The organism is Bradyrhizobium sp. 521_C7_N1_3 (assembly GCF_052075975.1).
GTDB lineage: Bacteria > Pseudomonadota > Alphaproteobacteria > Rhizobiales > Xanthobacteraceae > Bradyrhizobium > Bradyrhizobium japonicum.
This window is the reverse complement of sequence record NZ_CP197232.1, coordinates 6,750,783-6,805,955: the sequence shown is the minus strand read 5'-3', so window position 1 is coordinate 6,805,955 and position 55,173 is coordinate 6,750,783. Positions and strand designations below refer to the sequence as shown.

The 55,173-nt window shown below is 64.7% G+C and carries 56 protein-coding genes, 1 tRNA gene, 1 pseudogene and 2 riboswitches (2 of these 60 running past the window's edge); of the genes and pseudogenes, 24 read left to right on the top strand and 34 right to left on the bottom strand.

Annotated elements, in window-relative coordinates:
• Positions 1-314: the 3' portion of a hypothetical protein gene (locus AB7008_RS32150; RefSeq protein ID WP_441260099.1), read on the top strand. Its footprint begins 307 nt before the window's first position; the window shows 314 of its 621 coding nt (coding positions 308-621); its start codon lies off the left edge, out of view; its stop codon occupies positions 312-314.
• 36 nt (positions 315-350) lie between these two features.
• Here AB7008_RS32150 and AB7008_RS32145 read toward each other — a convergent pair whose 3' ends face one another.
• Both AB7008_RS32145 and AB7008_RS32140 read right to left on the bottom strand, forming a co-directional pair.
• Positions 351-584: a hypothetical protein gene (locus tag AB7008_RS32145; protein ID WP_441260098.1), complete on the bottom strand. Its 234-nt coding sequence runs from the start codon at positions 582-584 to the stop codon at positions 351-353.
• Entirely contained in the window at positions 581-1,603 is a 1,023-nt protein-coding gene (locus tag AB7008_RS32140) for a methionine synthase (RefSeq protein WP_028154698.1), read from the bottom strand. The genes AB7008_RS32145 and AB7008_RS32140 overlap by 4 nt, the downstream gene beginning before the upstream one ends.
• A gap of 110 nt (positions 1,604-1,713) precedes the next feature.
• On the opposite strand from AB7008_RS32140, the gene AB7008_RS32135 reads away from it, so the two are divergent.
• The 3 genes from AB7008_RS32135 to AB7008_RS32125 all read left to right on the top strand — a co-directional run bounded on the left by AB7008_RS32135 (position 1,714) and on the right by AB7008_RS32125 (position 4,147).
• Positions 1,714-2,415: a glutathione binding-like protein gene (locus tag AB7008_RS32135; protein ID WP_441260097.1), complete on the top strand. Its 702-nt coding sequence runs from the start codon at positions 1,714-1,716 to the stop codon at positions 2,413-2,415.
• Between the two features lie 146 nt (positions 2,416-2,561).
• Positions 2,562-3,170 (top strand): 2-hydroxychromene-2-carboxylate isomerase, encoded by a 609-nt coding sequence (locus AB7008_RS32130; RefSeq protein ID WP_038936870.1) that lies wholly within the window; start codon positions 2,562-2,564, stop codon positions 3,168-3,170.
• Positions 3,170-4,147, top strand: a complete 978-nt coding sequence (locus AB7008_RS32125; RefSeq protein ID WP_441260096.1) for an NADPH:quinone oxidoreductase family protein — start codon at positions 3,170-3,172, stop codon at positions 4,145-4,147. Before AB7008_RS32130 ends, AB7008_RS32125 begins: the two co-directional genes overlap by 1 nt.
• 106 nt (positions 4,148-4,253) lie before the next feature.
• Here the strand turns inward: AB7008_RS32125 and AB7008_RS32120 are convergent, their stop codons facing one another.
• The 9 genes and pseudogenes from AB7008_RS32120 to AB7008_RS32080 all read right to left on the bottom strand — a co-directional run bounded on the left by AB7008_RS32120 (position 4,254) and on the right by AB7008_RS32080 (position 16,384).
• On the bottom strand, positions 4,254-5,144 hold the full coding sequence (locus tag AB7008_RS32120) for a crotonase/enoyl-CoA hydratase family protein (RefSeq protein WP_038936872.1): 891 nt from the start codon (positions 5,142-5,144) through the stop codon (positions 4,254-4,256).
• 304 nt (positions 5,145-5,448) lie between these two features.
• A complete protein-coding gene (locus AB7008_RS32115; RefSeq protein WP_441260095.1) occupies positions 5,449-6,870 on the bottom strand; it encodes an amidase in 1,422 nt (473 codons plus the stop codon).
• A gap of 2 nt (positions 6,871-6,872) precedes the next feature.
• Positions 6,873-8,036 (bottom strand): M20 aminoacylase family protein, encoded by a 1,164-nt coding sequence (locus tag AB7008_RS32110; RefSeq protein WP_028154705.1) that lies wholly within the window; start codon positions 8,034-8,036, stop codon positions 6,873-6,875.
• 13 nt (positions 8,037-8,049) lie between these two features.
• Positions 8,050-9,555: a M81 family metallopeptidase gene (locus AB7008_RS32105; RefSeq protein ID WP_441260094.1), complete on the bottom strand. Its 1,506-nt coding sequence runs from the start codon at positions 9,553-9,555 to the stop codon at positions 8,050-8,052.
• A 235-nt stretch (positions 9,556-9,790) separates the two neighbouring features.
• The gene (locus tag AB7008_RS32100; protein WP_441260093.1) at positions 9,791-11,440 is read right to left on the bottom strand and encodes an ABC transporter ATP-binding protein; all 1,650 of its coding nucleotides are present in this window, start codon (positions 11,438-11,440) and stop codon (positions 9,791-9,793) included.
• Between the two features lie 14 nt (positions 11,441-11,454).
• Complete coding sequence (locus AB7008_RS32095) at positions 11,455-12,342, bottom strand: ABC transporter permease (RefSeq protein ID WP_041958665.1); 888 nt, start codon at positions 12,340-12,342, stop codon at positions 11,455-11,457.
• 19 nt (positions 12,343-12,361) lie between these two features.
• The gene (locus AB7008_RS32090; RefSeq protein ID WP_014494267.1) at positions 12,362-13,303 is read right to left on the bottom strand and encodes an ABC transporter permease; all 942 of its coding nucleotides are present in this window, start codon (positions 13,301-13,303) and stop codon (positions 12,362-12,364) included.
• A 182-nt stretch (positions 13,304-13,485) separates the two neighbouring features.
• On the bottom strand, positions 13,486-14,787 hold the full coding sequence (locus AB7008_RS32085; RefSeq protein ID WP_441260092.1) for a D-amino acid dehydrogenase: 1,302 nt from the start codon (positions 14,785-14,787) through the stop codon (positions 13,486-13,488).
• A 66-nt stretch (positions 14,788-14,853) separates the two neighbouring features.
• A riboswitch (glycine riboswitch) is annotated at positions 14,854-14,970 on the bottom strand.
• A gap of 3 nt (positions 14,971-14,973) precedes the next feature.
• Positions 14,974-15,077: riboswitch (glycine riboswitch) on the bottom strand.
• 184 nt (positions 15,078-15,261) lie between these two features.
• Positions 15,262-16,384, bottom strand: a pseudogene (locus tag AB7008_RS32080) (M20/M25/M40 family metallo-hydrolase).
• A 266-nt stretch (positions 16,385-16,650) separates the two neighbouring features.
• Here AB7008_RS32080 and AB7008_RS32075 point away from each other — a divergent pair.
• Positions 16,651-18,261 carry an ABC transporter substrate-binding protein gene (locus AB7008_RS32075; protein WP_028154710.1) on the top strand — a complete coding sequence of 537 codons (1,611 nt, stop codon included), beginning with the start codon at positions 16,651-16,653 and terminating at the stop codon, positions 18,259-18,261.
• Between the two features lie 212 nt (positions 18,262-18,473).
• A complete protein-coding gene (locus tag AB7008_RS32070) occupies positions 18,474-20,069 on the top strand; it encodes a glycosyltransferase family 39 protein (protein ID WP_304494231.1) in 1,596 nt (531 codons plus the stop codon).
• A 203-nt stretch (positions 20,070-20,272) separates the two neighbouring features.
• On the opposite strand, the gene AB7008_RS32065 is transcribed toward AB7008_RS32070, so the two are convergent.
• Complete coding sequence (locus tag AB7008_RS32065; RefSeq protein ID WP_439711259.1) at positions 20,273-21,475, bottom strand: multidrug effflux MFS transporter; 1,203 nt, start codon at positions 21,473-21,475, stop codon at positions 20,273-20,275.
• A gap of 180 nt (positions 21,476-21,655) precedes the next feature.
• Positions 21,656-22,237 (bottom strand): TetR/AcrR family transcriptional regulator, encoded by a 582-nt coding sequence (locus tag AB7008_RS32060; protein ID WP_304490407.1) that lies wholly within the window; start codon positions 22,235-22,237, stop codon positions 21,656-21,658.
• Positions 22,238-22,335: 98 nt separating this feature from the next.
• Between AB7008_RS32060 and AB7008_RS32055 the strand changes: the two genes are divergently transcribed.
• Both AB7008_RS32055 and AB7008_RS32050 read left to right on the top strand, forming a co-directional pair.
• Positions 22,336-23,115: a crotonase/enoyl-CoA hydratase family protein gene (locus tag AB7008_RS32055; protein WP_304490406.1), complete on the top strand. Its 780-nt coding sequence runs from the start codon at positions 22,336-22,338 to the stop codon at positions 23,113-23,115.
• Positions 23,116-23,365: 250 nt separating this feature from the next.
• Positions 23,366-24,655: a hypothetical protein gene (locus AB7008_RS32050; protein WP_304490405.1), complete on the top strand. Its 1,290-nt coding sequence runs from the start codon at positions 23,366-23,368 to the stop codon at positions 24,653-24,655.
• Between the two features lie 105 nt (positions 24,656-24,760).
• Here AB7008_RS32050 and AB7008_RS32045 read toward each other — a convergent pair.
• Positions 24,761-24,849, bottom strand: a tRNA-Leu gene (locus tag AB7008_RS32045).
• A gap of 175 nt (positions 24,850-25,024) precedes the next feature.
• On the opposite strand from AB7008_RS32045, the gene AB7008_RS32040 reads away from it, so the two are divergent.
• On the top strand, positions 25,025-25,450 hold the full coding sequence (locus AB7008_RS32040) for a twin-arginine translocation pathway signal (protein WP_248878558.1): 426 nt from the start codon (positions 25,025-25,027) through the stop codon (positions 25,448-25,450).
• A gap of 21 nt (positions 25,451-25,471) precedes the next feature.
• Here the strand turns inward: AB7008_RS32040 and AB7008_RS32035 are convergent, their stop codons facing one another.
• Positions 25,472-26,674, bottom strand: a complete 1,203-nt coding sequence (locus AB7008_RS32035; protein WP_248878557.1) for an FAD-dependent monooxygenase — start codon at positions 26,672-26,674, stop codon at positions 25,472-25,474.
• A gap of 19 nt (positions 26,675-26,693) precedes the next feature.
• A complete protein-coding gene (locus tag AB7008_RS32030) occupies positions 26,694-26,939 on the bottom strand; it encodes a zinc-finger domain-containing protein (RefSeq protein ID WP_008562814.1) in 246 nt (81 codons plus the stop codon).
• 330 nt (positions 26,940-27,269) lie between these two features.
• Between AB7008_RS32030 and AB7008_RS32025 the strand changes: the two genes are divergently transcribed.
• Positions 27,270-28,406 carry a hypothetical protein gene (locus AB7008_RS32025; protein ID WP_304490404.1) on the top strand — a complete coding sequence of 379 codons (1,137 nt, stop codon included), beginning with the start codon at positions 27,270-27,272 and terminating at the stop codon, positions 28,404-28,406.
• Between the two features lie 37 nt (positions 28,407-28,443).
• The gene (locus AB7008_RS32020) at positions 28,444-29,199 is read left to right on the top strand and encodes an alpha/beta fold hydrolase (RefSeq protein ID WP_028154719.1); all 756 of its coding nucleotides are present in this window, start codon (positions 28,444-28,446) and stop codon (positions 29,197-29,199) included.
• Here the strand turns inward: AB7008_RS32020 and AB7008_RS32015 are convergent.
• Positions 29,185-30,561 carry a hypothetical protein gene (locus AB7008_RS32015; RefSeq protein ID WP_304490403.1) on the bottom strand — a complete coding sequence of 459 codons (1,377 nt, stop codon included), beginning with the start codon at positions 30,559-30,561 and terminating at the stop codon, positions 29,185-29,187. The genes AB7008_RS32020 and AB7008_RS32015 overlap by 15 nt on opposite strands.
• A 277-nt stretch (positions 30,562-30,838) precedes the next feature.
• Here AB7008_RS32015 and cysE point away from each other — a divergent pair, with 277 nt between their 5' ends.
• Positions 30,839-31,663, top strand: coding sequence for a serine O-acetyltransferase (gene cysE, locus AB7008_RS32010; RefSeq protein WP_014494283.1), 825 nt, complete (start codon positions 30,839-30,841; stop codon positions 31,661-31,663).
• A 121-nt stretch (positions 31,664-31,784) separates the two neighbouring features.
• Positions 31,785-32,003 (top strand): DUF3126 family protein, encoded by a 219-nt coding sequence (locus tag AB7008_RS32005; protein ID WP_007602550.1) that lies wholly within the window; start codon positions 31,785-31,787, stop codon positions 32,001-32,003.
• Positions 32,004-32,043: 40 nt separating this feature from the next.
• Here AB7008_RS32005 and AB7008_RS32000 read toward each other — a convergent pair whose 3' ends face one another.
• Together AB7008_RS32000 and AB7008_RS31995 are read right to left on the bottom strand one after the other, a co-directional pair.
• Positions 32,044-32,499, bottom strand: coding sequence for a PaaI family thioesterase (locus AB7008_RS32000; protein WP_244464161.1), 456 nt, complete (start codon positions 32,497-32,499; stop codon positions 32,044-32,046).
• A gap of 12 nt (positions 32,500-32,511) precedes the next feature.
• Positions 32,512-33,219: a hypothetical protein gene (locus AB7008_RS31995; RefSeq protein WP_212453635.1), complete on the bottom strand. Its 708-nt coding sequence runs from the start codon at positions 33,217-33,219 to the stop codon at positions 32,512-32,514.
• Positions 33,220-33,442: 223 nt separating this feature from the next.
• Here AB7008_RS31995 and AB7008_RS31990 point away from each other — a divergent pair, with 223 nt between their 5' ends.
• Both AB7008_RS31990 and AB7008_RS31985 read left to right on the top strand, forming a co-directional pair.
• On the top strand, positions 33,443-33,772 hold the full coding sequence (locus tag AB7008_RS31990) for a DUF6949 family protein (RefSeq protein WP_014494286.1): 330 nt from the start codon (positions 33,443-33,445) through the stop codon (positions 33,770-33,772).
• A gap of 80 nt (positions 33,773-33,852) precedes the next feature.
• A complete protein-coding gene (locus AB7008_RS31985; RefSeq protein WP_041958647.1) occupies positions 33,853-34,383 on the top strand; it encodes a gamma carbonic anhydrase family protein in 531 nt (176 codons plus the stop codon).
• On the opposite strand, the gene AB7008_RS31980 is transcribed toward AB7008_RS31985, so the two are convergent.
• Positions 34,380-34,544, bottom strand: a complete 165-nt coding sequence (locus tag AB7008_RS31980; protein ID WP_441260091.1) for a hypothetical protein — start codon at positions 34,542-34,544, stop codon at positions 34,380-34,382. The two genes, AB7008_RS31985 and AB7008_RS31980, sit on opposite strands and share 4 nt — an antisense overlap.
• A 158-nt stretch (positions 34,545-34,702) precedes the next feature.
• Here AB7008_RS31980 and AB7008_RS31975 point away from each other — a divergent pair, with 158 nt between their 5' ends.
• Positions 34,703-35,008: a hypothetical protein gene (locus AB7008_RS31975; RefSeq protein ID WP_304490352.1), complete on the top strand. Its 306-nt coding sequence runs from the start codon at positions 34,703-34,705 to the stop codon at positions 35,006-35,008.
• Between the two features lie 103 nt (positions 35,009-35,111).
• Entirely contained in the window at positions 35,112-35,486 is a 375-nt protein-coding gene (locus AB7008_RS31970) for a hypothetical protein (RefSeq protein ID WP_264621304.1), read from the top strand.
• Positions 35,487-35,707: 221 nt separating this feature from the next.
• On the opposite strand, the gene AB7008_RS31965 is transcribed toward AB7008_RS31970, so the two are convergent.
• The 6 genes from AB7008_RS31965 to AB7008_RS31940 all read right to left on the bottom strand — a co-directional run bounded on the left by AB7008_RS31965 (position 35,708) and on the right by AB7008_RS31940 (position 41,293).
• On the bottom strand, positions 35,708-36,199 hold the full coding sequence (locus AB7008_RS31965) for a hypothetical protein (RefSeq protein WP_028154725.1): 492 nt from the start codon (positions 36,197-36,199) through the stop codon (positions 35,708-35,710).
• Positions 36,200-36,376: 177 nt separating this feature from the next.
• Positions 36,377-37,108: an aspartate/glutamate racemase family protein gene (locus AB7008_RS31960; RefSeq protein WP_441260090.1), complete on the bottom strand. Its 732-nt coding sequence runs from the start codon at positions 37,106-37,108 to the stop codon at positions 36,377-36,379.
• A 20-nt stretch (positions 37,109-37,128) separates the two neighbouring features.
• Complete coding sequence (locus AB7008_RS31955) at positions 37,129-38,007, bottom strand: ABC transporter permease (protein WP_028154727.1); 879 nt, start codon at positions 38,005-38,007, stop codon at positions 37,129-37,131.
• A 3-nt stretch (positions 38,008-38,010) separates the two neighbouring features.
• Complete coding sequence (locus AB7008_RS31950) at positions 38,011-38,970, bottom strand: ABC transporter permease (protein ID WP_441260089.1); 960 nt, start codon at positions 38,968-38,970, stop codon at positions 38,011-38,013.
• Positions 38,971-38,974: 4 nt separating this feature from the next.
• Positions 38,975-40,264, bottom strand: coding sequence for an ABC transporter substrate-binding protein (locus AB7008_RS31945; protein ID WP_014494295.1), 1,290 nt, complete (start codon positions 40,262-40,264; stop codon positions 38,975-38,977).
• Between the two features lie 42 nt (positions 40,265-40,306).
• On the bottom strand, positions 40,307-41,293 hold the full coding sequence (locus AB7008_RS31940; RefSeq protein ID WP_028154729.1) for an ABC transporter ATP-binding protein: 987 nt from the start codon (positions 41,291-41,293) through the stop codon (positions 40,307-40,309).
• A 268-nt stretch (positions 41,294-41,561) separates the two neighbouring features.
• Here AB7008_RS31940 and AB7008_RS31935 point away from each other — a divergent pair, with 268 nt between their 5' ends.
• On the top strand, positions 41,562-42,269 hold the full coding sequence (locus AB7008_RS31935) for a GntR family transcriptional regulator (RefSeq protein WP_041958632.1): 708 nt from the start codon (positions 41,562-41,564) through the stop codon (positions 42,267-42,269).
• 14 nt (positions 42,270-42,283) lie between these two features.
• Here the strand turns inward: AB7008_RS31935 and AB7008_RS31930 are convergent, their stop codons facing one another.
• Complete coding sequence (locus AB7008_RS31930; protein ID WP_152621383.1) at positions 42,284-42,505, bottom strand: hypothetical protein; 222 nt, start codon at positions 42,503-42,505, stop codon at positions 42,284-42,286.
• 342 nt (positions 42,506-42,847) lie between these two features.
• On the opposite strand from AB7008_RS31930, the gene AB7008_RS31925 reads away from it, so the two are divergent.
• Together AB7008_RS31925 and AB7008_RS31920 are read left to right on the top strand one after the other, a co-directional pair.
• Positions 42,848-44,206, top strand: a complete 1,359-nt coding sequence (locus tag AB7008_RS31925) for an amidohydrolase family protein (RefSeq protein WP_441260088.1) — start codon at positions 42,848-42,850, stop codon at positions 44,204-44,206.
• 451 nt (positions 44,207-44,657) lie between these two features.
• Positions 44,658-46,421 (top strand): CYTH and CHAD domain-containing protein, encoded by a 1,764-nt coding sequence (locus AB7008_RS31920; RefSeq protein ID WP_441260087.1) that lies wholly within the window; start codon positions 44,658-44,660, stop codon positions 46,419-46,421.
• Between the two features lie 117 nt (positions 46,422-46,538).
• Here the strand turns inward: AB7008_RS31920 and AB7008_RS31915 are convergent, their stop codons facing one another.
• The 6 genes from AB7008_RS31915 to AB7008_RS31890 all read right to left on the bottom strand — a co-directional run bounded on the left by AB7008_RS31915 (position 46,539) and on the right by AB7008_RS31890 (position 52,095).
• Positions 46,539-47,162: a transglutaminase-like cysteine peptidase gene (locus tag AB7008_RS31915; protein ID WP_038958898.1), complete on the bottom strand. Its 624-nt coding sequence runs from the start codon at positions 47,160-47,162 to the stop codon at positions 46,539-46,541.
• A gap of 330 nt (positions 47,163-47,492) precedes the next feature.
• Entirely contained in the window at positions 47,493-48,104 is a 612-nt protein-coding gene (locus AB7008_RS31910) for a PilZ domain-containing protein (RefSeq protein WP_028154094.1), read from the bottom strand.
• 68 nt (positions 48,105-48,172) lie between these two features.
• On the bottom strand, positions 48,173-49,339 hold the full coding sequence (locus tag AB7008_RS31905; RefSeq protein ID WP_441260086.1) for an MFS transporter: 1,167 nt from the start codon (positions 49,337-49,339) through the stop codon (positions 48,173-48,175).
• A gap of 51 nt (positions 49,340-49,390) precedes the next feature.
• A complete protein-coding gene (locus AB7008_RS31900) occupies positions 49,391-50,638 on the bottom strand; it encodes an MFS transporter (protein WP_441260085.1) in 1,248 nt (415 codons plus the stop codon).
• A 142-nt stretch (positions 50,639-50,780) separates the two neighbouring features.
• Positions 50,781-51,578, bottom strand: a complete 798-nt coding sequence (locus tag AB7008_RS31895) for an alpha/beta fold hydrolase (RefSeq protein WP_441260084.1) — start codon at positions 51,576-51,578, stop codon at positions 50,781-50,783.
• A 37-nt stretch (positions 51,579-51,615) separates the two neighbouring features.
• Complete coding sequence (locus AB7008_RS31890) at positions 51,616-52,095, bottom strand: GNAT family N-acetyltransferase (RefSeq protein WP_441260083.1); 480 nt, start codon at positions 52,093-52,095, stop codon at positions 51,616-51,618.
• A 216-nt stretch (positions 52,096-52,311) separates the two neighbouring features.
• Here AB7008_RS31890 and AB7008_RS31885 point away from each other — a divergent pair, with 216 nt between their 5' ends.
• The 4 genes from AB7008_RS31885 to AB7008_RS31870 all read left to right on the top strand — a co-directional run bounded on the left by AB7008_RS31885 (position 52,312) and on the right by AB7008_RS31870 (position 55,085).
• Positions 52,312-53,463 (top strand): zinc-binding dehydrogenase, encoded by a 1,152-nt coding sequence (locus AB7008_RS31885; RefSeq protein WP_028154738.1) that lies wholly within the window; start codon positions 52,312-52,314, stop codon positions 53,461-53,463.
• Positions 53,464-53,466: 3 nt separating this feature from the next.
• Positions 53,467-53,949: a DUF5680 domain-containing protein gene (locus AB7008_RS31880; RefSeq protein ID WP_441260082.1), complete on the top strand. Its 483-nt coding sequence runs from the start codon at positions 53,467-53,469 to the stop codon at positions 53,947-53,949.
• A 111-nt stretch (positions 53,950-54,060) separates the two neighbouring features.
• Positions 54,061-54,477, top strand: coding sequence for a VOC family protein (locus tag AB7008_RS31875; protein WP_441260081.1), 417 nt, complete (start codon positions 54,061-54,063; stop codon positions 54,475-54,477).
• A 95-nt stretch (positions 54,478-54,572) separates the two neighbouring features.
• A complete protein-coding gene (locus AB7008_RS31870) occupies positions 54,573-55,085 on the top strand; it encodes a hypothetical protein (RefSeq protein ID WP_441260080.1) in 513 nt (170 codons plus the stop codon).
• A 17-nt stretch (positions 55,086-55,102) separates the two neighbouring features.
• Here AB7008_RS31870 and AB7008_RS31865 read toward each other — a convergent pair whose 3' ends face one another.
• Positions 55,103-55,173: the final stretch of a cupin domain-containing protein gene (locus AB7008_RS31865; protein ID WP_028154742.1), read on the bottom strand. The gene runs 283 nt beyond the window's last position; 71 of the gene's 354 nt are visible here — the last part of the coding sequence; the start codon falls outside the window, past its right edge; its stop codon occupies positions 55,103-55,105.

Below are 55,173 nucleotides of genomic sequence, written 5' to 3'. Positions count from 1 at the left end.
AGGGCAACCGCGTCCGTGATGTCCGCATGCACGATATCGACACGGTGCTGCACCACGAACGGCTCGATCACGGCAAGAAGCGGCTTCACGCGCTGCTGGTGCCGCTCGAGCAGCTTCCAGACGGCGCGATGCTGCAGCAGGGCGAGGAAAGCTTTCTGCTGATGCAGGGCGGGGCGCTGTTGTGGTCGGCGGCGGGTTATGTGCAAGGCGCGCGGGAGCTCGACGATGCGCAGTTGCTGACCCCGCCATCGACGCTGCGCGCGATGAGCGCCGGCTATGAGGTCACACTGCACCCCAGCGCACACCGCGCCTGACCGTCCCCGCAAGGGGGGAACGCAGCGGGCGTGTGGCTATTTCAGCTGCCGCCCTTGCTCATCCACTGTCGTCCGCGCATCGCGCAGCGCCCATTCGCGGATGATCTGGCGACAGCGGGTGAGCTCGGCCTCGGTTGCCGTACCCGTATCCTTCGACGCGTGCTCGACCATGGCCTTGCAATTCAGCAGCACGGAGCGATCCTCCGCGCGCGCAGTTAGCGTGGTCGTCACAAGTGCCGTGACGACGAGTGCCGTTCGGAGCACCATCATCCCAGCTTCTCGCGCGCCAGCGCGGCACCGGCGCCGAGCGCCATCAGCTTGGCTTCGGCGATCTCCCGCCGCATCGGCGCCATGCCGCAATTGGTGGTGGCGATGATGTTGCTCTTGGGCACGAACTTCGACACCGCGTCGATCACCTGCACGACGTCCTCGGCCGTCTCCACCGTATCGCTGGCGACGTCGATCACGCCGGCCTGCACGATCTTGGTCTTGAGCAGCGCGAGCAAATCGAGCGGCACCTTCGAATTGCGGCACTCGATCGCGACCTGCTGGATCGGGCTCGCGTCGATCGCCGGAAAGATCTGCTCGTATTGCCGCCACTGGCTGCCGAGCGTTTCCTTCCAGTCGGTGTTGGCCTTGATGCCGTAGCCGTAGCAGATGTGCACGGCGGTGGCGCAGGTCAGCCCCTGCGCGGCGCGCTCCAGCGCCTTGATGCCCCAGTCGTTGACCTCGTCCATGTAGACGTTGAAGGCGGGCTCGTCGAACTGCACGAGATCGACGCCGTCGGCCTGCAATGCCTTGGCTTCCTCGTTGAGGAGATCGGCGAAGGCAAAGGCCATCTTGACGCGATCACCGTAGTAACGGTCCGCAATCGTGTCGATGATGGTCATCGGGCCGGGCAGGGTGAACTTCAGCTTCTTCTTCGTGTGCGTGCGCGCCACGCGCGCCTCGTCGGCATGAACACGACCCTTGAGCTGAAGCGGCGCGACCACCTGCGGCACCATCGCCTTGTAGCGGTCCTTGCGGATGCCCATCTCGACCTTGTGGGCGAAATCGATGCCGTCGATCTTCTCCAGGAAGCCGTGCACGAAATGCTGGCGGGCCTGCTCGCCCTCCGTGACGATGTCGATGCCGGCATCCTCCTGGACCTTGACGGCAAGCATCGTGGCGTCGCGCTTGGCGCGGAGAAGCTCGTCACCTTGCGACTTCCAGGGTGCCCAGAGCATGTTCGGCTCGGCGAGCCATTCCGGCTTCGGCAAGGAGCCGGCGATCGTGGTTGGAAACAGCATGGCGGCCCTCCCGGCAGGTTGTGTTGCGCCCCTTCCTGCCATGTCTTAACGTCAAGGTACAGAACAACAAAAGTCGCTCTCTATTCCATTGGCGACGACAGGGAAGGGCGATGATCGACCTCTACTATGCGCCGACGCCGAACGGCTGGAACATCTCGATCATGCTGGAGGAACTCGGGCTCCCCTATGACGTAAAGCCCGTCAATATCCGCGCCGGCGAGCAGTTCAGCCCCGAATTTCTGGCGGTCTCCCCCAACAATCGCATTCCCGCGATCGTCGACCACGCGCCCGCCGACGGCGGTGCGCCGTTCTCTGCGTTCGAGACCGGTGCGATCCTGATTTACCTCGCGGAAAAGACCGGCCGCTTCCTGGCCAACGATCTGCGCGGCCGCTCGACGACCATCCAGTGGGTGATGTGGCAGATGGCGGGCCTCGGGCCGATGCTCGGCCAGCACGGCCATTTCGCGCTCTATGCCGCTGAAAAGATCCCTTATGCGATTGAACGTTACCGCGACGAGGCCGCGCGGCTCTATGGCGTGCTCGACCGGCAGTTGGCCAAGACCGGCGCCTATGTCGCCGGCGACTATTCCATCGCGGACATCGCCTGCTTCCCCTGGACCATGACCCACAAGGCGCAGGGCTTTACGCTCGACGACTATCCGAACGTGAAACGCTGGTACGCCGAGGTGCGCGCAAGGCCGCAGGTGCAGGCGGGGCTTGCGATCGGAAAGTTCGTGAAGGAACCGTTCGACGAGGAGTCACGCAAGATCATGTTCGGCCAGCGTGCCAAGGAAGTGCTGGGAAAGAAGTAGGTCGTCATTCCGGGGCGGCGCGAAGCGCCGAGCCCGGAATCCATCGGGCCGCAGTTAACGTGGTGAAATGGATTCCGGGCTCGCGCCCAAGAGGGCGCGCCCCGGAATGACGAGATCAAAACAAGCAAGGCATAAAAGGAAACGCCATGATCGAATTCTTCTTCGACTGTTCCAGCCCCTGGACTTACCTCGCCTTCCACAACATCCAGCCGTTGGCAAAGGAGCTGGGGGCCGAGATCGTCTGGCGGCCGATCCTGGTCGGCGGCATCTTCAACACGGTCAATCCGAGCGTCTACGCGCAGCGCGAGACGCCGGTGCCGCTGAAGGCGCGCTACATGAAGAAGGACCTCGCCGACTGGTCGCGCTCGGCCGGCCTCGCGATCAAGATGCCGCCGACGGTGTTTCCGGTAAACAGCGTGAAGGCCATGCGCGGCTGCATCTGGCTGGGGAAAGACATGGTGCCGTTCGCCACTGCCGTGTTCGAGACCTATTGGGGCGGCGACAAGGACATCTCGCAGGACGCGGTGCTCGCCGAGATCTGCAGGAAGGTCGGTGTCGACGAGCAGAAGTTCTTTGCCGGCATCTCCGAGCAGGCAATCAAGGACCAGCTCAAGGCCAACACGGAAGAGGTCGTGGCACGCGGTGGCTTCGGCTCACCGACGATCTTCGTGGGCAAGACCGACATGTACTTCGGCAACGACCGCCTGCCGCTGATCCGCGAGGCGCTCGAACGCAGCAAGGCGAGTGCGGCCTGATGGCGCGGGCTGTCGTCTGCCGCGAACTCGGCGCGCCCGAGACGTTGCGGCTGGAAGAGTTTCCGTCGCGCGCCGTCAAACCGGGTGAGGTGCGTGTTGCGATCCGCGCCGCCGGATTGAACTTTCCGGACGTGCTGATGGCGGCCGGCGAATATCAACTCAAGCCGGAGCTGCCGTTCACGCCCGGCATGGAGGCCGCCGGCGACGTCACCGAGGTGGGCGCCGAGGCAAGCGGCGTGTCCGTCGGCGACAAGGTCATCGTGAAGATGCGTCATGGCGCCTTCACCGATGAAGCGGTGGTGACGCCGTCGCAGCTCACGCCGATGCCGTCGACGTTCGACTATGCGGAAGCCGCGACCTATCTCGCGGGCCACGGCACCGCCTATCACGCGCTGATCGATCGCGGCCGGGTCATGCCGGGCGAGGTGTTGCTGGTGCATGGCGCCGGCGGCGGCGTGGGCCTTGCCGCGGTCGAGATCGGCAAGATGCTGGGCGCGACCGTGATCGCGACCGCCTCCAGCGACGAGAAGCTCGCGATTGCGAAATCGCGCGGCGCCGATCACCTCGTGCGCTACGATCGCGAGCCGTTTCGCGATGCCGTCAAGCGCATCACCGACGGCCGTGGCGCCGACGTCGTGTTCGATCCCGTCGGCGGCGAGGTGTTCGAGAACTCGATGCGCTGCATCGCCTGGGGCGCGCGGCTGCTGGTGATCGGCTTTACCGGTGGCATCGGCTCGGCGAAGACAAATCTGCTGCTGATCAAGGGCGCCAGCGTGCTCGGCGTGCGTGCGGGTGAGGCGGTACGGAAGAATCCCGCGCTCGGCGAGGTGCGGCTCAAGGCGCTGCTGCAATGGGCGGAAGAAGGCAAGCTGCGCCCCAACGTCTCGCACCGCCTGCCCCTGCAGGATTACGCGAAGGCGATGCGGCTGTTGATCGACCGCAAGGCGATCGGGCGCGTGGCGCTTGTGATGGATTGACGGTGCCGTAGGGTAGGCAAAGGCGCTCTTGCGCCGTGCCCACCATTTATCACTCACCGAAATCAGAGTGGTGGGCACGCTTCGCTTTGCCCACCCTACGAGAGCCTCACTTGTACTCCCGCTCGCTCCACCACGGAAAATAATCCGGCATATCGCTCGACACCTTGTTCTTGAACTGCGCCGGACGCTTCTCCAGGAATGACACTACGCCTTCCTTGACGTCGTCCGAGCGGCCGCGCGCATAGATGCCGCGGCTGTCGACCTTGTGGGCTTCCATGGGATCGTCGGCGCCCATCATGCGCCACATCATCTGGCGTATCAGCGCCACCGACACCGGCGCGGTCTTGGCGGCGAATTCCTTGGCGAGCGCGCGGGCGGTCGGCAGGAGATCATCGGGAGCTACGACCTTGCTGACGAGGCGGCCGGCGAGCGCTTCCTGGGCCGGGAAGACGCGGCCGGAATAGCACCATTCCAGCGCCTGCGAGATGCCGACGATGCGCGGCAGGAACCAGCTCGAGGCGGCCTCCGGCACGATGCCACGCTGGGAGAACACGAAGCCGAAGCGCGCAGCATCCGAGGCGATCCGGATGTCCATCGCGAGTTGCATGGTGACGCCGATGCCGACGGCAGGGCCGTTCACGGCGGCGATGACGGGCTTCAGGCACTTGAAGATGCGCAGCGTCACCTGGCCGCCGCCATCGCGCACCTGCGGATCGCTGTAATCGACCTTGCCGTCTGCGAAGCGCTTCACCGGCCCGCGCCGCGCATCGCGATCGAAGGTATCAGCGCCCGAGGAAAGATCGGCGCCTGCGCAAAAACCGCGGCCGGCGCCGGTGACGATGATGGCGCGGACGTCGTCGTCCTTGTCTGCGGCGTCGAACGCGTCGATCAGCTCGGCCTGCATCTGCGCATTGAAGGCGTTGAGCTTGTCAGGCCGGTTCAGCGTGATGGTGAGGATCTGCTCGGCGACCTCGTATTTGATGGTCTCATACGCCATGGTGGTTTCCTTCCTTTAGTTTTTCGCTGCGCAGAGGGCAGAGGGCTTTGAGTTTTCTTTTACCCTCCCCTGGAGGGGGAGGGTCGATCGCGCGAAGCGCGAGCGGGGTGGGGTGATCTCTCCACACGGGCACTGTTGGACGCGGAGGGACCGTCACCCCACCCCGTCTCACATTTCGCTGCGCTCAATGTGAGCCGACCCTCCCCCTCCAGGGGAGGGTAAGCAAGAGTCTCTACATGCTGCCTGTCTCAAGTCACTCGGGCTTGCGCCTAAAGGGCGCGCTTCCCGGGATGACGAGAGTGTCCTACGTCGCCGGCGGGCTCGGCCAGGGCTTCTGTGCGCTGCGCAGGCCTTCGAAAGCCTTGGCCATGCCGAGCACGCCGATATCGTCGAAGCGGCGGCCGACGATCTGCACGCCGATGGGAAAGCCGTTGGCGTCGAAGCCGCCGTTGATGGAAACCGCTGGGTTTTCCGACATATTCCACGGCACGGTATAGCAGATGTGTTCGAACGGCCTCATGGGATCGTTGGTGGGTGAAGCCCAGTCCGCCGGATAATTCACGTTCGGCGCGGTCGGCGAGATCACATAGTCGAGCTCGCAGAACAGCTTTGACGCAGCCGCGCGGATCGCCATGGTCTGGTTGAAACCGCGGATCACGTCGACGCCCGAGAGCTTTGCGCCGGACGCGCCCCATTTGAAGATGTAGGGCAGCACCTTTGCCTGTTCTGCCGGCGTCAGCTTGGCCAGATCGTCCCACATCCGCGCGCGCCAGAAATTGTCGAGCCCGTCGAGCATCTCGCGCGTCAAAATGCCGTCGACCTCGGTGACGACGCTACCTGCGGATTCGAACGCCTTTGCGGCTTTCACTGCAACATCGCGGACCGGTCTTTCGGCCGGCAGGCCGACGCCGGCATCGAGCATCAGGCCGATGCGCAGTTTGCGCGGGGATTTCTCCAGGCCCTTCCAGTTGAGAGGCTCGGCGGGCAGGCTCATGCCGTCGCGCCGGTCGGGCTTTGCAATCACGCTCATCATCAGCGCGCAATCGTCGACCGTGCGGGTCATGGGACCGGCGACACGTCCGACATAGGTCGGGTCGATCGGCACGCGGCCAAAGCTCGGTTTCAGGCCGACGAGGCCGCACCAGCCCGCAGGCAGGCGGACCGAGCCGCCGATATCGGTGCCGAGATGCAAGGGGCCGTAGCCAGCCGCAGCCGCCGCGCCGGCGCCCGCGCTGGAGCCGCCGGGATTCTTGGAGAGGTCCCAGGGATTGCGCGCCAGCGCGTGGAAGCTGGAGAGTCCCGAGGACAGCATGCCGTAATCGGGCATGGTGGTCTTCGCGAAGATGATCGCACCGGCCTCGCGCAGTCGCGCAGCGGGCGGGGCGTCCTTCTCGGCCGGCACGAGCTTCACGCTCGCAGCGCCGAGCGGCACGGGCACGCCCTTGGTCGCGATGTTGTCCTTTACAGTGACAGGCACGCCGTCGAGCGCGCCAGACGGTTCGCCCCCGCTCCAGCGCGCGGTCGAGGCCTTCGCGGCCTCGCGCGCGCTGTCGGGATCGAACGCGTAGAGCGCCTTGAGATGCGGTTCCCACGCAGCGACGTGCGCAAGCACGTCCTCCAGCACCTCGCTCGGCGAGAACTGCTTGGCCCGATAGCCCGCGATCAGATCGACCGCGGAGAGATCGTGCAGCGAGGTGACGGCCTCTTCGACGCTCTTTTTGTGCATTGCTAACCTACCGGCATGCGCGTTTCGATGATCCGGGCGAACATGCTGGCGCCGATCGGCAGGATCTTGTCGTCGAGCACGAAGCCGGGATTGTGCACGGGCACCGAGCCGTCATGGCCGATCCAGAAATAGGCGCCGGGAATGGTTTGCAGCATGTCGGCGAAATCCTCGCTGCCCATCTTCGGCTGGGCGCGGGTGATCACGTTGGCGGGGTTGACGACGGTGCGCGCGACCTCCTCGACCACCTTGGACTGCTCGACCTGGTTGATCAGCACGCCGAAGGTGTCGCGGATGTCGGCTTCGATCACGCATTGATAGGCGCTCGCGATGCCGGCGCAGATCGTGCGGATGCGTTCGGCGATCAGGGCGCGGACTTCATCCGAGAAGGTGCGGATGGTGCCGCAGAGATGCGCCTCGCCGGGGATGACGTTGTAGGCGGAACCGGCGTGAATCTGCGTGATCGAGATGACGGCGGCCTGCAGCGGCTCGACGTTGCGGCTGACGATGGTCTGGATCGCCTGCGCCAGCGTGGTCGCGATGATCACCGCGTCCTTGGAGCGTTCGGGCATCGCGCCATGCGCGCCGTAGCCGGTGATGCGCAGGTCGAAGAAGTCGGCGCTGGCCATCGCCGGGCCGGGCAGGATCGCGATCTCGCCGTGGTTGAGGTCGGGCGCGTTGTGCAGGCCGTAGAGCTCGTCGCAGGGAAACTTCTCGAACAGCCCGTCCTTGATCATCGCACGCGCACCGCCAAGGCCTTCCTCGGCCGGCTGAAAGATCAGATGCACGGTGCCGTCGAAGTTCTTGGTCTCGGCGAGGTAGCGCGCGGTGCCGAGCAGCATGGTGGTGTGGCCGTCATGGCCGCAGCCGTGGAAGCGGCCGGGGATTTTCGAACTCCATTTTAGATTGGTGTTCTCTTCCATCGGCAGCGCGTCCATGTCGGCGCGCAGGCCGATGCGCTTGCTGCCCGAACCCTTGCCCTTGATGACGCCGATCACGCCGGTGCCGCCGAGACCGCGGTGCACCTCGATGCCCCAGCTCTTCAGCTTGTCGGCAACGATGCCGGAGGTGCGCACTTCCTCGAAGCCGATCTCGGGATGGGCGTGGAGGTCGCGCCTGATAGCAGTGAGTTCGTCGGCAAAGCCGTCGATGCGGTCGATCGTGGGCATGTGTCCTGTCCGGTTAGCGTGATGGGGGAATGAAAACGGGGCCGTTCGGCTTGATGCGGATGCCCGGCCGCAGGCGCGTCCAGGGCAGGGTGGCAGTGTCGGCCGGCATCGCGCCGGGCGCGGCGCAGATCATCAGCTTTTCCGCGATCGGCTCGAAATCGGCGCGGAAGTGGACCGAACTCTTGTTGACCAGAATCTTCTGCGTGGTCGGCTCGATGCCGACATAGCGGTACATCGCCTGATCGGCGAGCTGCGCCTTGTGCGAGGAGACGACGACGCGGACGTCACCGATGCGCAAGGCTGCGGAGGGACCCATCTCCATCTCGCGGCCACCGTAATAGGGGCCGGGCGCGATGAAGCGGCCGTCGGAGAGCTTTTCGACGATGAAGGTCTCGCGATAGGGCTCGTCGCCGGGAATGCCGGATTTGCCGCCGAGCGACAGCATCACGGTGGCGCCGACGCCGGCTTCATGCGCGGCCTTGGCCGAGGCCGGATCGTAGATCGCGCCGGTCGCGGCGCTCGCCTTGTTGCGTACCAGCGCGCGCAGCATGCCGGTGGTGTCGGAATCGCCGCCGGCGCCGGGATTGTCCTGGGTGTCGGCGATGATGATCGGCTTGCTCGCGCTCTTGGCGAGTTCCATCGCATGGCGCACGCCGTCGTCGGGCGACCAGATCTTGCCGTCGAAATCGTCCTCGTGGCTTTCGATCAGTTTGACGATCGCATCGGCCGCGCGGTCGGCATCGGCCTGCGTCTTTCCATAGGCGAACACGCTCGGGCCGCAATCGCGGAAGTCTGCGGCGGGGAAGCCGGGCGCGAAGGACAGCGTCGGAACGGCGTCGCTCTCCAGCGCGGCAAGTTCTTCGTAGATACCCTTGGTGGGAAAGTCATTTGTGCATTGCCAGCTGATCGCGATCAGGAACGGCAGTTGGCGGAACGACTTTGCAAAGCGCTGCTTCGTCTTCAGGAGCAGGGCGAGGTGGCGCGCGGAGGCGCGGCCGGTCTCGGCCATGTCGACATGCGGATAGGTGCGGTAGGCGATCAGCGCGTCCGCGTGTTCCATCATCTCGGGCGTGACGTTGGCGTGCAGGTCGAGGCTGGCAACGAGCGGGACGTCCTTGCCGATGACGCGGCGCACGCGCGCCAAAATCTCGCCTTCGCCGTCGTCGAGATGCTCGGTCACCATCGCGCCATGCAGATCAAGATAGACCGCATCGAGCGGGCCGGCGGCGGCGATACCGTCGACCATCACCTTCACGATACGCTCGAAGGCGTCCCTGGTGACATGCGCCGACGGACTTGCGCCGCAGGCGATCGTCGGAATGAGGTTCCAGCCATTGGCTTCGGCGCTGTCGACGAAGCCGGCGAGGCCGACATTGATGCGGCGCATTACCTTCAGCACGTCGGCGCCTTCCGTCATGGCCGGCCAGCCGCCGCCATGCTGGAAGTCCGCGAAAGTCGCCTTCGTCGGGGCGAACGTGTTGGTCTCGTGCAGGAAGCCGCCGACGGCGATACGTGTCATCAATTCTGGTCCAGCGTTTGAAAGTGCGCGACGTTAGCCTTGGCCTTGCGGAGAGAGCAAGGTGAGAAGCAATCGCGCCACGCATAGGGTCAGATCGTTTTGGGAATGCTGCTCCGCCGTCATTCCGGGGCGCGCCACTTGGCGCGAGCCCGGAATCCATGGTGCTGCAGAGTCTGCCGTTCGATGGATTCCGGGCTCATCGCTTCGCGATGCCCCGGAATGACGACTGAGAGAGTTAAGCCGTAGCAGCCGCGCCTTCCGACACCGGTCGGAAGTTCGCAAAATCCCAGCCGCGGCCCGGTGCGGCCTCCAGCAGCGCCTTGGTGTAGGCTTCCTTCGGATGCGTCAGCACCTCGGCGGCCAAGCCCTGTTCGACGACACGGCCGTGCTGCATCACCACGACCTCGTCGCAGATCTGGGCTGCGACGCGCAGATCGTGGGTGATGAACAGGATGGCGATGCCGAGCCGGTTCTGGATCTCGTCGAGCAGTTCCAGCACCTGCGCCTGAACCGAGACGTCGAGTGCCGAGACCGCTTCGTCCGCGACCAGCACGTCCGGATCGAGCGCGAGCGCACGCGCAATGGCGATGCGCTGGCGCTGGCCGCCGGAGAACTGGTGCGGATAGCGCGTCACTGCGTCCGCGGGCAGGCCGACGAGCTCGAGCAGCTCGCGGGCCCGCTTCATCGCATCGGCATGCGAGGTGCCGTAATTGATCGGGCCTTCAGCGATGCATTCGCCGACGCTAATGCGCGGGTTGAGCGAGCGATAGGGATCCTGGAACACGATCTGGATCTTCTGACGGTGCGGCTGGAGCAGGCGGCGCGAAATATCAGCGATCTCGCGGCCGGCAAGGCGCACGCCGCCGGAGGTCGGATCGATCAGGCGCACGATGCACCGCGCGACCGTCGACTTGCCCGAGCCGCTCTCGCCGACGATGCCGAGCGTGCGACCCTTGCGCAGCGTCAGCGTGACCTTGTCGGCGGCGACGACCTCGCGGCCTTTGCCGAAGAAGGCGCGCTCCTTATAGACCTTGCCGAGCTCGTTGGCCTCCAGCACCACCGGCTCCTTGGTCTCGGGCCGCGCCGCGCGCGGCACCAGGCTCGGGACCGCAGAAAGCAAATTGCGGGTGTACTCCATGGTCGGGTTGCGCAGCACGGTTTCGAGCGGACCGGTCTCGACCAGTCGGCCCTGCCGCATCACGGCGACGCGGTCGGCGATCTCGGCAACCACGCCCATGTCGTGGGTGATGAACAGGACGGCCGTGCCGTGATCGCGCTGGAGGTCGCGGATCAGCGTCAGGATCTGCTTCTGCGTGGTGACGTCGAGCGCGGTGGTCGGCTCGTCGGCGATCAGCAGCTTCGGCTCCAGCACCAGCGCCATCGCGATCATGATGCGCTGGCGCTGGCCGCCGGAGAGGCGATGCGGATAGGAGGCGAAGATGCGCTCGACCTGGGGAAGGCGGACCTGCTCCATCATGTCGAGAATGCGCTTCTTCCGCGCCTTGGCGTCGAGATCGGTGTGGGCGCGCAGGACCTCGTCGATCTGGCGGCCGACCGGCACCACCGGATTGAGCGCGGTCATCGGCTCCTGGAAGATCATCGCCATCTGCGTCGCGCGGAGCTGGCGCAGCCGGCGATCGGTCGCGGTGAGAATCTCTTCGCCGACCAGCTTGACGCTGCCGCCGGTCGGAACCAGCGTGCCCTTCGGCAGCAGGCCCATCGTGGTGAGCGAGGTCACCGACTTGCCCGAGCCGCTTTCGCCGACGAGACACAGTGTCTCGCCCTTGTGCACCTGGATCGAGATGCCGTCGATGATGTTGGCGCCCTTCGGCTTCTTGCCGACGGAGACGACGAGGTTGTTGATGTCGAGGACTGGGTTGGTCATCACTTGATCCGTCATCACTTGCCGTCCCGCTGCTTCATGCGGGGATCGAGGGCGTCGCGGGCGGCGTCGCCGATCAGATTGATGCTGAGGATGGCGATCGAAAGCAGCAGGCCCGGCCAGAAGATCAGCGTCGGCTTGAGCTGAAAATACTGGCGGCCTTCGGCCATGATGTTGCCCCAGGTCGGCGTCTCCGGCGAGATGCCGGCGCCGAGGAAGGAGAGGATGGCCTCGGTCAGGATCGCGGAGGCGCAGACATAGGTGCCCTGGACGATCAGCGGCGCGATCGTGTTCGGCATCAGATGGCGCCACATGATCTTCGGCAGGCTGGAGCCGACCGAGATCGCAGCCTCGACGTAAGGCTCCTCGCGCGCGGACAGCACGACCGAGCGCACCAGGCGCGCCACGCGCGGTATTTCGGGGATGGTGATCGCGACCAGTACGGTCCAGATGCTGGCGCCGGACAGCGAGACCACGGCGATCGCGAGCAGGATGCTCGGCATCGCCATGAGGCCGTCCATGACGCGCATCAGGACGGCATCGACCAGCTTGAAGAAGCCGGAGACGAGGCCAATCGCAAGGCCGATGGCGATCGCCAGGATCGCCGAGCCGATGCCGATCAGGAGCGAGATGCGGCCGCCATAGATCACGCGCGACAAGAGGTCACGGCCATAGGCGTCGGTGCCGAGCAGGAACTGCGCCGAGGCCGGCTTCAGCCGTTGCGAGGGCGCAAGCTGGACCGGATCGTGCGGCGCGATCAGCGGCGCCAGGATCGAGACCAGCACGATCAGCGCGAGCAAGATCGTGGCCGCCGCGATGATCGGCGTCGAGGTGAGGAATCCGAAACGCGGCCGCAATGGCGACGTGATCGGAATTGACGACTGGGGGAGGCTATCGACGGACATTTTTGTTGGTATCCTTGCCTCAGTACCGGATCCGGGGATCGAGCAGCGTGTAGGCGACGTCGATCAGGAGATTGACGACCACATAGATCAGCGACGTCAGCAGGATCATCGCCTGGATGACCGGATAGTCGCGCGCCAGCACCGCGTCCACCGTGAGGCGGCCGATGCCGGGGATGTTGAACACGCTCTCGGTGACGACGACGCCGGAGATCAGCAGCGCAAAGCCGGTGCCGATCACGGTGATCACGGGCACCGCGGCATTGCGCAGCGCATGGCGCATCATCACGGCGACCTCGTTGATGCCCTTGGCACGCGCCGTGCGGACGTAGTCCTCGCCGAGCACGTCGAGCATCGCCGCGCGCGTCATGCGCGCGATCAGCGCGATGTAGATGAAGGAGAGCGCGCAGGTCGGCAGGATGATACGTTCGAAGAACGGTCCAAAGCCGTTGAAGATGCTGCGGAAACCCTGCACCGGCACCCAGCGCAGGTCGATCGCGAAGACCTCAATCAGAAGATAGCCGACCACGAACACCGGCACGGAGAAGCCGAGCACGGAAAGGCCCATCACGAAACGGTCGATCCAGGTGCCGTGCTTCCACGCCGCGATGACGCCCAGGGGCACGGCGACGATGACGGCGAGAATGATCGTCGAGAGCGCGATCGAGATCGACGGCTCGACGCGCTGGCTGATCATCTTCATGACCGGCAGGTTGGAGATCAGCGACGTCCCGAGATCGCCGTGCAGCAGCTTGTTCACCCAGGTGATGAATTGCACGATCAGCGGCTCGTTGAGGCCGAGCGAGTCGCGGATGCGTTCCAACCGTTCCGGCGTCGCGTTGTCGCCGGCGAGAATGGCGGCGGGATCGCCCGGCGTCAGCCGCAGCAGCAGGAAGACGAACAGCGCGACGACGCCCATCACGGGCACCGCGGCCAGAACGCGGCGAATGAGATAACCTAGCATGCACCTATCTCCGGCTGCGGAACTTGTGGGGCCGGGAGGCCCCCTTGGAATCGGTTCTGTCTATCATGCACGCCTGTCACTCGGGCTGGAAAAGCCGGCCGGAGAAGCCGACCTTTCGGGGCAAATTGTGTGCCAAGGGCAGGGCGGTCGCAAGAGGCGGCCGTGCCTCCGATATCGACCACTCAAGATGCATGACGGAACTCGCGCTCAACCCTGAGTGACGGTCCGGTCGGCGGTGCGTTGAGCCCGCGCCAGCCGTCGATGGTCCCGGCAATCATCTGCGCGGTCGCGGCCGACAAGGTCCAGCCGAGATGACCGTGACCGGTGTTGAAGAACACGCCCGGCATCCGTCCTGCGCGCACCACCGGCATCATGTTCGGCATCATCGGCCGCAGCCCGGCCCAGGGCACGACCTTGGACGTTTCGACGCCGGGGAAGTTGCCGCGCACCCAGTCGACCAGCGGCTGCACGCGGTCGGCGCGGATGTCGCGGTTGAAGTCGTTGAATTCTGCGGTGCCTGCGACGCGGAAGCGATCGGCGCCGAGCCGGCTGGTGACGATCTTGGCGGCTTCGTCGAGCAGGCTCACGGTCGGCGTCGCATTGCGGCTTGCGGCAGTGTCGAGCTGCACGGTGATCGAGTAGCCCTTCACCGGGTAGACGTTGACCCGCTCGTCGAGGAGGGCGGCGAAGTGACGGCTGGCCACGCCGGCGCAGACCACGACACCGTCCACCTTCAACATGCCGCGCGCGGACGCGACAGCGTCGGTTGCGGAAAGATCAGCCCAGCCGATGACGAAGCCGCCACCTGCCTGGGCAATGGAATCGATGTTGGCTTCGTGGATAAAGGTCGCGCCGCGCCGCTTGCAGGCTTCCGCAAGTCCGCGCGTGAACTTGTGGATATCGCCGGTCGCATCCGACGGCGTGTAGAAGCCGCCGAAATAGTCCTTGCGTAGCGTCGGCTCGATGGCGCGGATCTCCTCCGGTGTCACCGGGCGGCGATCGAGCCCGCCTTCCTTCAGCAGCGCATTGACCTGCAGGCCGGATTCAAAACCCTTCTTGTCGTGATAGATGTGCAGGATGCCGCGGCGTTCGAGATCGAAGTCGATGCCTTCGCGCTCCGCGATCTCGAACAGATGCTTGCGGGCCTCGATCGCGAGCCGCGTGGTCTGGACCGTGTTGGCGCGGTAGTTGCCGATATTGGCGACGAACTCGCTCATCCACGAATATTTGTGCCAGTTCGGCCGCGGGTTCATCAGCAGCGGCGCATCGCGCCGGAACATCCAGCGCAGGCCTTTCAGGATCGTCGCAGTGCTGTTCCACACTTCGGCATTGCTGGCGGAGAGCTGTCCGCCATTGGCGAAGGACGTCTCCATCGCGGCGTAGCGGTGCTTGTCGAGCACCGTCACCTTGTAGCCGCGTTCGAGCAGGGCATAGGCGGTCGTTACGCCGGTGATGCCGGCGCCGATGATGGCGATATGGGTCATGATAGTTCGGGGCTCCCGTGAGTTAGAGACGGCTAACCGCCGGCCAAAGGCCGTTGGCGGCGCCCCATCTGTCACGGTTACCTGAGAGCTTGATCCGTTGCTCAACCTCGGGCGAGGTCAGCTTGCGGACTATCCCCTTCGGTGGACGTCACGACGTTGAGATCGTGCCGTCTCTCTCCAGATCGTCCTGACGATACAGTCCTTTTGCCTGAGAGTTTCCGGGGCGGTTGCTCCGTCGGCGCCGCAACGAAAGCCGAAACCTTCGCTGCAATCTCTCCCGCATCGTCGCGTGGACGATCGAGCAGTACGATACGCCTCATTTTTGGACAAGGCTAAATTTCAAACCGTGACTGCCAACGCATTGTGCAGTGCGAAGTTTGCGTCGTCATTCCGGGGCGCGTCGAAGACGCGAACCCGGAATCTCGAGATCCCGGGGTTCGATGCTTTGCATCGCCCCGGGATGACTCGGCCCTATTACTCCAGCGTCGCCAGCAAACCGGCCATCAGGCGGCCGCGCTCGACCAGGCTCTCGACCTCGATGAATTCTTCCAGCGTGTGGCCGTTGCCGCCGCGCACGCCGAGGCCGTCGAGCGTCGGGATGCCCATCGCGCCGGTAAAGTTGCCGTCGGAGCCGCCGCCGGAGCTCGCATGCGGTAGCTCAGTGCCGAGCAATTTGGCGATGCCGCGCGCCTTTTCATAAAGCGCCATGGTGCCGGCATCCGGCTCCCATACGGGGCGCGTGACGCCGCGCGAACGTGACATCATTGGTCGTGCCCGAAAGCGCCAGCATCCGCTCGACGCCGCGATCGAGATCGGCCTGGCGCTTGGCCATGGACAGCGCCTCGCCGGTGGCAGTCGTGGCAACGCAATTGACCCATTGTCCGCCGTGCACGACGCCAACCGAGAAAGTGCAGTCCTCCGTCGTCATCGCGTCAATCGCGAGGATCTGCCGCGCCATCTCGCGGATCGCCGAGCGTCCGGCCGACAATGTCGCGCCGGCATGGCTCGGTCGGCCCGTCGCTTCCAGATTGAAGCGCGCGATGGCGTAACGTCCGGTGGTGACACCGTTGTCGGCGCGGCCCGGTTCGGGCACCAGCACATATTTGTTGCGCGCGGCTTCCGCCTCGATGATGTCCCGCGTCGAGGGCGTGCCGACTTCCTCGTCGGGCGTAAACAGCACGGTGATCGGCAGCGGCGTGGTGAAGGAGGCGCGCGCCAGCTGCCGGATCGCTTCCAGCGAAAGATAATTGCCGCCCTTCATGTCGTAGATGCCGGGGCCGTAGCACTTGTTGCCCTCGCGCCGCCATTTCAGCTTCTCGATGGTGCCGACCGGGTGGACGGTATCCATGTGGCCGGCGATCAGGATGCCCGGCTCGCCCTGTTTCGGATGCGGGAAGCGCGCGCGGATCACGCCGCCGAAGCCCTGTCGGCCGCCGATGCGTTCGATCGTCGCACCCATGATCGCCATATCCCGCGCTGCGATATCGAGCATGCGGTCGACGGCGCCCGCGTCCCAGGTCGGGCTCTCGCATTCCACCCAGGTGCGCAGGCCCTGGAGCATCGCCTCGGAATCGAAGGGAAGATTGGCTGGATTCATCTTAATGTCTCTCAGGCTTGAAAGATGGAACGCGCATTGCATTGGCGTGGACAGGACTGGCGGAAAGCGTTGTAGAGCCAAACCGATCTTTGTGGAGCCCGTGAGCGCGCCGCTTGGGGCTGCAGCGAAACCGGATTGACGCGCTCAGCACTGTCTGCAAGTCTCGAAAGACAAAGGCATCGCATGAGGTTAGTTCGCCTAAAGAACGAACCGAATGCTCAACCAATAACCTGCCTTTGAACAGTTTCACGTCAGGAGAAACTTTTATGTTGAGCTTGATGCGCCGGGGGCGTCGCGCGTTCGCCTCCACACTTGCGCTATCGGTCGTTGCGCTTTCGACGGCGATGGCCTCGCCGGTACTTGCCGCCGCCAGCAAGACCATCACCGCGGTGATGCATTCGGATCTGCGCATCATCGATCCGATTTTCACCACCGCCTACATCACGCGTGACCATGGCTACATGGTCTACGACACGCTGATCGCGACGGACTCGAACTTCAAGATCCAGCCGCAGATGGCGGACTGGAAGATCTCCGACGACAAGCTCACCTATACCTTCACGCTGCGCGATGGCCTGAAGTGGCACGACGGTACGCCGGTGACGGCGGAAGACTGCGCGGCTTCGCTGAAGCGCTGGGCTGCGGTCGACGGCATGGGCCAGCAGATGATGCAGTTTACTGCGAGCATCGAGGCGACCGACCCCAAGACGATCACGCTGAAGCTGAAGGAGCCCTACGGCCTCGTGCTCGAATCCATCGGCAAGCCGTCCTCGCGCGTCGCCTTCATGATGCCGAAGCGTCTTGCAGAAACGCCGCCGGACAAGCAGATCCCCGAGCAGATCGGCTCCGGCCCGTTCAAGTTCGTGCAGGGCGAATTCCAGCCCGGCGTGAAGGCGGTCTACGTCAAGAACACCGACTACGTTCCGCGCAAGGAGGCGTCGAGCTGGACTGCCGGAGGCAAGCTGGTCAAGGTCGATCGCGTCGAATGGATCACCATGCCGGATGCGCAGACCGCGGTGAACGCGCTGCAATCGGGCGACATCGACTTCATGGAAGTGCCGCCGTGGGATCTGCTGCCCGTGCTTGAAGGCAATGCCGACCTCAAGGTCGAGACGCTGAACAAGTTCGGCTACCAGACCCTTGGGCGCATGAACTTCCTCTATCCGCCCTTCGACAATCCGAAGATCCGCCGTGCCGCACTTCTGGCGATGAACCAGAAGGACGTGCTCGACGCGCTCGTCGGCAATCCCAAATACTACAAGATCTGCGGTGCGTTCTTCATCTGCGATACGCCGTTCGCGACCGACGTCGGCTCGGAATCGCTGGTCAAGGGCAACGGCATGGCGGAAGCCAAGAAGGCGCTCGCCGAGTCCGGCTATGACGGCACGCCCGTCGTGGTCATGGTGCCCGGCGACGTCGTGACGCTGAAGGCGCAGCCGACGGTCGCGGTGCAGTTGCTCCGCGAGGCCGGCTTCAAGGTCGACGCGCAGGCGACCGACTGGCAGACGGTGGTCAGCCGGCGCGCCAGCCAGAAGCCTCCGAAGGAGGGCGGCTGGAACATGTTCTTCACCAACTGGGTCAGCGCCGATGTGTCCAACCCGATCGCTAATCTGTCGATCGGCGGCCAAGGCAAGAAGGGCTGGTTCGGCTGGGCGGAAAACGCCAAGATCGAGAAGCTCAAGGACGACTTCGTCCGCGCCGCCTCGCTCGACGATCAGAAGAAGATCGCGGCCGAGATCCAGAAGGAAGCCTATGACCAGGTGATCTATGTGCCGCTCGGCCAGTATCTGGCGCCGAGCGCATGGCGGAAGTCGCTCACCGGCGTGCTCGATGGCCCGGCGACACCGTTGTTCTGGAACATCGACAAGACCGAGTAAGGCGAGGGCGCCCCAGCGCGCCTTCCCCGATCGTTACGCGGCGTCGCTGTCATCAGCGGCGCCGTTTTCGTTTGTCAGCCTCGCGTCAGCTTTTAACTCTTCCAGTGTCCGATCATTGCTATTTGTTTCTGACTTGAAATAGATGTGTGCAGTTTGCGCATCACGTCCTTCCCGCATTGATTCCCGTGCCGATTGATTTTGCACTCCAGGCGATGGCCGAACGGTCCGATCGCGCGCCGGCGCGGTGGCGGCGGCCGTTCCTGCGCTGGCTCGACGGCGTCGAGACGGGCTGGGCCGTTCCGCTTCTCATTGTGTGCTTCGTCGCGCTCTGGACGGTCTATCTGGCCGTCGCCTATGCCGGCAGCGGCCTGCACCCTGATACCCTAGAGGCCTGGACGCTCGGGCGCCGTTTCGCGTGGGGCTATCACAAGCATCCGCCGCTGGTGGGCTGGGTTACGGCGGTGTGGACCGCCGTCTTCCCGATCAGCGACTGGTCGCTGCAATTGATGGCGATGGCCAATGCCGGGCTCGCCCTGTTCTTCGTCGACCGGATCGCACGGCAGTTCGTGACCGGGCACAAACGCATCCTGGTGCTGCTGCTCCTGATGCTGACGCCGGCCTATCAATTCCACGCCCAGCGCTTCAACGCCAATTCGGTGCTGCTTGCGCTCTGGCCGCTCGCGACCTGGTGTTTTCTGCGCGCGTTCGAGACCCGCAGCGCGGCGTGGGCAGTCGCGGTAGGATGCACGACGGCACTGGCGATGGTCGGCAAATATTATTCGGTCTTCCTCGTGGCAAGCTTTGCATTTGCCGCGCTGGCTCATCCCGCGCGCCGCGCCTATTTCACGTCCGCTTCGCCGTGGATATCGGTCGTGGTCGGGTTCGCGGTGTTGTCGCCGCATATCTACTGGCTCGCGACGACCGGCGCGTCGGCCTTCACCTACGCGATGGCGCACGCCAACGGCAACTTCGCTAGTTCACTCGGTGAAGTGCAGAACTTCCTGCTCGGACTGGCGGCGGCCGTCAGCGCATCAGCCGTCATCTGGGTGTTCATCGCGGGCACGCGGCTGAAGCAATTCCCGGCCGATTTCGCCGCGATGAACTCTGGTCTGCGGCTCCTTTTCTACGTAGCGATCGGCACGATCGTGCTGCCGGTCCTGACGTCGCTGGCGATGGGCACCGATCTACCGTCGCTATGGGCGTTGCAAGGGCTGTTCCTGTTCGTCGTGCTGATCGTTTGCGGCACGCGCTACCCGATCGAAAGATTCTACACCGTTAATGTCACGATCATCACCGCGATCGTTGGGCTCGCCGCTGTCTTCGTCGCCGCCCCGATTCACGCCGTCTATCGCAACAATCACGGCTACGAAGAGGGCCGGAATTTCTACGCGCAGGTAGCTAACGAGATTACTCGCGAATGGCACGAACTGACCGGGGAGTCGCTCAGCGCCGTCAGTGGCGACGATTCGCTGGCCTTTGCGACCGCGTTCTACAGTCCGGACCATCCGTTTTACGCGCGGCCGTTCGAATTTCAGTACACTTGGGGAATGCCGCGAAAGACGACATTGGATCGCGGTTGGGCCGCGCTCTGTTTCAGCGGCCAGGACTATTGCGGCAGGTGGATGGAGTCCGTGTCTGTGCGCGCCGATCATTTCGTCAGGCGCCAGTTCACCGTGCAGGCAACGCTATGGGGCAAGCCTGGCCTGACGCGAGACGTGGTCGTGCTGATCGTGCCGCCGCGAACGAGCAGCGCGACGCCCGAGAGCGCCGCGCAGGACTTCAGCGCCAGCAGGCGCCCGACGGACTAGGCCTCGCGCTCAGCAGTGGCTGTCGCGGATCCGCTCGAGGCCTTCGCTCGCGAAGGGGGGAGTGAACGCAGTTCGGTCGGCGGCCGACGTCGAGCGTTCCGTTTCCGCCCGATCCGGGGTGGTGTTGTCTTCGCGATGTTCCGGTTCCATGAGGCGGCCTTTCGAATTGCTGCAGTACAACATCGATGCGGCCGGGAAGTTCCTCATGCGATGGGACGATGATGCGGCTTGAACAGCCGCCCCTTTTCCACCATCAGCACGATCGCAAGCGCCGCCAGCGTCGACAGGAAGAAGCCGAATGAGAACGGCAGCAGCGTGCCGTCGAAGCTCTGCCCGATCGCCATGCCGACGACGATGCCGATCAGCGTCGTGATCGAGCCGTAGAGCGAGGAGGCGGTGCCGGCGATGTGGCCCTGCGGCTCCATGGCCAGCGCGGTGAAGTTCGCGACCATCATGCCGAACGAGAACATCATCAGGGCGGACAGCACCATGAACAGGGAGAGCGGCAGCATGCCGAGGCTTTCCGTCAGCAGCATCACGCCCGCAACCGCGGTGTAGAGCGTCAGCGCGCCGTGCGAGATCACGCGCATGCCGAGCCGTCCGACCAGCTTCGCATTAAGGAAGCCGGCGATCGCGGTGCCGGCCGCGATCGCGGCGAAGGCAATCGGGAAATAGTGGCCGAGATGATAGATGCCGGTGAACACCTGCTGGGCACAGAACACATAGGCAAACAATGCGCCGATGACGCTGCCGGCGGCCGTCGCATAGCCGATGGTCTGGCGGTTGGTCACGGTCTGCCGGAACGCCGAGAGCACGTCTGCGGGCGCCAGCGACCTGCGCTCGGACTCGGGGAGGGTTTCAGGCAGCCGCAGCACGCTCCATGCGAGCGCGAGCAGTCCGTAGAGCATCAGCACGACGAAGATGCCGCGCCATTGCGTGACCAGCAGCACCGCCTGCCCGAACGAGGGCGCAATCACCGGCACCGCGATGAACACCATCATGGCGAGCGACATCACGCTCGCCATCCGGCGGCCGACATAACAGTCGCGCACGATCGAGGTCGCGATCACGCGCGTTGCCGACGTGCCGAGCCCTTGCAGCGCGCGCGCCAGCAGCAGCGTCTCGAACGAGGGCGCGGCGACCGCCAGCACGCTCGCCACCGCATAGACCGCCATGCCGCCGAGCAGCACCGGGCGGCGCCCGAAGCGGTCCGACAACGGGCCCATGACGAACTGGCCGGCACCGAAGCCGATCAAGAAGGTCGAGAGCACCAGCTGAAGATGATTGGCATTGGGAATAGCGAAGGCTGCCCCGATGTTGGGCAGCGCCGGCAGCATCATGTCCATCGCGAGCGGATTCAGCGCCATGATGGACGCGATCACGATGACGAATTCGGGAAAACCCATGGGCCGGTGTCCCGAGGACACCCAATCGTCGGCATTGACGTCGGACAAAGCTCACCTCTGAAAATCAGAGGCTTTTCTATCGGTTATGCTGCGTCGCACAACCCATGTTTCGGGATGGCTGACAGGCGGGTGCACAAGAATTGGTGATGTCGCCGGGCTCGGGAAGGGCTGCCTCGTCCATCATCTTGCGGTACGGGCCTGCTCGACCAGGCCGAGCGCCAAGCGTCCCGCGGTGTCGACATAGTCGAGATCGCGATGGATCAGCATCACGGTCGTGGCGCCGTCGAGCAGGATCACGAGCTGGCGCGCGAGCGCCGCTGCACCGGCAATACCATGCTTGCGCAATTCGGCTTCGAGCCACGCTTCAAAACGCTTCTTGTGCGCCGCGCCGGCCTTGACCGCGGGATGTGCCGGCGTGTTTGCGAGCTCGGCGATGGTGCGCAGGAATCCGCAGCCGCGCCATCGCGGCGTATCCATGGAGCGTCCGAGCCTCGTGAAGAGACCGCGGACCTTGTCGGCCGCCGTACCCTCGGTCTCGGCGAACCAGCGCATATAGAGCTCCAGCGTCGGCTGGTCCCTGGCTGCGATGGTCTCGGCGACGAGCTCGTCCTTGCTGGTGAAGTGATAATAGAGCGTCTTCTTGGTGACGCCGGCCTTCTCGGCGACCGCGTCCATGCTCACCGCCCTGATGCCTTCGCCATAGAACAGGCGCGTCGCCGCGATGACGATCTGCTCGCGTGTGGTGTCGCCTCTGCCTGACATCGCCAATGTATACTGCCTAGTGAGTATACACGACAAGACCGCTGTGGCTGACTTCCGCGCCTGTTCGACCTGGAATTCGACCTGGAAGGAGCCTGCACTTGTCCGATCTCGTACTCTCCGAAACGCGAGGCGCTGTCGCGCTGCTGACGTTCAATCGTCCCAACAAGCTCAATGCGCTGAGCTACGCCCTCGTCGACCGCCTGATGGCGATCCTCGATCGTATCGAGGACGATGCCGATATCCGCGCCGTGATCCTGACCGGGGCAGGCGACCGCGCCTTCTCGGCCGGCGCCGACATCGCCGAGTTCTCGGAGAGCGTGAGGTGCGGGCCGGACGCGGCGGTAAAGGCCTTCGTGCGGCGCGGGCAGGCGATGACGGCGCGCGTGGAGGCGTTTCCGAAGCCGATCATCGCCGCCGTGAACGGCATCGCCTTCGGCGGCGGCTGCGAGATCACGGAAGCGGTGCATCTCGCCGTCGCGAGCGAGCGGGCGAGCTTTGCCAAGCCCGAGATCGCGATCGGAATCACGCCGACTTTCGGCGGCACGCAGCGCCTGCCACGGCTCGCAGGCCGGAAGCGGGCGCTCGAATATCTCCTGACAGGAGATTCCTTTTCACCACAGCGGGCTCATGAGATCGGTTTGGTCAACCACGTCGTGCCGCACGGGCAGCTCCTGGACGCAGCCTTCGCGCTGGCAGGTCGCATCACGCGGCATTCGCACCTGGCGGTCGCCCGGGTCATCACCGCGGCCACGCGGGGTCTCAACGTCTCGATCTCGGAAGGCCTCGCCATCGAGAGCGAGCAGTTCGCACGTATGGCGGCGACCCGGGACACGCGCGAAGCGCTCGATGCCTGGCTTGCCGCGCGCTCGTCGCGGTAGGGGTGGCGCGGCGGATCCGGCGGTCGTGGCGACAGGGAACCAGTGCCCCGCCGTCCAGACGGAGCGCTGGCAACCAGGGATTCACCATAAGCGCGAGCGCAACGCACAGGGGAGATGAATCCGCAACCCATCCTGTTCATGGTGGCACGGCTTGGCGCCGCGTTGGCGCCGGGAGAAACCCGGCCAAACAAGGTATCCGATTGTGTCCGACGTCACCGGTGCAGCACGATGGTTGGAACCCTCGGCCGACATGGCTTCGCGGCGGAACTTCTGGCTCGCCTGCCTGATCGCACTGACCGCACTGCTGGTGCTCGGCAATCTCGCCAACGACGCCGTGCTCGATATGAAATATGGCTGGGACACCCGCGTCAATTGCGCGGCAGTCGATGCGTATGCCGGCGGGCTCGATCCTTATTTCGTCAAGAACCTGAAGGGCACCAAGCTCTCTTATCCCTATCTGCCGGTGACGCTGGATGTCTTCCGCCCGTTGTGCGCGGGTGGACTTCTGGTCGATCACTACAAGGGCATCTTTCCTGTCCTCGCCGTGCTTTGCGGGCTCCTCTTGCCCGGTCTTGGCCGAACGCGCCCGGGCGCGCGCGATGTTGCGCTGAGGGTGCTCTGCGCGCTCGGCGCGTTCGTCGGTTTCGAATGGGTGCAGGCGTCCGGCAACTTCGCGATCCTGAGCGGCGTGCTGACCGCGATTGCGCTGAGGTTTCTGCTCTCTCTGTCCGCGTCCGATGCGCCTGAGGACAGCAACTTTCCGCTGCGGCTCGCCGGCGCCGCGCTGCTCGGCCTCGTGACGTCGTTCAAGCTGGTGTTCTTTCCCGTGCTGGCCGCGCTCTATTTCCTGCCGCTGCCGCGCGGCCGCAAGCTCGCGCTGATCGCGGTGGCGGCGTTCAGCTTCGCATTGCCGATCCTGATATCGCGGCTGATGTACCCCGAGCTGTTTGCAAGCTGGCAACTGGCGATGGGCGGAAAGATCCCCGACCAGCATCTCGTCGATCTCTTCGAGATCAATCCGTCGCTGCTGCTGGCGGCACGCGACCTCATGGACTTTGCCGGCCTCGGTGGCAGCAAGGCGGCTGTTTTCGCGACCTATGCATTTGCAGCACTCGCGCTCGTGCTGGTGCCGTTCGCCTTGTCCATCCTGCGCGTGGTCGCGAGCCGGCCGGCGCAGGAAGGCGGATATTTTCTTGCGCGACTGGATCGCTGGCTGATGGATCATCCCCGCGTCGCCATGCGCATTACGGTGTTCGCGATGTTTGCGCTCTATCTCAGCTCGCCGCGCCTCAAGGAATACGCCTTCTTCGAGCTCGCGCTTTATGCCGCGATCCTCGTCGTCGATCTTCCGGCCCTGTCACTTGCCGCGTTCCTCGCCGTCGGTCTGGCCTTTCCGGCACTGATCTCGATTCTGGGGACGGCATTCGAGGGCAGCTTCATCCTCCTCATCATTGCGCTGACAAGTTTCTGGATCCTGCTGCTCGACTTTCGCGCCGAGCCGAAGCGGCTGGAGACGGAAGGTGCGCAGTCGCAGTCATAACGAATGCCGCCGCGCCCGCCGGAAAAGGACGGCGCCTTGCCCCCGCGCGGGCTCCAGCCGGTTCGTGACTGCATCGGTGGCGGAGGCTCGCCCCGTCAACTCCGATGGTGCGGGCAGCCGGGGTCGAACCGGCACAGCGCTTGCGCGCCGAGGGATTTTAAGTCCCTTGCGTCTACCAATTCCGCCATGCCCGCTTGATCCAACGAGATCAACTAGTTAAGTCCACCTCCGGCCGTCTGGAATTGGCGCGTGTCGCGGGCCGGATGGGCGGTTCTTCCTTAAGCGAGCCGGCTGCGCAAGGCAAAGCCTCAATCCGGACATCTGTTGTTGCTTTAGGCATTCTCAATCCACGGGGACTATTCATCCGGCATGGCTGCTTCGTTTTCCTCTCGCCTGCGCGACTCGGGCGCATTTCTGGCGCTGCTCGCGACGGGCGCGGCGCTGTCCGGCTGCGCCAGCATGACCGAGACGGTCGCGCCGGCCTTTGCCGATCCCGGCAAGTACCAATTGTACGACTGCAAGCAACTCGAGGCTGAGCGTAAGGCGCTCGCCACCCGCACCGCTGATTTGCAGAGGCTGATGGACAAGGCGCAGACCGGGGCGGGAGGCGCGGTCGTGTCCGAGCTCGCCTATCGCAACGACTACATCGCGGTGCGCGGGCAGTCGCAACTTGCCGAAGACGCCTGGCGCCGCAACAATTGCCGGGAGACGCCGCCCGGTGCGGCGCCGGCGGCCTCTGCTCCGCAGCGGCCGGACATCAAGCCCGCCCCGCGATCCGGCAGCGCCGTTCGCTGAGCCGGCACGACTGCGCCCCCATCAGGGCCGCCAGCCGTAGATCCAGTCCTGCCGCGCCAGCATGCGCTCCGGGCCGAGCGCGCGGATCGCAACATCGCGCGCGATCGCGAGCGGCCCGCCGAGATGATAGATCCGGCCCTGTTGCCGCGCCGTCCGCTGCACCCGCCGCACCCGCGCCTGTCGCGCGCCGCCATATTGCTTCAGCGCCGCCGTGACGCCGGCCGTGCTCTCGGCAGCCTCGAGGCTCAGATGCCGGGCGAGCACGGCGGCGTCCTCGATCGCCATGCCGGCCCCCTGGGCCGCGAACGGCAGCATCGCATGCACGGCGTCACCGAGCAGGCCGACCGGTCCTTGGGTCCACGGGCAACTGTCGGGCACGCCGAACAGCGCCCATTTGCGCCAATTGTCGACGGCCGTGAGCATCATTCTGGCCTGCGATGGCCAGCGCGGCGCCGCGAAGGCGTCCATCACCTCGAACGGGTCGCCCGGCGTGCTCCAGCCGGGCCTGTTCCAGGTCCCCGGCAGCACCGCGACCACGTTGATCTGGCGCCCGCCGGCGATCGGATAAGCGACGAGATGGGCATTCGGCCCCATCCAGAGCTGGACCCGCCGCGCGGTAAAATCCTTCGGCAGTTGCGTGGCATCGAGCGTGCCGCGCCAGGCGATCAGGCCGGAGAAGCGCGGCTGCACCTCGGGAAACAGATGCTGGCGTACCGTCGACCAGATGCCGTCGGCGCCGATCAGCGCGCTGGCCAGATCGCTGCGGCGGATCGTGCCGCTGCGATGGACGACCGTCAGCCCCTTGGCGTGGGGCGCCACGTCCTCGAAGGTCGCACCTAACTTCAGGTCGATATCGGGATGGTCGGAGACCGCACCGGCCAGCGCGGATTGCAGGTCGGCGCGGTGCACCACCCAATAGGGGGCGCCGGCCCGCGCGGAAGCGGCTTCGCCGAGCGGCATGCGCAGCAGTTCGCCGCCGGCCCGCGCGCTCATGACGCAGAGTGCCTCAGGCGTAACGGCGCTTCGCTTGAGCCGCTCGGTGAGGCCTAGCTCGACCAGCACGCGGCTGGCGTTGGGGGAGAGTTGCAGGCCGGCGCCGACTTCCTCGAGCCGCTCGGCCTTTTCCAGCACGACGATGCGGAAGCCGCGGGCGGCGAGCGCAAGCGCGGCCGTCAGTCCACCGATGCCGGCACCGGCGATGACAATCGTTCGGGAGAGCGCCACCCCTGACCGTGAGAGGTGGTCAGGCCACCTTGTCCTTCAGCACGCATTCCGGCGGACGGGCTTCGCCCGGCTTCAGGTCGGCGGCGAAACGGTACAGCGTCGAGCAATAGGGGCAGATGATCTCGTTGTCGTTGCCGAGGTCCAGGAAGACGTGCGGATGATCGAACGGAGGATTGGCGCCGACGCACATGAACTCTTGCGAGCCGATCTCGATGACGGGGACACCGGCATCGTTGTGGAAGTGCGGGACGACATGGTCGGACATCGTAGTTCATCCTGGAGTGGCAATGGCGGCAGACACAATCAAACACTGACGCGGCATCTTTGAGGCGCCGCGGACCATACTGTTGGGTGCAGATGATTGCTAGTCCAGCGGAACCGAAAGGTTCGCAATTGCCCCATGCTCATTTGCTCATGCAAATTCGACACAATCTTGCGGCCTGAGAGAAGCCCTTCTTTCGTCGGGGACGTTGTGTCGCAATTTTGGCATACTATGTCTTTGGACAAGCGGAATTGCGACGAAAGGCGAACCATCAGGCGCAATGATCTCGGGATCGTCCAGGCTCTTGGCACAACTCTTGGTATGACTCTTGGCATGAAGTGGCTGCGAATCAGCACGGCGTTGACCGGTATTGCAGCATGCAGCTTCATGCTCGCGCAGGTGGCGCCGCATGCCCGCGAGGCCGGCGCGCTGCTCTCCGCCCAGGACGATCCGGCGGCGCTCTCCGAGCTCAAGCTCGATGCGCTGCTGCGGCAGAACGACCGCCTGGTTCAGGACAATATCGAGGCCGCGCTCGCCGCCGGCGACGCCGATCTCGCCGACAGTTTTGTCGCGCTGGCGCGTGAACGCAACATCGCGCTGCCCGACGACCTCCTCAACCGCGTGAGCGATGCGGTCAAGGAAGAGAATTCCACGCGCCATTTCGCCAAACGGTTCGCCACCGGCCTCGTCACCGGCAACGCCGACGATGTCGCGAGCCTGTCCGGAACCGTCGCCGGCGATCTCTTCGTGATCGGCGACATCAGGGACGTCGTGCGCGAGGGCAAGCACCTTGCCATGGGCGAGGACACCGATCGCCTGGTGCTGGGGCTTGCGACCGCGGGCCTTGCCGTGACGGCCGCGACCTACGTCTCCGTTGGCGGTGCCGCACCTGTTCGCGCTGGACTGACGCTGGTGAAGGATGCCCGCAAGGTCGGACGGCTCGGCGAGGGACTTGCCGCATGGGCCGGCCGGTCGGCGCGTGAGGTGGTCGATACGCCGATGCTCCAGAACGCCGTCGCCAAGGGGTCGGTGTTCCGCCCCGGCGAGACCGCGAGCGCGATCAAGGCCGCGTTCCGTGCCGAGAAGGCCGGTGCGCTGGTCCGGCTCGGCAAGGACGTCACCCGCGTTGCCGAAAAGACCGGTACGCGCGGCGCCATGGATACGCTGCGCATCGCCGAAGGCCCGAAGGACGTTGCGCGCGCGGCCCGGCTTGCGGAAGCGCAGGGCGGCAAGACCCGTGCGATCATGAAGCTGCTCGGCCGCGGCGCGCTGCTGCTCGTCGGCGGCATGTTCGATCTGGCGCTCTGGCTGTTCGGCGCGGCACTGACGCTGTTCGGCGTGCTGTCCTCGATCAAGGCGGCGGCGGAGCGCCTGACCCAGGCCTGGTGCGATCGCAGACGGGCGCGGCGCCTTCGCCGTGCCAAGATCGCCGCCGAAGCTGCACTGGCGAATGCGGCCGTCACGGCCTAAGATCAAGGCTCTCCCCCTCAAGACCACGGAACTGCTGATGCCGAGCTTTCACAACGGCGCCGTTGAAATTGCCTATCTCGACGAAGGCGAGGGCGATCCGATCATCCTGGTGCACGGCTTTGCCTCGAGCAAGAACGTGAACTGGGTCTATCCGACCTGGGTCTCGGAACTGCGCAAGAACGGCCGCCGTGTCATTGCGCTCGACAATCGCGGCCATGGCGAAAGCGCAAAGCTCTACGAGCCCACGCAGTACTCGATCCCGACCATGGCCGGCGACGTGCTCGCGCTGATGGATCACCTCGCGATTCCGCAGGCCGACATGATGGGCTATTCGATGGGCGGACGGATGACGGCCTGGCTCTCCCTCAACGAGTCGCAGCGCCTGCGCTCGGCGATCCTGGGCGGCATCGGCATCGGCGGACTGATCGAGGGCACCGGGCCCGGCGAGAACGTCGCGAAGGCGCTGGAGGCGCCCTCGCTCGACGACGTCACCGATCCGGTCGGCCGCACGTTTCGCGCCTTCGCCGATCAGACCCGTTCCGACCGTCGTGCGCTGGCCGCGTGCCTGCGCGGCACCCGCGACCTCATGACGAAGGAAGAGGCCGCGCGCATCGACGTGCCCGTGCTGATTGCGGTCGGCAGCATCGACGACGTCGCAGGATCCGCCAGCGCGCTCGGTGCCATCATCCCGGGATCGGAAGTGCTCGACATCCCCAACCGCGACCACATGCGTGCGGTCGGCGACAAGGTCTACAAGACCGGCGTGCTCGACTTCCTGTCACGCCGCGGCTGAGGTCGCGTCGCCAGGCTGGTCGTCATCGAGACGACGCGCCAGCGCCATCAGCACCACGAAGGTCGCGACCCACACCATCCGTGCGCCGTAGCGGTCGTGCGGGCCCGAGATCACGCCGCAGATGAAGGCGTTGCCGAGCAGCGCCAGCGTGACGGTTGCTGCCAGCAGCGTCAGATCGTCGAGCCGACGGCTTGCGAGCGCATGCGCCAGCAACCCGACCAGCGCCAGCATCGAGGTCAGCGCGACGGGAACGTGCAGCCAGTTGACGTGATCGAAATCGAGGCCGTGATTCTGTTGCCGCGCCGCGCGCATCGGCACGACCTGCGCCGGGATGTAGCGCTCGATGATGCCGTAGGTGTGCCCGATCCAGACACTGGTGCCTTCGCCGGTGGCCACATGCAGCAATTGCTGGCCCATCGCCCGCAACGCCGCGCCGGCCTGCCACGCCGGATAGTCGGCGAGCGAATGCACGACGATGTAACCCATCTCGTCATTCATGCCTTCGAAGCGGCCGAGCGTGTTGAACATGCTCTTGCCCCACAGGAACTCGTCGGCGGTCGCCGGCAATTGGTTGCGATAGGGACAGAGCTTGTAATGCTCGCGCGGGCAATGATCGTTCAGGAAGCGCGCGACGATACCGTCCTGCATCATGCGTCCGAAAGCGACGCCATAGCCGCCGGGCGTCCAGGCCCATTTGCCCGACAGCGCATGGTTTGCCGACACCAGCATCAGGCCGCCCGCGACGATGGTGAGGCTTGCCTGCGCCAATCCGGCGAGCGGCAGGCGGCTCCGCAGGAACGGCCGCACCATCCAGCCGGCGGCGCAGAGACCGAGCAGCACGCCAAGTGTGGCGCTGTGGGTAGCAGCGGCAAAGGCGGTGAAGATGAACAGCGAGATCTTTTCGAGGCCCGACGTCCGGCTCGCGCCGACGACCAGCAAGAACAGGGACAGGATCGAGAGCCCCGCAAAGATGTCCGTGAGCAGCATGCTCGCGAGCCAGGGCAGCGCGGTCGACAGGGTCAGGCAGAGGCTGATCGCGACGAAGCGAGATGTCTGCATCAACCCGAGTACGCGCAGCGTCAGTTGCAACAGCCACAGCGTCACCAGCGACTGGCCTGCGAGATTGATCCAGAAGCCGAAATTCTCGCCGTAGTGCAGATAGAGGCCGAACACGGTGGAGCGGCTCGGGACCAGATAGCCCTCGTACCAGCGCGCCAGATAGCCGCCGGTATCCCATTGCAACAGCGGATAGCCGTTCCAGAACGCCGGCGCGATCAAGAGGAGGGGTAGTCCCACCGCCGCCAGCCGCAGCCAAAACGAGCCCGTGGCGCCCGCGCGCAATTGGTCGGTGGTGATGCTCAAATCCGCTCCGTCGTGTTCCCCGACCATGCCCGCAATAGCCGTCGAGGCGGAATTCACCAATAGTTTGACGCCGCCCGGCTTGAATTTGGCAAAACCCTGACCATTTTGAGCCGACCTCGCCGCCTGGGGGCGTCAGAAGAAATTGTTGTGTTTCAAGGCGTTGGCGTGCTTTCGCGGAGCAACTCACTGTTCACTCTCAGGCAAGCCCGTCGGGACTTCGTCGGCTAGACTGTGGTATAGAGCCAGCAAAATGAGCCAATTCGAAAGAGCAGATCCTATGGCAGTTCATCAGGTCAGTCCGGGAGGAAAGCTCGCAACGCTCGATCCGATCTGGGATCGGATCCGCGGCGAGGCGGAGGACATCGTCCATCGCGAGCCGGAGCTCGCGACCTTCATCTACTCGACGGTGCTGCATCACAGTCGCCTGGAAGATTCGGTGATCCATCGTCTCGCCGACCGGCTCGATCATTCCGCGCTGTCGGGTGATCTCGTTCGCCAGACCTATGACGAGGCGTTGCGCGAGGCTCCCGATCTCGGCAACGCCTTCCGCGCCGATCTCGTCGCCGTCTACGACCGCGATCCCGCGACGTCGCGCTTCATCGACCCCTTGCTCTACTTCAAGGGCTTTCACGCCATCCAGACCCATCGCCTCGCGCACTGGCTCTATCTGAAGGGCCGCAAGGATTTTGCGTATTATCTCCAGAGCCGCGCGTCCGCGGTGTTCCAGACCGACATCAATCCCGCCGCGCGCATCGGCCGCGGCATCTTCCTCGACCACGCCACCGGCTTCGTCTGCGGTGAGACCGCGGTGATCGAGGATGACGTCTCGATCCTGCACGGCGTCACGCTCGGCGGCACCGGCAAGGAGAACGAGGACCGTCATCCGAAGATCCGTCACGGCGTGCTGATCGGCGCCGGCGCAAAGATCCTCGGCAACATCGAGATCGGCCATTGCGCGCGCATCGCCGCCGGCTCGGTCGTGGTCAAGCCGGTGCCGCACAACGTCACGGTTGCCGGTGTGCCCGCCAAGATCGTTGGTGAGGCCGGCTGCGCCGAGCCGTCGCGCACCATGGATCAGATGATCAACGCGATGGGACTTTGAGCGAGAGAAAAGGGCCGGATTCTCCGGCCCAGCTCGTCCCCAAATTCTTTGGCAATTCATGCTGGCGGTTCGTCGCGTCTCGTCCTAAAACCCGCCGACCAATTTCGATCGGAGACTTGCCGTGGACGTCAAAGAAGTCAGAAAGCTGGACGCGTATCTGAAGCGCGTATTCGGCAATCCCAAGATCCGCGTCGTGCCGCGGCCGAAGAAGGATGATTCCGCCGAGGTCTATATCGGCGAGGAGTTCATCGGCGTGCTCTTCGTCGATGACGAGGATGATGATCGCTCGTTCCAATTCCAGATGGCGATCCTCGAGGACGATCTCGTCGATCAGGAATAGTCTCGCGCCTGACGGCGTCGCGCGCGTCGCGACGCCGCACCTATTTCTTCGATAGAATGCGCAGCCGCGCCGTGGCATCAGCGACAATGATGCTGTCCGCATCGACGAGCTCGGCTTGCACGACCATGTCGCGATCCGTCCGTTCTATGACCCGAGCCCTTGCCGTGATCGGTCCAACTGCTGCGGGCTTCAGGAAGCGCGTGTCCAAGCTCCTTGTGACCACGGTCAGGTCAGGAGGAAGCGCGGCCAGCGCGCAAATCCCTGTGGCGGAGTCCAGCATCGCCGCCAGGAAGCCGCCCTGGATCGTGCCATGCCTGTTGGTGAACGCGGGCTGAGCGTGGAAGCGGATCAAGGCTTGCCCGCCCTCGTCAAAGCCGAGCCATTCGCGCCCCAACAATTGGGCGCCCGGAGGCAGGTTTGCTGCTGCATCGGTCACGTCGATCACCGCGCTTGATGTTGTCGGCGACGAGCCTATCAGCCGGTCAATGCGGCGCAAACCGATCCGCGCTCATCCCTTTGGCCCGCGCAGCTGCGCTGACAGCCGGTCCAGCGCTTCCGCGACATCGCGCCATTGCGACAGCCAGCTGCGCGGAAAGCGGAAGGTGAGGTCGGCGCCGCCGACGCGGCGCTCGGAGAGACACATGCCGGGTGTCGCCGCATCGCGCGTGCAGCGTGCGGTCAGCGCGGGGCTTGCGGCGGAATAGAAGTCCTCGCTGCCATAGGGCGTGTCGGCGCGGAACATCCGCATCGTCAGTCCGTCCGCCGCATTGGTCGCGGCCTGGTCGAGATAGCGCGGATAGATCGTGGCTGTTCGCTGCTCCGGCGCCAGCGCATCGTGATGCGCCGATATCGACAGGAAGACACGGTCGATCGGTTGCATCGCCTCTTCCACGGTGTCGGCGGTGACATGTTTCGGTGCGCCCGGCGGCTCAAGCGAAGGGTAGAGGAAGTCGAGATCGATGCGCTCCTGCGGCCCGGAGTGCCGCTGGATCTTCATCCGGATCGCGGTCGTGGGAACGTTGAACAGCGTGCCGCCGACACTCACCGGCAGCCGGTCCGGCGCGTTCGCGCCGCCCGAGCCCCAGGTCGGCCACAGCAAATAGGCGACGAGCGCCACCGCGCCCAGCGCCGCAGTGCCGCCGAGCACGATCGGGACGACATGCGCCCGAGGGTGCGTCCTGGAGGACCGAAGGGGAGCTGCCGAAAACATCGTCATGAGCTTGCGCAAGTCGAACCGGGAAGTCGGCCGGTGGCCGACGAATCAGCGGCGAATATGCCATGCGGCGGCGAATTCGCGGAGCGTTCCCGGCCGCCGGGACGGGGGAGGGCCCTGCGCGGATCGGCCACCGCTGTTAACCTTCTCTTAAGGATAATGTAGCGTTAACCGGCACTCTTTGTCACAGGAAGGCTCCGGCGTTGCGTAAGGGCGGACCGTTCCGATGACACCTGAAGCCTTCAATTCTCTGTTCTCGATCTGCATCGGTTTCGCACTCGCGGGCGCGCTCGTGAACGGATACCAGGCGTTTGCGCAACGGCCCGCCGGCTTCGGCCTGTTGCAGGACGGCGTGGCGCCGAAGACGTTCGCCGCGGTTCCGTTCCTGGTGTTCGCGGCGCCCTTCATCATCATGCGCAACACGCTGCGCGGCATGCGGGTGGAAAGCCGCCGCGTCGAATTCGTCATGATGGCGACCGTCATCGCCGGCTTCTGGAGCATGATGAGCGGCACCTTCTTCCTGATGACGCTACGCGCCGCCGGCGTTCTGGTCTGACAGGGCTGCGTGGCGCGGCGGCCCTTTGCCTCCGCGCCGCCGTTTCGCTATGGCTGGGGTCGACGCGACAGGAGAACCCCATGGCGATCTACGAGCTCGACGGACAGGCACCCGATCTTCCCGCCGACGGGAATTACTTCATCGCCGAGACCGCGACCGTGATCGGCCGCGTGCGCCTGAAGCCGGGTGCGAGCGTCTGGTTCGGCGCGGTGCTGCGCGGCGACAATGAGTGGATCGAGATCGGCGAGGGCGCCAATGTGCAGGATGGCTCGACCTGCCACACCGACCTCGGCTTTCCCCTGGTCATCGGCAAGAACTGCACCGTCGGCCACAACGTCATCCTGCACGGCTGCACGATCGAGGAGGGCGCGCTCGTCGGGATGGGCTCGATCGTGATGAACGGCGCGAAGATCGGCCGCAACAGCATCGTCGGCGCGGGCTCGGTCATCACCGAGGGCAAGGAATTTCCCGAACGCTCGCTGATCATCGGCTCGCCCGCGCGCGTGATCCGCACGCTCGATGATGCCCAGGTGCAGAAGATGGGGAGTGCGGCGAGGTTCTACGTGGCCAACGGCCCGCGCTTCCAGAAAGGCCTGAAGCGGATCGGCTAGCTGCCTTCGGACTCGCGGGCTGCCATGGAGCCCGCAATCTTCTCGTGGCCCGCCGACCACAGCGCATGCTCATCGCTGCCGTCCGAGCAGGGATTGGCTTCGGCCGGGATGTTTTCGCGCGCGGCGCGTTCGCCTTCTGCAAAAGGATCGCGATCGGTCATCGTGATTTGGCCTTTCTCGCTTTGGAACGCGCAGCCCGCTTGGCAGGGTCCTTGTTTGCGCTGATCGCGCCTCCATCCCCGCATTCAAGCTGATGTGACGGGATTTGTTCCGGAACGCGCCCTGGGCGGGACCGTTGACAGCCAAAGGAGCATTCCCGATGGCCCCGTCGCCTGCAAATACTTCAATCAAGACCTTGATCGTGATCCTCAGTCTCGCCGCGATGCCGGCGGTGTCGTTCGCGCAAACGACCGGCGGCGCGACCGGGTCCAGCGGATCGGCGGGAGGCGTCGCCAACTCCCCGGCGCCGCCGCCCGGCACCAACAGCCTCGGTACGGCACAATCATCCGGCGCGTCCCGCGGGGACACCAGCGGCGCGGCCACGGGCGGGTCTGCCGATGCCGCCGTCAATGCTGAGAACGAGCTGCTCGACCAGAAGATGAAGGGCATCTGCCGCGGCTGCTGATGCTCGCGCGGAAGTGAGACAGTGAGGCTGTCAGGAAGGCGCGGGTAACGTTAGCTTGGTCCTGCTTTGAAGCGTGGAACGTCTCCACGCGGAGGATCGAGTGATGTTACGGAAGATGATGATGGCGGCGCTGGCCGTTGCGGCAGTCGGCTTGTCGGCGCCGCAGGCGGCTGAGGCGCGGGGCGGTTTCGGCCATGGTGGCGGCGGCTGGGGCCACGGCGGCGGCGGCTGGGGCCATGGCGGCGGCTGGGGCCATGGCGGTCACTGGCGCGGCGGCGGCTTCTGGCCCGGAGTGGCGATCGGGGCAGGTCTCGCCGGCGCCGGCTACTATGGCGGCTATTACGGCTACGGTTACGGCGATCCCTATTACTATGGTACCGGCTATGACGACGGCGGTTACGGCGGCTGTTACGTGGTGCGGAAGCGCGTCATGACGCCGTCCGGTTGGCGTGTCCGCAACGTGGATGTCTGCGAATAGCGGCCACGAGGCTCAGTCAGACTACCGGGCCAGATCTGCCAAAAGACTGGACCCACTAAAGAACAAGGCCGTTGACGCAGTATACCGTCAACGACCTTGCCAGCCCCGGACATTGAAATCGGCTCACGCCATCCGGTAACCGCCAGCATGACGCGGAATCATACGGGGGAATGTGATCCAGTTCACATGTGGAAAAATTTAAGTCGCAGACCCTGACCCGGCTAGCCGCGCGAGCGCTTGCGGGCGCTGGCGTGGACACGGCGCGACGGTTTCCTGCGGGTAACCGAGGGTGTCTCCGCTTCCGTGGCCCGGGCGCTGGCAAAGGACTGCCGAAGGCTGTCGATGGACTCGTTCAGCGTCGTGACCTGCTCGGACAGTCGCTTGGTGTCGGCCTGCTGGAATGCGAGCAGCTTCTTCACCGTCTGGAGCTGGTCCTGCACGACCTGGAGCTGGTCGATCGATTCCTGCTGGGTCGCCTCCAGACCCTTGGTCTTCTCGACGAGTTGCTCGGAGGCCTGCGCCGTGCGGGCCTGGAGCTGCCGCGACGCCACCACCCGGTCGGTCTCAGGAGTTGCACCGGTATAGGCGCGCCAGATCGCGATCGAGGTCACGCCGGCGATGAGGAGCAGGAGGGCTGCGGCGGTCAGCGCAATCGGCTGGGCGCCAAGGCGAAGGAGGGGGTTGGACGGCCTGTCCTGGGCGAGATCGATCATCGCTGACAAAACCCAAATTGAAACTTGGTGAGTGGCGAAGTGCGGCAACCCGAGGTCGCCGGGACGTCCCGAAAGTGTTACCATTCAGCAACAAATGGGACCAAAAAGAGGCTAACGGCAAAAAACCAGCAATCAGTTGGTCTTGAGGCCCTTGAAGGTCGCCGAAAAGAGCCGGGATCAAGGCTGGAACGGCGAAAACGGTCCGGAATAGGTCTTCGAGCGCGGCGCCGCATAGGGCCCGAGCCGCGAGGTCTTCAGTCCCAGCCGCACCAGTGATTCTGCCAGCGTGACCGCCGCGGCGACGCCGTCGACCACGGGCAGGCCATGTGCGGCGGCGAGCTCGGCGGCGAGGTCAGCCATGCCGGCGCAGCCGAGCACGATGGCTTCCGCCCGATCGTCGCGGACCGCGGCGGTGATCTCCGCGGAGATCTTGCCGAGAGCATCAGTATTGCGCTCCTCGAGCGCGAGCACCGGGACCTCGGCGGCGCGGACGCGAGCGCAGCGCTCGGCGAGACCGTATTTCCGCAAATTATGCTCGATCGGCACGATCGAGACACCGAGCGTCGTCACCACGGCAAAGCGCGCCGCGATCAGGCTCGCCATGTGGAAGCCGGCTTCGCCAATGCCGATCACCGGCGCTTTCGCGGCGGCACGCGCGGCGTCGAGGCCGGTGTCGTCGAAGCAGGCGATGATGTGGGCGTCGGCACCGTCGCGGTCGGCGTCGCGGATGCAGCCGAGCATGCCAGGCACGGCGAAGGCCTCGTCGTAAAAGCCCTCGATCGAGACCGGGCCCATCGCGGGCTGGCGCGCGTCGATCAATGTGTTGGGCAGGGCGACGCTGCGTGCTGCAGCGGCGATCTTCGCCGTCATCGGCGCGGTGGTGTTGGGATTGACGACGTGCAGTCGCATCAGTTCAGACAAGCCCCTTGTCAGACGAGCCCTTGGCCGGCATCCGAGCCCTTGGCCGCCTGCCGTTTGTTGAGCATGTGGATGGTGCCGAGTGCAAGGGCGATCACGGTGAACGACACCGCCGAGATCACGGTGCCGAGCGCATAGATGTCGGGGTTCGTCACGGTGGTGGTGAGGCCCTGGAGATCGAGCGGCAGCGTGTTCACCGCCCCGATCGCCTGGCTGGAGCGGGCGAGCTCGTCCCAGGACAGCGTGAAGCCGAACAGGCCGATGCCGATCACGGAGGGCAGGATGATCGGCAGCACGACATGACGGAAGGCCTGCCACGGCGTCGCGCCGAGATCGCGCGCGGCTTCCTCGAGCCTGGGATCGAAGCGGTTGAAGATCGCGAACATGATCAGCAGGCCGAACGGCAGCGTCCAGGTCAGGTGCGCACCTAAGCCCGAGGTGAGCAGGCCCATCGAGGTCTCGAAGTTCTCGTTCCAGTGTGCCTTGATCAGGTCGTCGATGATGCGGAATTCAAGCGAGATGCCGAGTGAGGTGATGATCGAGGGCACGATCAGGCTCGCGATCGCAGAGTAAAACAGAATGCCCTGCGCCTTGAACTTGCGGCGGAAGGCCATGCCGGCGGCGACCGACAACACGACGGTCACAACCATCACGATGACGCCAAGCAGCAGCGAGCGGCGGAAGGCCGCGCCGAGATCGACGATGCCGGTGCCCTGGAACAATTTTGCGATCCAGAAGGTCGACACGCCGTTCATCGGGAAGGTGAGGCCGCCCTGCGGGCCCTGGAACGACAGGACGTAGATCGCGATCATCGGGCCGTAGAGAAACAGCACATAGGCCGCGAAGAAGATCGCGAGCACGTAGAACGAGCGCGGGCGTCCTTCCTTCATGCTCTAGAGCTCCTTCTTGATGTCGACGATGCGCGACATCATGGTGATGATCAGGAAGGTGATGATGAGCAAGATCACGGCATTCGCGGCCGCGGCCGGGAATTGCAGCGCGTTCACCCGCGTCTCGATGATCTTGCCGGCCGCCGCGATCTGCTGGCCGCCCATCACGCCGATGGTGATGAAATCGCCCATCACGATGGTGATGACGAAGATCGAGCCGATCACGATGCCGGGCTTGGAGAGCGGGATGATAACGTTGACCAGCGTCTGGAAGCCTGTGGCGCCGGCATCATAGGCCGCCTCGATCAGCGACTTGTCGATGCGGATCATCGAATTGAAGATCGGCACCACCATGAAGAAGGTGAAGAGATGGACCAGCGCCAGCACGACGGAGAATTCGGAGAACAGCAGCCATTCCAAGGGGTGGTTGATCAGCCCGCTCTTGACCAGTCCGGAGTTCACGAGGCCGTTGCGTCCGAGCAATGGGATCCAGGCGATCATGCGGATCACGTTGGAGGTCCAGAACGGGATCGTGCAGAGCAGCGACAATCCCATCTGCCAGGTCTTGGACTTGACGTGGAAGGCGAGGAAGTAGGCAACCCAGAAGCCGATGAAGAGCGTGATGACCCAGACCAGGAAGCACAGCTTCAGCGTCTTCAGATAGGTCTTGGCGATGGTGCAGAGCTCGGGGAGCTGCGCGATGCAGCCCTCGAACGTGTCGGTGTAGCCACGGCCGGAGAAGGCCGGCAGCAACTGGTATTCGTTGTAGTTCCAGAACGAGACGATGACGACGAAGACCAGCGGGATCAGGAAGAAGGCGAGAAACACCAGCATCATCGGCCCGGCCTGGAGCCAGGAGATGAAGGAGGGCGACAGGCGCGTCGCTTTCGCGGCGCGCGCCGTGCCCGACCCCGGGATCAATCCCGGGGACGCCTGTTGCAGGATGTCCTCCGACGTGTCCATCACGTTACGCCGCGATAAACTCGTTCCACTTGCGGACCATGTAGTCGTTCTCGTCCATCACGGCGTTCCAGCAGGCGACGCCGCCCATGCGGTCCTCGTAGGAGCCACCGTCGCGCACCGCGCCGGCCTTCTCGAGCAGCGAGCCGTCGGGCGCCTTGATGTCCTTCTCGGCCGGCTTGCCTTCCATCCAGTACGCCCACTCGTAGGGCTCCATATGCGCCTTCGCGGTGGAGAGCACGGCGGAGTAGTAGCCCTGGCGGTTGAGATAGGCGCCGGCATAGCCGGACAGGAACCAGTTCACGAACTCATAGGCCCATTCGAGCTTCGCACCGGAAACGCCCTTGGAGACGCAGAAGCCCGAGGCCCAGGAGCGATAGCCTTCCTTCAACGGCTGGAAGGTACAGGCGATGCCCATTGAGCGGACCTTGGTCACCGCCGGCGACCACATCGACTGGATCACGGTCTCGCCTGACGCCATCAGGTTGACGCTCTCGTTGAAGTCCTTCCAGAAGGCGCGGAACTGGCCGGCCTTCTTGGCTTCGGTCATCACCTTCATGGTGAGATCGATCTCTTCCTTGGTCATGTTGCCCTTGTCGGCATATTTGTACTTGCCGGTGGCTTCCACGACCATCGCGGCATCCATGATGCCGATCGAGGGGATGTTGAGGATCGAGGCCTTGCCCTTGAATTCGGGATTGAGCAGCTCCGACCACGAGCTGATCGGGCGCTTGATCAGGTCGGGACGGATGCCGAGCGTGTCGGCGTTGTAGACGGTCGGGATCAGCGTGACGAACTCGGTCGCCGACGTCGCGAACTTCTTGGAGTCCTTGCCTTCGAGATAGAGCACCTTCCAGGGCGCCGTGCCCTGGCCGCCGATCTTTTTACCGCCGGGCGTCTCGCCCTTGGTGAAGACCGGCGTGATGTTGTCGAATTCCTTGATCTTCTTGGCATCGAGGGCAAGGATGTTGCCCGACGGCACGATCTTCTTCAGCGAGAAATATTCGGTGTCGAGCACATCGAAGGAGTTGGGCTGGGTCATCACCCGCTTGGTGACGTCGTCGGTGGTCGCGGTGATGTATTCGATCTTGATGCCGGTGTCCTTGAGGCACTGCTTGGAGATGTCGTCGCCTTCGTTCACGGCGGTGCCGAGATAGCGCAGCACCTTCGCATCGGCCGATTTCACATAGGGGAAGCCGGTGATGGCGCCGGAGCCGGCGGCGAGGCCCGCGAGACCCGCGGTGCCCTTGAGCAGCGTGCGGCGGCTGACGCCCTTCGTCCTGGTGGTCTCGGTCATATCAGTCACTCCTCTGTTGCGCATTCCAGTGATCGATCGGCGCTATTGCAGGCGTTGCGCCTTGGCGGGATCCCAGGTGGCCAGCACGCGATCGCCCGGACGGAACGGGTGGACGTCGAAGGCGGCCTCGGGAAGGTGGGAGAACAGGGGGGTGCCGTCGTCGAGCGTGAGCGAGACGGCGATGTAGGAGCCCTGGTACTCGGTCTGGGTCAACAGCGCCGGCGCGCCGAACGCGCCGTCAGTGAACGGCGCGATGCCGAGCTGATCGGCGCGCACGGCGATGAGGTTTCCGGCATCGCTGAGGACGTTGTGGCCACCGATGAAGCGCGCCACGAATTCGGTGCGGGGGTGGTGGAAGATGTCGCGCGCGGCGCCCTGCTGCTCGATCCGGCCCTGGTTCATCACCACGATGTGGTCGGCGAGCGCCATCGCTTCTTCCTGGCCGTGGGTGACCTGGATGAAGCTGATGCCGAGCTCGCGCTGAAGGCGCTTCAGCTCGCCGCGCATCTTCACCCGCAGGAACGGATCGAGTGCGGAGAGCGGCTCGTCGAGCAGCAGGATCTGCGGCTCGGTGATCAGTGCGCGAGCCAGCGCCACGCGCTGCTGCTGGCCGCCGGAGAGTTGGGCCGGAAGCCGGCCCGCATAGGGTGTCATCGCCACCAGCTCCAGCAATTCGCCGGCGCGCTTGTGCCTGGTCGTGCGGTCGACGCCGCGCATTTTGAGGGCAAACGCCACGTTGTCCAGCACGGTCAGATGCGGAAACAGCGCGTAGGACTGGAACATCATCGCTGTGCCGCGCTTGGCGGGCTCGAGGTTGGTCACGTTCTGCGCACCGAGGATGATGTCGCCTTCGCTGACCGCCTCATGGCCCGCGATCATCCGCAAGGTCGAGGTCTTGCCGCAGCCGGAGGGACCGAGCAGGCAGCAATAGGTCCCGGCCGGGATCTTCAAATTGACGGTGTCGACCGCCAGCGTCGTGTCGTAGCGCTTGGTGACGGCGACCAGTTCGAGAGCGGCGGGAGTGGCCATGGCGTGTCCAAGGGAGGGGCGATGCTCCCGTCTCTCCGCAAGGTCCGTGCCAACCGCCCTTGGCCGGCTGAATTCCAGAACTGTGCAGCAGAGTCAGGTCGTTAGATCGAATCCGCCGCCTTCGGCCGTCCCAGCACCCGTCTGCCTCGCTGCACACAAAACGGGCGCGGATTGTATAAACTTTTGCCTGTGATTGGATACAGGTCGTCGACTAACATTCAAGGCCGAACGTCGCCGATCGAGCCCTCACACCCAACCCTTCGAACTGATGGCCGCCAAAACTCACCCGAAATCCGACGCGCCAGATGCGAGCGATCGCGTCAGCCGCATCAGGGAGGGGGTGACCGCCGCGATCCTCGAGCATCGCCTGCTGCCCGGGACGAAGCTCGGCGAGGACGAGATCGGCGAAATCTACGGCGCGAGCCGCACGCTGGTCCGTACGGCGCTCCAGCAGCTTGCGCATGAAGGCATCGTCAACATCGAGAAGAACCGCGGCGCCTTCGTCGCGCGGCCGACGCCGGGCGATGCCCGCGAAGTGTTCGAGGCGCGCCGCCTGATCGAGCCGACCATCGTCGATCACGCGATCGATGCGGTGTCACCGGCCTGGATCGATCGCCTGCAGCAGCATCTCGCCGAAGAGCGCGAGGCGGAGCAGCGCGGTGACGCGCGCGCCTCGGTCCGGCTCTCCGGCGAGTTTCATCGTCTCGTCGCCGAGATGAGCGGCCACAGCATCTATCTCGGCTTCCTGAAAGAGCTGATCGCGCGCTCCTCGCTCATCATCCTGCTCTACCGCCGCCACGACACGCCGGCCTGCGGCACCGATCATCACGCCGGCATCGTCGCCGCGATCCGCAAGCGCGACAAGCAGGCTGCGCGCGTGCAGATGTTGTCGCATCTAGACGAGATCGAGGCCGAGCTGTTCCTGAAGGATCCCGCCGCCGACGAGCTGCGGCTCGCCGACGTGCTGGGCGTGTGACCGCCTGCCATCTGTCAGAACGGACGTTCCTGATTTCGCCTCATGATCTTGAGCACCAGCAGGACGGCTCCAAGGACCAGCAACAGCACGCCGACGAAAGTCGTGCCGCTGTATTCGAACGTCACGCCGACGGCCGTCAGCAGGCATCCCAAGATGATTGTGAAGAGTCCGCCGAGCTTCTTGGCCAGCAGGATGCGTCCGTCACTCGTTTGCGCCACCATATTATGCCTCGTCATTTGAATTCTACAGACGACCGTAAGCCCCTCCTACCCAGTGGCTCAAGTCGCGTAGACCGCGCAGGATCGTACTCCCGAGCGAGAGAGTTGCAATCTACCGTTGCTGGCGGGTCGAAATCGATAGTGCGTTTTGATTTGAGTTCGACGCGAGTGCGACAGGCGCACTTACCTATTCACCTGCCGAACTTGATGGGCGCGCTTCTCTTCGCGTCCGTATGGCTGATTTGCAAAAACTCCCTGTGGTTGCAAATTGACTCGATGCGGTTTGCAGGCATCAATCCATAGCTGCATCGCGCGGCGTCGGCTGGCTGGCGTTCGCCCGGATCTGCGTGGAGATTGGACATGTGGGGTTTGACCACGCCGGCCGGACTCTTCAGGGCCACCGCGTTGCTTATCTCGATTGGGATAGGCCTCGACAGTCCGTCCTCCGCACAAGGCCAGCAAGACTCCGCCGTCCTGCTCCGCAACGTCCGGATATTCGACGGAAAAAACGCCGCGCTCTCGGCAGCGTCCAACGTCCTGATCAGGAACAGGAAGATCGAGAAGATTTCGACCACCGACATCACGGCCGTCGCCCAAGTGATCGACGGCGGCGGTCGCGTGCTGATGCCGGGGCTGATCGACGCGCATTGGCATGCGATGCTGGTGCGCCCGACGCCGATGGCCGCGCTCGCGGGCGATGTCGGCTACAACAATCTTCTCGCCGCCAGCGAGGCGACAGCGACGCTGATGCGCGGCTTCACGACCGTGCGCGACATGGGCGGACCTGCGTTCGGGTTGAAGCAGGCTATTGACGAGGATCTCGTCGCCGGCCCCCGCATCTATCCGTCCGGCGCGATCATCACCATCACCGGTGGCCATGGCGACTTCCGGCAGCTCTCCGATCTGCCGCGGACCATTGGCGGCATGCTCAGCCGCATGGAGCGGATCGGCGGCAGCATGGTCGCCGACAGTCCGGACGAGGTGCGCGTGCGGGCGCGCGAGCAACTGATGCAGGGCGCCTCGCAGGTCAAGCTCACGGCGGGCGGCGGCGTCGCGTCGCCCTTCAGTCCGCTCGACGTCTCCACCTTCACCGAGCCCGAATTGCGCGCGGCCGTCGAAGCCGCCGACAATTGGGGCACCTACGTCGCCACGCACGCCTATACGCCGGTCGCGATCCAGCGCTCGATCGCGGCCGGAGTCAGATGCATCGAGCACGGTCATCTCATGGACGAGGCGAGCGCGAAGCTGATGGCGGAGAAGGGAATCTGGCTCAGCACCCAGCCGTTCCTGGATATGTCCATGGCTGCCGCGCTCGGGCCTTCGGAACAGGACAAGATGCGGCAGGTGGTCGCCGGCACCGACCGTGTCTATGCGCTGGCGAAGAAATACGGCATCAAGACCGCTTTCGGCACCGATGTCCTGTTCTCGAAGGCGCTGGCGGACAGGCAGGGCGCGATGCTGGCAGCGCTGACACGCTGGTATACGCCGGCCGAAGCGCTGACGATGGCGACGTCAACCAACGCCGAACTCTTGAGCCTGTCGGGCCCGCGCAATCCCTATCCCGGCAAGCTCGGCGTGGTGGCGGAAGGCGCGCTCGCCGATCTCCTGCTGGTCGACGGTAATCCGCTCGACGACATCAAGCTGGTCGAAGATCCCGCGAAGAATTTTGTGGTGATCATGAAGGACGGCAGGATCTACAAGAACAAGCTCGCGCACTGACGCGCGCTGGGCTGGTGTGAGCCCGCGAGATTCAATCGCTTCTAGTCTCGCTCGTCAGGAACCGGCTTTCCTGGCCGGGAGCCTTTTGCGATCGCCGGGGGCGCTGGAGGCCGCGCGGGGCTTGTCACAGTCTCCGGCCTGTCATCATCGGAGGCGTGACTTCTGAGCGTCTCCAAAACCAGAAAGAATTTTTCTGCTAGCATGAGTCAAGCTCGCTGACGCGTTCATCTCGGTTTCGAGAACGACGAGATTCGCTATCAATTCGATCACTTACTGTACGCGGCGGCAATTTAATTCGTCACGCCAGACGAATTATGACAGTCCTGCCTGATCTTTAGCGTCGAGCGTGTCGCATGTGGACGATGATGCGTTGCGACGTAACGTTACTATTCCTTGCGGGCCTGACGAGCTATATGCTGCGTTCTGTCATCAAACCGTCATGTCACCGGAAATGTTGAAATCAGACGCTACGCCGGCTCGCAAAACCATGAGCGCGCCGGATGGGAATCCTGTCCTCAGGGACAGGAACAAGAGAACGCAAGTCGTCGCCGGCTTCCTCAGGCAACGTGACGCAGCCGAGCCCGACCCGGAACATGCGATCGTCGAGGGCGCTGTGATTGATCAGACGCCATCGCAAGACACGACGCCTGCACCGGAGCCAGCCCAGTCCGGCACTGCTGCGCGTCCCACCGGTGAGATCGAGCTCAAGCTTCTCGCCGATGCCGATCGCATGGCGCATTTCAACGCTGCGCCGGTCATCACGGCCAACGCGCGCAACAAGGGCACGCGCAAGCATCTCAAGTCGGTCTATTACGACACGCCCGATTGCCTGCTTCGGCGCAATGGCCTGAGCCTGCGTGTCCGCCAGAGCGGCGGGCGCTTCGTGCAGACCGTGAAGACGGACGCCGCGGACGATCCGCTGCGCCGTGGCGAATGGGAGGCGAGCGTGTCGTCGCTTGCGCCCGATCTCGCTCTGGCGATGCCCTTCATTCCGGAGAAGCTTCGTAGCCACCTCGTGACTCAGCCGCTCGAAGCCGTCTTCACCGCCGACATCCGTCGTCATGCGAGGATGATCGACTTGCCGTCCGGCACGGTCGAAATCGCCTTCGATCAAGGCGAGCTGACGGCTGGCGATCGCTCGATGCCGGTGAGCGAGATCGAGCTTGAGCTGAAGAGCGGCAGCGCCAGCACGATCTACGACGTCGCGCTGCGGCTCGCGGAGCAGGGCGCGGTGAAGCCGTCCATCCGGACCAAGTCGGCGCGCGGCTTTGATCTTGCCGCCGACAAGCCGCCCCCGGCACGTCGCCCACGAAAACTTCGCCTCGATGCGTCGGTCACGCTCGACGAGGCCTTCGCCACGATCCTGCGCTCCTGCTTCCTTCATCTGCTTCAGTCGCTGCCGGCCGCCGAGGACGGGCGCAACCCGGAAGGCGTGCATCAACTCCGCGTCTCGCTGCGCCGGCTGCGATCGGCGCTCGACCTGATGCGATCGGTCGGTGCGCTCAGCAATCTCGACGCGCTGCGGACGGAAGCCAAATGGCTGGCGCAAGACCTGTCCGCTGCCCGTGATTGGGACGTGTTCCAGCTCGACACCTTGCCGACGATCGCACAGGCCTGTCCGTCGGTCGACGGCTTCGATGCGCTGGGCCGGGCTGCGGCCGAGCGCCAGTCGGACGCCTATCGCAAGGCGCATGATGCGCTCGACGATCGCCGCTGCGCCGTGTTCCTGATCGGCCTCGGAAACTGGATCGAGACGCGAGGCTGGCGCAACGACGTTGCCGCCGAAGATCTCGGCCAGCTCGCCGAACCCGCCGTCGACTTCGCGCGGCGCATCTTGTCGGAGCAGTACGCCAAGGTGCTCAAGCGCGGCCGCCGCTTCAAGTCGCTTCCTGCAGAAGAGCTGCACCGGGTGCGGCTCGCGACCAAGCGGCTGCGCTATCTCAGCGAGTTCCTGCTGCCGCTGTACGAGGATCGCAAGTCCGCGAGAAAATTCTCGCGCAGGCTCGCAGCCTTGCAGGAGGAGCTTGGCGCATTCAACGACATGGCGGTCACGGCATCGCTGCTCGATGGGCTCGGTACTGAACCCGACAGCGCCATCGCGGCCGCGGCGATCGCCGGCTGGCAGGCACGTGCATCGATCGGCGCGCAGCCCGCTTTGCAACGCACGTGGCGCGATTTCACCGCCGCGCGCGTGCCCTGGTCGTCGCAGGGCTGATTGCTCTTCCCAAAAAAGTTGCGGCCAGCCATTGGGGGATGGCTGGCCGCGCGCGAACCGGTCTGGGACGGGGAGGGGTGGGGATGTGACCGGGCCGCGTAACTCGTTTCCTGACTGCTAGTTCTTGGCGCTGGCGGTGGAGACCGCCGGCTTGGTGTCGCCGAGCGAGACCCAGACATTGGGATCGCTCTGTGACTGGCGCTTGACGAAGCGGTAGCCGGTCTCCGTCCAGGCAACGACGTTCTCGTTCTGATTGTCGAGAACGAACTCGCCCTTGTCGGTCTTCACCGTCAGCACCGCGTGCCCTTCGCCCTTCTTGTCCCGCACGACGGTGATGAGCAGGGCCTCGCGCGGCCATCCGGCATCGATCAGCATCTTGCGCTTCAGCAGCACGTAGTCTTCACAATCGCCGTAACCGTCGGTCGGCAGCGACCACTTCTCGATCACGCCCCAGTGCTCCTGGTCGGTCAAAGGCTTGACGGTCTCGTTGACCCAGCGATTGACCTTGACGAGGTCGCGCCATGCGGCCTGCGACATCACGATGTCGCGCGGTTGCGTCGGCGCGCCCTGGCACTGAGCGGCATTATCCGCGCAGAACTCGACCCAGCCGATCGGCGCACGCGTGGTGTCGCCGAGGCTCGCGTAGAGCAGACGGCTTTCACCGGCCTGCGCTGCCGCGCTGATCCCGAAGAGCATGGCAGCCAGCGCCAGCCCTTTCCCCTGTCCCCTGAAGTCCAACATTGCGGCCCCCGTTTCTTGTTGGGACCACATTTCGCATGGAGCTTTTGAGTTGGCGCTAAGTCAGCCAAGTCAAGTCGAGACGAATGCAAGTAAAAGGCGCGATGAATTCGATCTATACTTGAATCTAATTCGACTAAGATTTGAAATAACTTCAATTGATTCAAATTTTATCTATTAACGCGGAAACGCTGGCGGAACCGTTGTTTGCACGCACACGCAGCCCTCGCGTTAACCCGCGCGAGGCGGTCGCCGAACACGAAAAAGGCGGCGTCCGCATCGCGGAGGCCGCCTTCAGGGCTGGAAATACAGGCGTTTTGGCATCGTCGCGCTTTACCGCGCGGTAACGCTCTCTTCGAGAGTCTCGATCGGCTGCTCGTGCATGAACTCCAGCGCGAAGCCGTCCTCGAGGTTTCGCACCACGCGGCCCTGGACCCGGCCGAGCAGCACGATCGATTTCAGCGGCGGGCGGTTCTCCGCGGCAATGGCGGCACCGGACAGCGAGAGGTCGATGATGCGGCAGGTCATCTTGGTGCCGTCCTCGAGCGTCAGCACCGCGATCGGGTTGCGCGGCACGATACGGTCGTGGCGGCGATCTTCCGGCAGATTGAGGATATCGCGGTTGGCAAGCCAGGTCAGCTGTGCCGCCAGCTTGTCGCGCTTGCGCGGCGTCGCCCCGACCGTCATGGCGAAACCGTTGTCGATGATGCGGGTGATCTTGCCCTCGACCCGGCCGATATGGTCGAGATAGGCGACCACGCGGTCGCCGACATTGCCGATGCCGGGGGCCAGAAGCGCCAGTCCGCCCGGCGACATGTTGATGACCTGGCAGGGGAATTCCCGGCGGTCCGGCAGCATGTAGCGGCCGAGCAGGTGGACCTTCACCCGCTGGAAACGCCGTCGTTCCTCGGCGGCCGGAAGAAATTTTTTGTTCGCCAACGCCATTTTCACAACCCGACCCCCCGCCTGGCGGAGTCCGGCACGACCCTAAGGTGCACAGGGTTAATGCCGCGTTAGGATTGGGTGCGTCGATTACGGACAGACACAATGCGCTCGAAAAGCCACATCAGCGGCGGGCAGGCCAGCACCGTCAGCGCACCGAGGTCGAGTGCAACCGCGGCCGTTCCGGCCGATTTGGCCAGCCGGCCGGCCACCGCCGGCCCCAGCATCATCGCGGCATAGAACAGAGTGTAGAACACGCCCATGCCGATCGCCCTTGTTTCCGGCGCGAGCACGCGGGCGGCCAGGCTCGTGATCGGGCCGGCCGGATGGCCGCCGAGCAGGCCGATCAGGACGAGGACCGTGATCACCGCATCCGATCGCGGCAACCAGGCCAGCAGGGCGGCCACGATGAGGCTGGCCGCGGTCGCGAGCGTGAGCGGCCGCTTGAAGCGGTCGGCGAGATAGCCGCCTGCTGGCACCGAGATCACCGACAGCCACATCACGAGGCTGATCGCGGAGCCTGCCGCCGCAATGCTCCAGCCGCGTTCGGCGAGCAGGGAGGGGCCGAACGAGAAGATCATGGCGAAGCCGACATTAAAGAGTCCCCAGATCAGGCCCGCGACGATCACCGCCAGCAGCGCGAGGGGATCGAGCCGGCCCGGGCCGGCCGCGCTGACTGTGGCTCCCGGCGGCGACTGATAGAGCGTGATCAGCACAATACCGATGGCCGTGAGGGCGCCCGCCGCCAGGAACACCGCGCTTGCGCCATAGGCCGTGCCGATCGCCGGCAGCACCAGCAGCGAGATCGCGACGCCGGCCGGCCAGGAGTTGACGAAGATCGCCATCGCGGTCGCGATCTCCTTCCCGGCGAACCAGTCGGTGCCCATCTTGGTGAGCTGCACCGTCAGCAGCACGCCGCCGGCGCCGGAGACGAGCCGGCCAGCCATCTGCCAGCCCCAGATGTCGGTGGTGGCCATGACGAGGCTGCCCGCGGTCATCAGCAGCAGCGCCGCGATCGTCGTCGGCTTGTCGCCAAGGGTCCGGCCGATCGCGCCGCCCGGCAGCGCCAGCACGATGCCGGGGGTGAAATAGAGTCCGATCAGGATGCCGATATCGGCAAGCCCGACGCCAAAGGTCTGTTGCAGCAACGGCGCAACCGCGGCCACGCTCTGGAACTGGAACGCGATGGTGAGGCGCACGACGAACAGGATCGCAAGAATGCCCCAGCGATTGCGCAACGCCTCATCTCCTCAGGCCCATCTCGAGGGTGCGGTGGGGAGGGACGAGAGTCAACCGGCTGTCTTCCTCGTCGCGCGCCCAAAGAGAAGACACAGCAGTGCCAGCAGCACCGCGGCCGAGAGCCCGAGCGACCAATGAATGCCGATCGCCGCGCCGAACAGGCCGACGGTGATGCCGCTGAAGGCCCGCATCCCGAGCCCGGCCATGTTGTAGAGCCCGACGACGCGGCCGCGGATGTCGTGCGGCGCGTTCAACTGCACCAGCGCCTGCGCCATGGTGTTGAAGGACAGCTCGAAGAAGCCCGCAAAGAACAGCAGCACGATCGCGACCGGATAGATCCGCACCGCGGCGAAACCGAGCAGCGCCACGCTCCACAGCATCGCGAGCATGATCGCGGTGCGCGGCGTGCCCTTCAACCGTCCCCAGGATTCCAGCGCGATGCCGGCGAGCAGCGCGCCGGCCGCATCGGCCGCGAGCAGCACGCTGTAGGAGACGCCGGGATCGCCGTGGCCGAGATCGCCGGCAAAGCCCGGCATCTGGGCGTGATAGGCATTGCCGATCATGAACGAGGTGAGGCCGGCGAGCCACGTCATCGCAGTCAGCACCGGCTGCGTGCCGATGGCGCGCATCGTCAGCACGATATCGGCAAGGCCGCGCACGGCGAAGCGCCGCACCGCGACGCTCTTGTCGCGCACCGGCGCCCAGAACAGCCACAGCAGCATCGGCAGGTAGAACAGCGTGTTGAAGATGATGCCGTGCGAGGTGCCGAGCGTGAGCATGATGACGCCGCCGACGGCGGGCCCGACCAAGATGCCGAGATAGCGCGCCATCGCATTCAGCCGCACCGCGCTCGGTAGATCCGCGGGGCCGACGAGGTCGTAGAGCAGCAGCTGGTTCGGCGTCTGCCACAGCACGCCGGCGCAGCCATGGATCACCAGCAGCAGCATCGCGTGCCACATCTGGATGGTGTCGGTGATGAAGAAGAAGCCCCATCCGGCCGAGGCCACGATGAACAGCAGCATGCCGCATTGGATGATGCGCCGGGGATCGAACCGGTCGGCGAGCCCGCCGACCGCGACCGAGAACAGCAGGAACGGCAGCCAGTGCGACAGCACGGCAAAGCCCCCCAGCGTCGGCGAATGGAATTTCTGGAACACCACCCAATAGCTGATCACATGCTCGATATTGTCCGCCATCATCGCCAGCACGTAGGCGATGAACTGGAGCCGGTACGGCACCGACTTCATCGCCGCGAACGATCCGGACGCGACAACAGGATTTTGGGGCAGGGGGTTCAAGCGATCACCAGGGTGAGACCCTTGGGGCCATACACGTTCGCCGCGAGCCGCTCAAGACACTTGGATGTGTGTCCGTAGCCCGCAATCCGGGACCGCCGGCCCCGTATTCCGCAGAGCTCCATGCGGGCTACGAAGCAGTGCGTCACGCGATCTCGGTCGCCAGAAACGACCTGACCGCCGCAGCAAACTCATCCGGCTTGTCATATGGCAACCCATGGCCCGCATTCGCGATCACCTCATAGCGGAGGTGCTGATTGAGCCCCTGCAGCTCCCGCGCTGTCTCGACCGAGACAACGCCATTGTCTCCGATGACAAGCAGGCTCGGCACAGCAATGGTTTCGACAAGCTCGCGATAATCCGGGTTTGGCGGCGTGAGCACCTCGAAGGCGCTGATCTCCGTCCGCAGCCGCGCATCGATGATCAGGTCAAGCAGTTCGGATGAGCGGTGCGGATGCCGCCGCCGGGCCTCGGCCAGCGCCTCGTCCTTGTCCCGAGCGAGAAGTCGGCGATGCTGCTCGGCGACGTCGCTCCGGTAAACCTCGCGCTGGCGCTCCGGTGCCAGGAAAGTCGGATCGGCGAGGATAACGCTGCGAATGGCCGTACCCATCTCGCTCGCAACCACGGCGGCGGTCATGCCGCCCATGGAATGGCCGAGCAGGATCGGGGCAGTCAGCCCGAGCGCGTCAATGAGGCCGATGACGTCGTCTGCGAGATCGCGGTACAGATACCCGCCGGGCGGTGCGCTCGACGCGCCATGTCCTCTCGCAGAGGGCATGATGACGTCGTAGCCGTCCTCGAGAGCGCGCGCCAACGGTGTCCAGCAGGCGCCGCTTCCGGTCAGTCCATGCAGCGCAATCAGCGCAGGCTTGTCGTCCCCGGTCCGTAAATAATGGATGTCGGTGTCATTTGCCGCGCAGGTGCGGCTCGTCCAGTTTGTCATTCGCAACGACTGTCAAAGAATCAACGCCGACACCATCCTACCCCAGCGCCTTGACGTACACCGCATACGGCACGCCCAAAATATCCGGCGCCTCGCGAACCCTGGTAAACCCCATCCGCAGATACATCGGCAGCGCGACCGTCATGATCGGCGTCGTGTGCAGGGAAATGGCCGGCGACTGGTCGCGCTCGGCGCGGCGCAGGCATTCTTCGGTCAATTGCCGGCCGATGCCCTTGCCGCGCCCGGCCGGATCGACCACCAGCATGCGGATGACCGGCCAGGCCGGATCGAAGAAGGCCGGCTTCGGGGCTTGCGGCCCGACATAGGCGACGGCGCCGACGATCTGGCCGCCATCCTCGGCGACGATGATCTCGCCGGTCTTGGCAAGCTCAGGCATCTTCGCGACATGGGTCGTAAACAACGGCCAGTCGGAATAGTCCTGCTCGAACTCCGCGAATGCCGCGAGAGCGACACGCACGATCGCTTCCGCATCCGCTGGCTGATAGTCACGTAGCATCGACGTCGTCCTTGTCCGTAGCCCGGATGGAGCCAACGGGTCGGCGCTAAGCGCCGCCCGATGACAGGCTCCGCGCAATCCGGGGCCGCTGTCCCCGCATTCCGCTGCGCTTCATGCGGGCTACAAGACCACGGCTTGGCACGACCGCACATCTCACATACGCTTCGCTTCAGCCCGCACCATCAATCATAACAGACGGGCAGCGAGGAAACAGCCATGGACCAGATCCGCGTCTGCACTCACGCAGGGCCGGGCTCGGAGCCCGTCATCAAGACCGTGCCATGGCCGAAGGTCGGCCGGAAAGCCGCGCTGATCAAGGTCGGCGCCTGCGGCGTCTGCGGCACCGATCTGCACATTCTCAAAGGGCATTGGCCGAAGCCGTTGCCCTGGCCGTTCACGCTCGGCCACGAGCTCGGCGGAATCATCGTCGAATGCGGCGACGAATTCACCGAGGACTTCATGAGCAAGCCGCTGAAGGTCGGCTCGAAAGTGATGATCCCGCCGCTGATGCCCTGCGGCCACTGCTATTACTGCATCCATTATCCGCAGACCGCGAATAAGTGCCTGACGCCGGTCTATTACGGCCGCTATCTCGGCTTCGACAAGGCGCCGCATATGTGGGGCGGCTGGGCCGAATATGTCTATGTCGATCTCGACATGCTGCCGGGCACCAAGATCTACAAGCTGCCCGACGACATGTCGCTGCGGCTGGGCGCGCTGTCGGAGCCGCTGACCTCCTGCATCCGCGCCTTCAACCGCGCCAGTCGCGCCGGCGGTTTTTCCTGGGGCGACACGGTGGTGATCCAGGGCTCGGGTCCGATCGGCATTCTCGCGGTCGCGGCCGCCAAGGAGATGGGGGCGGGGCGCGTGATCTGCGTCGGCGCGCCGGAAGAGCCGCGCCTCAAGCTCGCGCGCGAGTTCGGCGCGGAGGCGACGGTGAACATCGAGGAGATCAAATCGCCGCAGGAGCGCATCGCGCGCGTGCGCGAGATCGTCGGTGGCTTCGGCGCCGATCTCGTGATGGATTGCTCGGGTCATCCGACCGCCGGCCCCGAAGGCATCGAGATGCTGCGCGACGGCGGCACCTATGTCGAGATGGGTCAGTTCACCGACGCCGGTTCGATCGAGACCTCCTGGCACCGCATCTGCACCAAGGACCTCAACGTGCTGGGATCCTGGGGCTTCACCGGAAATGATCTCCCGCTCGGCGTCGACATGCTCTACCGCACCCGTGACAAATATCCCTGGCTGAAGATGCAGACGATCTATCCGTTCACGGAAGAGGGGGTCGCGCAGGCGGTGAGGGATGCGATGGCGATGAAGACGGTGAAATCGACCATCGTGCCGTGGCCGGAATTGGTGGACTAGACCATGCCGTCCATTCCCCCCGATCTCGCAGCGTTCCTGGTCGAAGCCAAGCGACGCACCTATGCGGGGCTCGACGACGACGCGACCGTGGCCGCGCCGCTGCTCGCCGGCTCCAAGCAGCTCGAGCATCGCGCGCCACCTTATGCCTATCGCGATATTTATTTCGGGATGGGGTTTTTTGTCGGGCAGGAAACCGTGTCACGGGATGATCGTGTCATCTGGTCGATGAGCTACAGCGGTGGCGCCCGCACGGACATCACGGATCGGTCCACGCTGCTCGAGATCTACAAATTCCTGCGCCAGGCGCTGTTAGGCGCAAGCGTCGAGGAGCCTTATCGGGGACCGCGCCTGTTTGAGCAGGCAGGCATGACTTACTGCAACGAGGCCGAAGGTACGCTCGATCGCTTCCACGGCATCGAGACGATCGCGCGGCATGATGGCGCGCCGCTGTACGCGCTGCGCTATAGTGGCGGCCTGCTGCGATAATTCTTGAACCTTGTAGCCCGGATGGAGCGTAGCGTAATCCGGGGGCCGCCGGTCCCGCATTCCGCTTCGCTCCATGCGAGCTACGGGCCTGAGTTTGGAATGAGGGCCACGATGACAGACGAACCTAACCCGCGCACCCGCTCCCCCTTCCACGCCATTCGCGCGATCGACTACACCGTCATCTTCGTGCGCGACATGGCGGCGATGCGCGGGTTCTACGAGGACGTTCTCGCCTTTCCGCTGTTGCGCGAGCTCTCGCCGAACTGGATCGAGTACGGCCTGGGCGCCAACACGCTGGCGCTGGCGAGACCGAGCCGGACCGCGGCCGACGCGCCGACACCGGCGGGCAGCGCCTCGCTGCAACTGGCCTTCAAGGTGTCCGCGACCGAGGTCGATCAATGTGCCGATGAACTGGTGCGGCAGGGCGTGGCGCTGCTGTCACCGCCGACGAACCAGTCGTTCGGACATCGAACGCTGTTCTTTCGCGATCCCGACGGCAATTTGCTGGAGGTCTATGCCGAGATCTGAGGCGCCCAAAAAGTTCCATCGGGAATCCCCGATCTATCCGTGTTAAGGTGAAACTTAGGCCCAGGTTCCGACTTTCACTTCACGGGAGAGGTATCGTGAAGCGAATCCTGAAACCCGTTACTTACATCCTGGCGGCCATCTACTTCCTGGTGGATGCCGTCTTCATGGCCGTGGCGCGGCCAATGGCGCGCTGGATTGGGCGGCATTTCGAATTCAAGTGGTTGCGCGCCTGGATCAGGTCGCTGTCCCCTTATCCCTCGCTCGCCCTGTTTTCCGTGCCCGTGATCATTCTGGAGCCGATCAAGCCGGTGGCGGCCTACCTCGCCGCAACGGGTCAGGTCGTGAGCGCCGCCGTGACTTTCATCGTCGGCGAACTGCTCAAGCTCGTGCTGGTCGAGCGCCTGTTCCATCTCACCCGCGACAAGCTGATGAGGATTCCGGCGTTCGCCTGGGCGTACGGCAAGTTCTCCGAGGTGAAGGCGTGGCTGCAGGCAACCGAAGCCTGGCGCGCCATCCGCGCCCTGAGCCGCGCGGCGAGGGACACAGTTGCACGGGCAAGGGCAAGGCTGGTCGGCCGCTTCAGCAAACTGGCGACCTCCAGGGATTAGGGGCAGGCGCGTTGTCGCTATGCGAGCTTGCGGGCTGCGGCGGTGGCCTTGTCGCCCGTGTTCGGGGTGCCGGTGGGCTCGATGAGCA

Coding starts and splice junctions, on each gene's coding strand:
- AB7008_RS32025 (WP_304490404.1), top strand. CDS start 27,270: ATGAAGTGGCTGCGAATCAGCACGGCGTTGACCGGTATTGCAGCATGC.
- AB7008_RS32060 (WP_304490407.1), bottom strand. CDS start 22,237: ATGTCAGGCAGAGGCGACACCACACGCGAGCAGATCGTCATCGCGGCG.
- AB7008_RS31990 (WP_014494286.1), top strand. CDS start 33,443: ATGACACCTGAAGCCTTCAATTCTCTGTTCTCGATCTGCATCGGTTTC.
- AB7008_RS31885 (WP_028154738.1), top strand. CDS start 52,312: ATGGACCAGATCCGCGTCTGCACTCACGCAGGGCCGGGCTCGGAGCCC.
- AB7008_RS31955 (WP_028154727.1), bottom strand. CDS start 38,007: ATGAAGGAAGGACGCCCGCGCTCGTTCTACGTGCTCGCGATCTTCTTC.
- AB7008_RS31880 (WP_441260082.1), top strand. CDS start 53,467: ATGCCGTCCATTCCCCCCGATCTCGCAGCGTTCCTGGTCGAAGCCAAG.
- AB7008_RS31950 (WP_441260089.1), bottom strand. CDS start 38,970: ATGGACACGTCGGAGGACATCCTGCAACAGGCGTCCCCGGGATTGATC.
- AB7008_RS32125 (WP_441260096.1), top strand. CDS start 3,170: ATGGCGCGGGCTGTCGTCTGCCGCGAACTCGGCGCGCCCGAGACGTTG.
- AB7008_RS32040 (WP_248878558.1), top strand. CDS start 25,025: ATGGCTGCTTCGTTTTCCTCTCGCCTGCGCGACTCGGGCGCATTTCTG.
- AB7008_RS32130 (WP_038936870.1), top strand. CDS start 2,562: ATGATCGAATTCTTCTTCGACTGTTCCAGCCCCTGGACTTACCTCGCC.
- AB7008_RS31890 (WP_441260083.1), bottom strand. CDS start 52,095: ATGCTACGTGACTATCAGCCAGCGGATGCGGAAGCGATCGTGCGTGTC.
- AB7008_RS32100 (WP_441260093.1), bottom strand. CDS start 11,440: ATGACCAACCCAGTCCTCGACATCAACAACCTCGTCGTCTCCGTCGGC.
- AB7008_RS32105 (WP_441260094.1), bottom strand. CDS start 9,555: ATGACACGTATCGCCGTCGGCGGCTTCCTGCACGAGACCAACACGTTC.
- cysE (WP_014494283.1), top strand. CDS start 30,839: ATGGCAGTTCATCAGGTCAGTCCGGGAGGAAAGCTCGCAACGCTCGAT.
- AB7008_RS31945 (WP_014494295.1), bottom strand. CDS start 40,264: ATGACCGAGACCACCAGGACGAAGGGCGTCAGCCGCCGCACGCTGCTC.
- AB7008_RS32140 (WP_028154698.1), bottom strand. CDS start 1,603: ATGCTGTTTCCAACCACGATCGCCGGCTCCTTGCCGAAGCCGGAATGG.
- AB7008_RS31975 (WP_304490352.1), top strand. CDS start 34,703: ATGGCCCCGTCGCCTGCAAATACTTCAATCAAGACCTTGATCGTGATC.
- AB7008_RS31985 (WP_041958647.1), top strand. CDS start 33,853: ATGGCGATCTACGAGCTCGACGGACAGGCACCCGATCTTCCCGCCGAC.
- AB7008_RS32020 (WP_028154719.1), top strand. CDS start 28,444: ATGCCGAGCTTTCACAACGGCGCCGTTGAAATTGCCTATCTCGACGAA.
- AB7008_RS31920 (WP_441260087.1), top strand. CDS start 44,658: ATGTTGAAATCAGACGCTACGCCGGCTCGCAAAACCATGAGCGCGCCG.
- AB7008_RS32115 (WP_441260095.1), bottom strand. CDS start 6,870: ATGCACAAAAAGAGCGTCGAAGAGGCCGTCACCTCGCTGCACGATCTC.
- AB7008_RS32085 (WP_441260092.1), bottom strand. CDS start 14,787: ATGACCCATATCGCCATCATCGGCGCCGGCATCACCGGCGTAACGACC.
- AB7008_RS32110 (WP_028154705.1), bottom strand. CDS start 8,036: ATGCCCACGATCGACCGCATCGACGGCTTTGCCGACGAACTCACTGCT.
- AB7008_RS31980 (WP_441260091.1), bottom strand. CDS start 34,544: ATGACCGATCGCGATCCTTTTGCAGAAGGCGAACGCGCCGCGCGCGAA.
- AB7008_RS31925 (WP_441260088.1), top strand. CDS start 42,848: ATGTGGGGTTTGACCACGCCGGCCGGACTCTTCAGGGCCACCGCGTTG.
- AB7008_RS31930 (WP_152621383.1), bottom strand. CDS start 42,505: ATGACGAGGCATAATATGGTGGCGCAAACGAGTGACGGACGCATCCTG.
- AB7008_RS31960 (WP_441260090.1), bottom strand. CDS start 37,108: ATGCGACTGCACGTCGTCAATCCCAACACCACCGCGCCGATGACGGCG.
- AB7008_RS31875 (WP_441260081.1), top strand. CDS start 54,061: ATGACAGACGAACCTAACCCGCGCACCCGCTCCCCCTTCCACGCCATT.
- AB7008_RS31915 (WP_038958898.1), bottom strand. CDS start 47,162: ATGTTGGACTTCAGGGGACAGGGGAAAGGGCTGGCGCTGGCTGCCATG.
- AB7008_RS31965 (WP_028154725.1), bottom strand. CDS start 36,199: ATGATCGATCTCGCCCAGGACAGGCCGTCCAACCCCCTCCTTCGCCTT.
- AB7008_RS32030 (WP_008562814.1), bottom strand. CDS start 26,939: ATGTCCGACCATGTCGTCCCGCACTTCCACAACGATGCCGGTGTCCCC.
- AB7008_RS32075 (WP_028154710.1), top strand. CDS start 16,651: ATGTTGAGCTTGATGCGCCGGGGGCGTCGCGCGTTCGCCTCCACACTT.
- AB7008_RS31995 (WP_212453635.1), bottom strand. CDS start 33,219: ATGACGATGTTTTCGGCAGCTCCCCTTCGGTCCTCCAGGACGCACCCT.
- AB7008_RS31910 (WP_028154094.1), bottom strand. CDS start 48,104: ATGGCGTTGGCGAACAAAAAATTTCTTCCGGCCGCCGAGGAACGACGG.
- AB7008_RS32090 (WP_014494267.1), bottom strand. CDS start 13,303: ATGCTAGGTTATCTCATTCGCCGCGTTCTGGCCGCGGTGCCCGTGATG.
- AB7008_RS32065 (WP_439711259.1), bottom strand. CDS start 21,475: ATGGGTTTTCCCGAATTCGTCATCGTGATCGCGTCCATCATGGCGCTG.
- AB7008_RS32145 (WP_441260098.1), bottom strand. CDS start 584: ATGATGGTGCTCCGAACGGCACTCGTCGTCACGGCACTTGTGACGACC.
- AB7008_RS32095 (WP_041958665.1), bottom strand. CDS start 12,342: ATGTCCGTCGATAGCCTCCCCCAGTCGTCAATTCCGATCACGTCGCCA.
- AB7008_RS31970 (WP_264621304.1), top strand. CDS start 35,112: ATGTTACGGAAGATGATGATGGCGGCGCTGGCCGTTGCGGCAGTCGGC.
- AB7008_RS31895 (WP_441260084.1), bottom strand. CDS start 51,578: ATGACAAACTGGACGAGCCGCACCTGCGCGGCAAATGACACCGACATC.
- AB7008_RS31935 (WP_041958632.1), top strand. CDS start 41,562: ATGGCCGCCAAAACTCACCCGAAATCCGACGCGCCAGATGCGAGCGAT.
- AB7008_RS32050 (WP_304490405.1), top strand. CDS start 23,366: ATGGCTTCGCGGCGGAACTTCTGGCTCGCCTGCCTGATCGCACTGACC.
- AB7008_RS32135 (WP_441260097.1), top strand. CDS start 1,714: ATGATCGACCTCTACTATGCGCCGACGCCGAACGGCTGGAACATCTCG.
- AB7008_RS32070 (WP_304494231.1), top strand. CDS start 18,474: ATGGCCGAACGGTCCGATCGCGCGCCGGCGCGGTGGCGGCGGCCGTTC.
- AB7008_RS32120 (WP_038936872.1), bottom strand. CDS start 5,144: ATGGCGTATGAGACCATCAAATACGAGGTCGCCGAGCAGATCCTCACC.
- AB7008_RS31940 (WP_028154729.1), bottom strand. CDS start 41,293: ATGGCCACTCCCGCCGCTCTCGAACTGGTCGCCGTCACCAAGCGCTAC.